The sequence below is a fragment of the Streptomyces sp. NPDC041814 genome (assembly GCF_055590565.1).
Genome location: NZ_JBVJAM010000019.1, coordinates 55154 through 112004 on the forward strand (window position 1 = coordinate 55154; position 56851 = coordinate 112004).

Here is a 56851-nt window from a genome sequence, read left to right on the forward strand (position 1 = left end):
GGGCCTTCTACAGCCGGGTGATGGGCTGGGAGTTCCACGACAGCAGCCTCGGCGACGACTTCGTCCTGGCGCGTGCGCACGGCAGGGCGGTGGCCGGCCTCGGGCTCTGCCCGGGCGGCGGCCCGCCTCCGGCCTGGATTCCCTACTTCGCCGTGCCGGGGGCCGACGCCACGGCAGACCGCATCCGGGAGCGCGGTGCCACGCTCGCTGTGGGCCCGTTGCCGCTGGGCGGGGGGCGGGCCGCGATCGCCGCCGACCGGGAGGGCGCCGTTTTCGGCTTCTGGGAGGGTCCGGCACCTGTCTGGGCCGACGGGCCGCGTGCTCCGGCCAGGGTGGATCTCCAGTCGCGCCACGTCTTCGAGGCGGCCATCTTCTACGCGGAGGTCTTCGGCTGGGCGAAGCCGCGGAGCCGGTGCGCCGTCGATTACGCGGATGACCGCGTCATCGTACGGGCGGGCGGGCACACCGTGGTGACCCTCCGTGGCGGCGGGGTGGAGAACGCCGCGGACCCCCGGGTGCGGGCGCGCTGGATCGTGGACCATCTGGTGCCCGACAGCCGGCGGACGGCGGAGGACGCGGTGGCGGCGGGGGGCGAGGCGACGCCGGTGGAAGGTGTGCCGGGAACCGCGTTCGTGCTCCGCGATCCGGAGGGCGCGCTCTTCACGGTCTCGGACCGCTGACCGGGGCCACGGCATGTTTGATCCCGATTCGGGAGGGAATGTGCCAGGGGTGCTTCGGACAAGAGGCGCGCCCGTGGGAGCTCCGCTCCGGGTGCCCCCTGTCCGGCGGAGGCTCCCACGGCGGTCCTGACAGGCGACGCCGAGGAGTGAACACCATGGCCGGTGCCCGACAGACAGCGCCCGCACCAGACCAGGACAGGCCCGTCGGGACAGCGGCGGCCTTCCACCGTCTGCGGGCCTTGCCCGACGGCCCCGAGAAGGACGAACTGCGCCGCGCGACCGTCTGCGCCTGGCTCCCCATGGCCCACCGGCTGGCCTCGCGCTTCCGCGACCGCGGTGAACCGCTGGACGATCTGCGCCAGGTGGCGGCGATCGGCCTCGTCAAGGCGGTGGACCGGTACGACCCCGGTCGCGGCAAGGCGTTCGAGACGTACGCCGTTCCCACCGTGGTGGGCGAGCTGAAGCGCCACTTCCGGGACCACACCTGGGACGTCCATGTGCCGCGCCGGGTCCAGGACCTGCGCAACCAGGTCCGGGTGGCCCGCCGCGACCTCGCCCAGACGCTGGGCGGACGGCAGCCGACCGAGGCGGAGATCGCGGCCGTGACCGGGCTCCGCGTCGAGGACGTCCGGGCCGGCCTGGAAGCCCTGGACAGCTACCGGACGCTGTCGCTGGACGCGGAGATGCCCAGGGCCAAGGACGGCTCCTGCCTCGCCGATACGCTGGGGCTGTGCGACCACGCCCTGGACGTCGCGGTCGACCGCGAGGCCGTGAAGCCCGGGCTGCGCAGCCTCCCGGAGCGCGAGCGCACCATCCTCTACCTGCGGTTCTTCCGCGACATGACGCAGGACCGGATCGCCGAGACGCTCGGCATCTCGCAGATGCACGTCTCCCGGCTGATCGCCCAGTGCTGTGAGGAGGTACGAAGGCAGGCGCTCCAGGAGGCCGTCCGGCCGACGTAGGCACCCGTTCCCGCGCCCGGGATCAGGCCGGGCTCAGCGGGCCCGTCTCCCGGAACCGGGAGGTGCGGGCAAGGTCCTCGTAGACGTGGCAGACGCCGTCCGTCACCTTGTCCCACGCGAACCGCGCGAGCGCGTGCTCACGGGCGGCGGCCCCGTAACGAGCCAGCCGGGCGGGGCCCCCGAGCAACCCCCGGACCGTCGCGGCGAAGTCGTGCGCCTCGTCCTCGCCCGGCGGCACGAGCGTCCCTGTGACACCGTCGACGACCACGTCCAGCTGCCCGCCGACGGCCGTGGCCACGACCGGCGTACCGCAGGCCATCGCCTCGATGGGGACGAGGGCGGACGACGTGTGGCGGGGAAGGGAGACGAGCAGGTCCGCGCTGGACATGAGGTGCGGCATCAGGGCCCGCGGCACATGGCCCAGCAGCCGCACCCGCTCGGCCACCCCGTACCGGACGGCGGCCCGGCGCAGTCGCTCGGCCTCCGGGTCCGCGAACAGGAGCTGTGCGTCCGGTCCCCCCGCGACGAGCAGTTCGGCACCGGGGATGCCGGCGAGCGCCCTGACGGCCCGGTCGAGCCCCTGCCCGGGGTCGAGCCGTCCGACGGACAGCAGCCGGAGGGCGGCACCGGGCGGCCGGTCGGCGAGGGGCACCGGCGCGTAGTGCCCCGTGTCGACGCCCCAGGGCACGACACTGATCCGAGCCCTGGGGACGCCGAGGGCCGCCAGTTCGTTCACCTCGTCCGCGCAGCTCGCGAAAATACGGTGGACCTCGCGGCCGATCCGCGCCTCGATGTCGGCACGCTCGGGCGGACCGGCGTCCTCGCCGCGCCCGTGACGTCGTTCCGTCGTTCCGAGCGAGTGGAAGGTCTGCACGACGGGGACACCCGCGCCACGGGCCCCGGCCAGGGCGGCCGTGCCGGAGGTCCAGAAGTGCGCGTGGACGACGTGGGGCCGGTTGAGCCGAAAGATCCTGGCCAGATAGGCGCCGAACTCCGGCATCCACGTGAGCAGTTCGTCCTTCGGCACCGGCGCGGGCGGCCCGGCGGGGACATGGACGACCTTCACGCCGGACGCGGTGCGCACCAGGGTCGGGCGGTCCGGCCGGTCACGGCGGGTGTAGAGGGTGACGTCGTGCCCGCGCCCCGCCAGGCACGCGGCCAGCTGCGCCACGTGGACGTGCTGTCCGCCGAGACCGGGTCCGTCCGGTTGCGCGAGCGGCCCCGTGTGCGCGGACACCAGGGCGATCCGGGCGAATCGCGGAATGAGCTCCGGCATCGCGTGACCTCCTTCGTGAGTCGGTCTCCGGTCGATCCTGCCGCAGCGGGCCGCGGGCGCACCTCCGCAACTGCCGTTGGAATGAATCCGCTCAGTTCGACTGGCCGATCGGCCGGACCACCAGCGTGTTCACGTCGACTCCGCGCGGCTGCGAGATCGCCCAGAGGAGGGTGTCCACCAGCTGCTCGGCGGTGATCATCGGACCGGCCGCCGCCGCACCGCCGGGGCGCTCGTCCCAGAACGGCGTGAGCACCCGGCCCGGTGCGATCAGGGTCGTGCCGACGCCGTACCCCGTGGTCAGCATGCGCACGTTCTCCGCGAGACCGGTCACCGCCCACTTGGTCATCGAGTAGAGGTTGCCGGGGGTGTTCTTGTACCCGGCCACGCTGCCGATGAGCACGATCCGGCCCCGGGACTCCTTGAGCGCCGGAAGCGCCGCCCGGACCAGCAGGGCCGGACCCAGCACGTTCGTCAGGACCATGCCGCGCCACTGCTCGGGGTCGCCGGTCTCGACGTGGGCGTCCGCCGAGTACCCGGCGTTGGCGATGGCGTGGTCGAGCCGGCCGAAGGTGCGCACGGTCTCCTCGACCGCCGCTGACACGTGCTCCCAGTCCCCCGCGTCGCCCTCGAACGTGAGCAGCCGCTCGCCCGCGTCCGCCTCCGCGGCCAGCACCGCCAGCTTCTTGGCGCTGCGCCCGGTCGCCGCGACCCGGTGCCCGAGGCCGAGGAGCCTGCGTACGCTCTCCGCGCCGATCCCGCTGGACCCGCCGGTGATGAAGGTGACGGGCGCCTGGGCGTCGTCGGTGGAGGTGTGGTCGCCGTTGGTCATGATCTCCCCGTGTTCCGGTGCCGTGCTGCGGTTGCCGCCCCCGACGCTAGATCGTCGGGGGCGGCGCGTCCACGGATCGCGGGGCCGTGCGGACTCCCGCGCGCCCGTCAGGGGTAGTACGGGGTGTGGGTGACGGAGGAGAGCTTGAGGTAGCGGGCGCCGTCGGCGGTGGCCCAGGTGGAGGCGTCCGGGTTGCCCGGCCAGTCGCCGCCGACCGCGATGTTGGCGATGAAGTGCATACCGGTCCCGGGCGGTGAGGTGTACCAGGTGGTGCCCGAGATGACGCCGTCCACCGCGTAGTCGATGTGGTCGGGGAACCAGCTGAACGAGTAGGTGTGGAAGGCGTTGGTCCAGCCCGCCGAGTTGGTCCGGGAGAACTGCTGCTGGGCGTTGTTGACGTCGTGGTTGGTCTGGTAGACGACGTTCGGGTTCTGCCCCACGATCTCGGCCGCGTCGAACTCCGGCAGCCAGGGGTTGAGGTACGCGGCCCACACGGCGGGCAGCAGCCCCCGGCCGTTGGGCATGCTCGCGGTGAACCTGTACGTGCCGTACCCGTACAGCGCCGTCGACTCGACGCGGCCCGAGTAGTAGACGCCGCCTCCGGCGTTGTACGCCTTGATGATCAGCGTGTCGCCCTCGTACCAGACGCAGTCCGGCCTGTACGTCTCCAGCTCGTTGTTGGCGGTCCACCTTCCGTTGATCTTGTTCCAGGCGTTGACGGTGACGGGTGCGCCCCAGGAGGCGGCCCGCGCGGTCTGTGCGCCCAGCATCAGCGCGGGCGGGACGGCCAGCGCGGCACCGAGTATGCGCCTGCGGCTCGGCTTGTGCGGCGTGTCGGTCATCACAACTCCATTGCTTGGACGAATGGATGGGGGGATGGGAGTGATGGGAGCGGTCCCACGCGGTGCTTGACGCGGGACACTAGGAGACCGTTCGTCAGTTGACAAGAGAGCGCGCATAACTCGGAACGTGGCTTTTGAAGTTGAATGCAAGGGGCTCCGGGCCGGGTCACCACCCTCGACGCGGCCGCGGCGGGCCGAGTTTCGCGGTGAGTGCCGCGAGGTAGACCGGAAGCTTGTCGACCATCGCCCTGGGGACCGGGGTGGACTGGACCGTGCCCTTGTTCACGTCCTCCACGACGAGGGTGTAGGTGCCGTTCTCCTCGACCAGTTCGGCGGCGAACAGCAGGGTCTGCGCGGAGGTTTCCATCAGCGCTCCCGGGAGGGCTCGTTGAGCCAGGCGGACCACGTCTCGGTGGCCCGCTGTTCGTCGGCATCCTCGGCGAACAGGTGGTGGCCGAGCCGGATCGGCACGTTCCAGGTACTGCCGTTGAAGAACCGGTAGAGGGCGTCCGGGCCGCGCAGGCCGACGAAGTCGGTGCTGAGCCAGTCGACGGTGACCTCCACCGGTTCGGGGGCCAGGAGGGTGAACCGGTCGCCCACCGCCGCGTCGTCGGCGAGGCCCAGACGGCGGCGCAGGGCGGCGAAGTCCGCCGGGTCCGCGGTCGGTTCGGGCCGGTGGGCGCGTACGTACACGGCGGGGCGCCCGGCGAAGTGCCTGAGGTATTCCGCCAGGGCGTGCTGATGGAAGTCGACGTACTTCTCGGCCACGTCCGTCTTGGCGTCCCAGTTCCAGGCGTCGTCCACCACACCGGTGTGCACCCAGTGGATGCCCATGCGCAGGTGGCTCGCGCCGCCGTCGGCGGGCTCGACCCGGTAGCTGAGCGTGTTGGAGAACCCGCCGTCCTGGGTGGCCCGTAGCGCGAGGTGGTGCGGCGGCTCCCAGGCCACGACGGTGGCGTCGCCCCGGGTGGCCTTTCCGCCGACGCGGGGCTCGATCTCCATCGGGTAGAGCCAGCCGAGGTTCCCGGCGGCGGTGGCGACGGCGTCCCAGACCTGCTGGGGTGCGACGGGCAGGTCCTGCTGCCTGCGGACTTGGAATTCCCGGGCCATGGTCGGTGCTGCTCCTTCGTCGTTCATGGTCAGTAGGTGAGCGGGAGGGCGCTGAGCCGTCGTTGCAGCGGATTGGGCCGCCAGGACGGCTCCGCCCCTTCGGCCGGCCGCAGCCCCGGCAGCCGGCGCACCAGCGTGCCGACGGCCACCTCCGTCTGGAGCCGGGCGAGCGGGCCGCCGAGGCAGAAGTGGGGGCCGTGGCCGAAGCTGAGATGCCGGTTTCCCGGGCGGGTCAGGTCGAGCCGGTCGGGGTCCTCGAAGCGTTCGGGGTCTCGGTTGGTGGAGCCGAGGAAGAGGTACACCAACTCGCCCTCGCGCAGGGTCCGTCCGCCGATCTCCAGGTCCTGCGCGACGACCCTGACGATGGCCTGGGTCACCGTGTCGTAGCGGGCCAGTTCCTCGACGGCGCCGCGCATGAGCCCGGGGTCCTCGCGCAGGCGGGCCAGCTGGTCCGGGTGGCGCAGCAGGGCGTGGACGGCGTTGGTGATGAGGTGCGTGGTGGTCTCGTCGCCCGCGGTGATGAGGACGAAGCAGGTGGAGAGCAGTTCGGAGTCGGTGAGCCGGTCGTCGTGGGCCTGGGTGGCGACCAGGGCGCTGATCAGGTCGTCGCCCGGTCGGCGGCGGCGCTGACTGATGAGCCCGGACAGGTAGTCCTCGTACTGGTCGATCGCCTTCTCGGACTCGGCGATGTCCTCGCTGAGCCGGCCGAAACGGCTGAACCAGCCCTTGACCCGCGGCAAGTCGTCCTCGGGGATGCCGAAGAGTTCGCAGACGACGGACATGGGCAGCGGGGAGGCGACCGCTTCGATCAGCTCCATCTCCGGCCCGGCGGCGACGGCCGCGTCGATGAGCCGGTCCACGAGGTACTGGACGCGGTCGCGCAGGGCCTCGACGCGGCGGGCGGTGAACGCCCGGTTGGCGAGCTTGCGCAGCCGCGCGTGGTCCGGCGGGTCGGTGTTGCTCATCACGCGGCCGAGTCGGTCGGTGAGCCGGCTGAACTCCTTGAGGTCTCCGCCGAGCGCGGTGTAGGCCCGGGTCATCCTGTCCCGGTCGTTGGAAAGCCGCAGGTCGCTCAGCGCCGCCTCGACGTCGGCGTACCGGGTGAGGTACCAGACGCCCTGGGGGCTGCGGTGGACCGGGTCCTCGCGCCGCATGCGGGCGTAGAGCGGGTAGGGGTCGCGCCGGGCCTCGGGGGTGAGCAGGGCGGCGCCGAGGTCGCGGACCGGGGCGGGGCCCGCGGTGTCGCGGGCCCCGGCCAGGGTGTCGGTGGAGGTCATGTCGGCCGCGTTACCGCCGGGCGTCCATGGCTTCGGCGAGGCTCCTGGGCCGCATGTCGGTCCAGTTCCGCTCGATGTATTCCAGGCAGGCGGCGTGGGTGCCGGGGCCGTGGGCGACGGTCCACCCGGCGGGAACGTCGGCGAACTGCGGCCAAAGCGAGTGCTGGTTCTCGTCGTTGACGAGGACGAGGAAGGTGCCGTCCTGGTCGTCGAAGGGGTTGGTCATGGGTCAGTCCTCCTGAGGGGAAAGGGTGGTGTCACCGGCGTCACCGGTGGCCTCGGCGATCCTGGCGGCCAGGACCGGTCCGATCTGGGCCAGCGAACCGGCCCGGGTCATCTGGTCGTGCCGGGTGGTGATCTCGTGGGATTCGATCCGGCCCGTGATGTACGGGCGCCAGACGTCCGGTCCGGCGTCGTCCTGGGCCCGGTCGATCGTGGAGTTGAACAGCAGCAGGTCGCCGTCGTGGCGGCCGGGGACGAAATCGACCGCCAGCTTCGCGTTGTTGATCATGATGTCGACGATGACCTCGACCTGCCGCTCGTTGAGCCCGGCGAGGGCGCTGCCGCGCCGGTTCAGCACCTCGGCGACCTCCGCGTACGTGATCTCGCGGTCGCCCAGCTCGGCCGGGTCGACGTCGAGCACGCCGACGAGTACGTCCCGCACGGTGGGCACGGGCTCGTCCTCGAACCGGACGTCCTTCACCGGGTAGGCGTCGAGGACGGCCAGGAGGGCGGTCCGTTCGCCGCGCGCCCGGAGTTCGCAGGCGAGGGCGTGGGCGATCAGTCCGCCCGCGGACCAGCCGAGCAGCAGGTACGGGCCCTGCGGCTGGATCTTCTGGATGTGGTCCGCGTAGTCGGCCGCCATCTCCTCGTACGACTCCGGCAGCGGCTCGGGGCGTCCGAGGCCGCGCGCCTGGATGGCGTAGACGGGGTGCTGCGGGCCGATGTGGTTGAGCAGTCCGCTGTACGACCAGCTGATGCCGCCGCCGGGGTGGACGCAGAACAGCGGGGTCTCCGTCCCGGTCGAACGCAGCGGAAGGACCACATCGAGCGCGTCGTCCGGGTTGTTCATGGCGAGGCGTTCGGTGAGCCCGGCGACGGTCGGCGCTTCGAACAGCATCCGCAGCCCCAGTTCCAGGCCCAGGGTCTCCCGGACGCGTGCGGCCAGCCGGGCGGCCAGGAGCGAGTGGCCGCCCAGGTCGAAGAAGCCGTCGTCGATGTCCACCTGCTCGCGTCCCAGCACTTCGGCGAAGAGCCCGCACAGCAGTTGCTCCTGCGGGGTCCGGGGCCCGCGCCCCGCGCCCGACACGCCGTAGTCCGGGGCGGGCAGGGCGGCCCGGTCCAGCTTGCCGTTGGCGGTCAGCGGCAGCGCGTCCACGGTGACGAAGGCGGCCGGGACCATGAAGTCGGGCAGCTCGCGGCGCAGCCGGCCGGACAGCTCGGCGGTCTCCGGGACGGCGTCGGGCGCGGGCACCAGGTAGGCGACGAGGCGCTTGTCCCCCGGCCGGTCCTCGCGCGCGACGACGGCCGCCTGGGCGACGCCGGGGCAGCCCGCGAGGACGGCTTCGACCTCGCCGGGCTCGATGCGCTGGCCGCGGAGCTTGACCTGGTGGTCGACGCGTCCGGCGAAGTCCAGCGTGCCGTCGGGGCGCCACGACGCGAGGTCGCCGGTGCGGTACATGCGGCTTCCGGCGGGCCCGTACGGGTCGGCGGGGAAGCGCTCCGCGGTGAGGCCGGGCCGCCCGAGGTAGCCGCGCGCCACCCCCGTACCCGCGAGGTACAGCTCGCCGACCAGGCCGGCGGGCAGCGGGCGGAGACGGTCGTCCAGCACGTATGCGCGCATGTTCGCCATCGGGCCGCCGATCGGCACGGTCGCGGCGTTCTCCGGGAGGCCGCGCACCGGGTGGCGGGTGGCGAGGGTGGTGGCTTCGGTGGGTCCGTAGCCGTTGACGACCTCGATGCCGGGGCAGGCGGCGAGGACCCGGGCGACGGCGGCCGGCGAGACCACGTCGCCGCCGGTCCACACCTCGCGCACTCCGGCGAGCAGCCCGGGGCGTTCCTCGGCGACGAGCCGGAACAGCCCCGCGGTCAGCCAGAGCCCCGTCACGCCGTGCGCGGCGACGGTGTGCTGGAGCAGGTCGAGGTCGAGCTGTCCGGGGGGTGCGACGACGATCCGGCCGCCGCTGAGCAGCGGCACCCACAGTTCGTACGTGGAGAGGTCGAAGGCGGTCGGGGAGTGCATCAGCACCCGCGCGTGTCCGCCGCCGCGCCACTCCGGGGTCAGCGCGAGGCCCACCACGTCCCGGTGGGTGACGGCCACGCCCTTCGGCCGCCCGGTCGAGCCGGAGGTGTACATGATGTATGCCAACTGCCCGGGTTCGCACGCTGCTTCCACCGCGTCCGGCTCATGGTGTCCGGACTGCTCCAGCGCGGCCAGGACCTCCCGGGTGAGGACGAGCGCGGCGCCGCTCTCCCGCAGGATCAGGTCGATGCGGGAGGCCGGGAAGCGCGGGTCCAGGGGGACGTAGGCGCCGCCCGCCTTGATGACGGCCAGGAGCGCCACGACGAGGCCGGCCGAGCGGTCGAGCATGACCGCGACCGGGGTCTCGGGCCGGACGCCCTGCCGGATCAGGGCCCGGGCCAGCGTGCCGGCCCGCCGGTCGAGTTCCGTGTAGGTCAGCTCAACGCCGTCCGCGACGACGGCGACGGCGTCCGGAGTGGCACGCACTTGGCGGGCGAACAGCGCCGGCAACGCGTCCGGGGGAAGTTCGGCGGCGGTGTCGTTGAACGTGTGGAGCAGCCGGTGGCGTTCGGCGTCGGACATGAGGTCGACGCGGCTGAGCGGCCGGTCCGGTTCGGCGACCGCCGCCCGCAGCAGCCGGGCCCAGCGCTCGAACAGCAGCTCCACGGTGGCGGCGTCGAACAGGTCGGTGGCGAATTCCACCGCACCGACGAGTCCGGCGGCGCCGCCGTCCGGCCGGAACTGCTCGGCCAGGCTGAAAGTGAGGTCGACACGGGAGGTCCCGGTCGGTGCCTCCAGGTGGCCCGTTTCGAGGCCGGGCAGTGCGAAGTCGCCCAAGGGTGCGTTCTGGAGCGCCAGCATGACCTGGAAGAGCGGGTGGTGGGCCAGGGACCGCACCGGGTTGGCCACCTCCACCAGGTATTCGAACGGCACGTCTTGGTGGTCGTACGCGGTGAGCGCCTTCTGCCGGACCCGGCCGAGGAGCTCGGCGAAGCCGGGGTCGCCGCTGGTGTCGGTGCGCAGGACGAGCGTGTTGACGAAGAAGCCGACGAGCTCGTCCAGCGCCTGGTCGGTGCGTCCGGCGATCGGGCTGCCGATGGGGATGTCCGTGCCGGCGCCGAGCCGGGTGAGCAGGGCGGCGAGTCCGGCCTGCAGCACCATGAACATGCTGGCGCCGCGTTCGGCGGCCAGGTCGCGCAGGGCCTGGTGCAGCTCGGGGTCGATCCCGACGACGACCCGGTCGCCGCGCTGCGAGGCGACGGGCGGCCGGGGCCGGTCGGCGGGGAGCTGGAGCTGCTGCGGGATGCCCGCGAGTTCGTCCTTCCAGTAGCCGAGCTGCCGGGCGAAGAGGCTGTCCGGGTCTCCCGCGTCGCCGAGCAGGTCGCGCTGCCAGCGGGTGTAGTCGGCGTACTGCACGGGCAGCGGGGACCAGCCCGGCTCCTCGTGGCGGCAGCGGGCGGCGTACGCGGTCGCCAGGTCGGCGGAGAGCGGGCCCATGGACCAGCCGTCGGCGGCGATGTGGTGCACGACGACGAGCAGCACGTGCCGGTCGGGGGCGAGCGCGAACAGCTCGGCCCGGACCGGGGGTTCGGCCGCCAGGTCGAAGCCGCGCCGGGCAGATTCGGCCAGGCGACCGGGGAGTGCGTCCTCGTCCAGGTCCACCACGGGCAGCTCGGGGCGTGCCCGCACCGGGTCCAGTACGACCTGGTGCGGGGTGCCGTCGGCCTCGCGGAACACCGTGCGCAGGCTCTCGTGCCGGGCGATGACGTCCGCGAGCGCGGCGTGCAGGGCGGTCCGGTCGAGGCCGCCGGTCAGGCTCAGCGCGAGCGGCATGTTGTACGTGGCGCCCGGCCCCTCCATCCGGTGCAGGAACCACAGGCGGCGCTGGGCGAAGGACAGCTCGACGCGCTCCGGGCGGGGCAGGGCGGTCAGCGCGGGGCGCGCCGCTCCGGACCCGTCGAGGCGGGCCGCGAGACCGGCCGCGGTGGGGGTCTCGAAGAGGGTGCGGACCTCCAGCTCCGCGCCGAGGGTGGCCCGGACCCGGGATGCCAGGCGGGTCGCGAGCAGCGAGTGCCCGCCGAGGTCGAAGAAGCTGTCGTCCACCCCGACCTGGGCGAGCCCCAGCACCTCGGCGTACAGCTCCGTGAGCAGCTGCTCCTGCGGGGTGCGGGGCGCCCGTCCGCCCACGGCGGGGCCGAGGCCGGGTGCGGGCAGTGCGTGCCGGTCGAGCTTCCCGTTGGCGGTCAGCGGCAGGGCGTCCAGCGCCACGAACGCCGAGGGGACCAGGTAGTCGGGGAGCCTTTCGCGCAGCCAGTCGCGGAGTTCGCCGAGGAGGGCACCGGTGCTCCGGCTGCCGGTCGGGCGGTTGGTCAGCGCGGAGAGCGCCCGGTCGGCGTTCCCTGCCGGGCAATACTCGACCGGGGGGCCGGCCGGGTCCGCGAACACCACGTCCAGGGCGTCGTCCGAGGTGGCCGACCAGGTGACGGACACCGCGCGGCCGGACGCCTGCCCGAGGGCGTGGAAGTCCTCGGGGTCGGGGAGGCGGTCCTCCTCGTCCGGGGCGTGCAGGCGCGCCAGGAGCTCCGCGATCGGTCCGTCCCCCTCGTGCAGGGCGCGGGCCAGGGCTGCTTCCCTCGCGACGCGGCGGTTGGGGACGCCGGTGATCCGCAGGACGGCGGCGGGCGGTTCGGTGAGCAGGGCGCGCAGGGCGTCGGGACCGGCGATGTCCCGTCCCCAGGCCAGCTCGATGGTCCCGGGCGCGGGCTCCGGGGCCGCCAATGCCTTGTGCAGGGTGACGTCGTAGCGGTAGCGGCTCAGCTCGTTGTGGTGGCGTCCGCGCTTGATCTCGACGGCCACCGCGCCGATGTCCGTGCCGTGCTCGCGCAGGGCCGTGAAGAAGTCGGGGTCGACGAGGAGTTCCTTCTCCACCCTGACGGCCTGCTCCACCGCACGACGTACGGCGGCGGGGTCGGCGTCGTCACCCGTGCGGTGCAGCTGGACGGCGGTCGCGAACGGACGCAGCAGGCGCAGGTTGCGTACGTCTCCGATGAACAGCGCGCCGCCGGGGGCGAGCAGCCCCACGAGCTTGCCGACGACGTCGGCGAGGTAGTCGGCGGAGGGGAAGTACTGCACCACCGAGTTGATGACGATGGTGTCGAACGCCTCGGCGGGCAGCCCGTCCGTGTCGTGTGCCGGACGGGTCTGGAGCACCACTCGCCCGGTGAGCCGTTCCTCGCGGGCGACCTGGGCGGTCAGGGCGTCGATGGCGGTGGCGGAGAAGTCGGTCGCCCAGTAGCTCTCGCAATGGGGCGCGATCCGGGACAGCAACAGGCCGGTGCCGACGCCGACTTCGAGCACCCGGCGGGGGCCGAGGCCGAGGATGCGGGCCACGGTGGCGTCCCGCCATTCCCGCATCTGCTCCTCGGGGATGGGCTGCGTGTCGTAACTGCTGTTCCACCCGACGAAGTTGTCGCCGAAGCGTGCCGTGTCGGGGGCGATGGGCAGGGCGTCGTAGATGTCCTGCCACTCCCCCACCTGGTCCGCTTCGAGGCCGCTGTCCCGGGCCGTGTCCTGGTGCGGGACGACGTAGCCGACGAGCCGGTCGTCCTGGGCGAGTACGGCGGCCCGGGCGACGGCGGGGTGTGCGGCGAGCGCGGCCTCGATCTCGCCGGGCTCGACGCGGAAGCCGCGCACCTTCACCTGGTCGTCGGCGCGGCCGGCGTACTCCAACTGTCCGTCGCCCAGCCGGCGGACCAGGTCGCCGGTGCGGTACATGCGCTCGCCAGGGGCGAAGGGGCAGGCGACGAACCCGCCCGCCGTCAGCCCGGGCCGGTTGAGGTATCCCCGGGCGAGGCCCGCGCCCGCCACGTACAGCTCCCCGGTGACGCCGGGCGGCACCGGTTGCAGGCGGGCGTCCAGCACGTAGACCCGGGCGTTGGCGATGGGCCGGCCGATCGGGGGCACACCGGTGCCGGGGGTCAGCGGGTCGCTCATGGTGGCGCAGACGGTGGTCTCGGTCGGGCCGTACGCGTTGATCATGCGGCGTCCGGGCGCCCACCGCGCCACCAGCTCGGGCGGGCATGCCTCACCGGCCGCGACGAGCGTCGTCGCGGTCACGGCGCCGTCCGGCACGGCGGCGAGGACGGACGGCGGCACCGTGACATGGGTGACGCCGAGGTCCGGGTCGGTGAGTGCGGCGAGGGGCCCGGCCGCCTGGGGCAGCACGAGGGCGGCGCCGCTGAGCAGGGCGGTGCAGATCTCCGACACCGAGGCGTCGAAGCTGGGCGAGGCGAACTGGAGGACCCGGCTGGCGGGTTCGACCGCGAAGCGGTCGATCTGTCCGGCGACCAGGCTCGCCACACCACCGTGTCCGACGACGACGCCCTTGGGGCGGCCGGTCGAGCCGGAGGTGTAGATGACGTAGGCCGGATGGCGCACATCGAGCGCGACCCGCGGGTCGCTCTCCGGCCAGTCGCCCTCCGACACCAAGGCGGGATCGTCCACCACGAGCGCCGGACGGGCATCGTCCAGCATGTACGCGATCCGGGCCTCCGGGTACGCCGGGTCCACCGGCAGATACGCCGCACCGGCCTTCAGCACACCCAGAACGGCCACCACCGACTCCACCGACCTCGGCAGAGCCACCGCCACCACCTGCTCCGGACCCACCCCACGCGCCATCAACGCATGAGCGAACCGGTTCGCACGGCAATTGAGTTGACGGTACGTCAATTCAGTCTCGCCGCAGACGAGCGCGAGCGCGTCCGGTGTCGCCGCCACCTGGGCCTCGAAGGCCTGGGGCAGCGGGACCGCGCCGACGTCGCGGGTGGTCGCGTTGTCCCGTTCCAGCAGCCGGTGCCGCTCGTCGGCGTCGAGGAGGTCGATCGCGCCGATCGGCTGTTCCGGGTCGGCGGTGACGGCCGTCAGCAGAAGCGTCCAGCGCCGGACCAGCGCCTCGACCGTCGAGCGGTCGAACAGGTCGGTGGCGTACTCGACGGCGCCGACGATCCCGGCCGGGGTTCCGTCCGGGTGGAACCGCTCGACCATGCTCACGCCGAGGTCGAACTTCGCGGTGCCGGTCGCCACGGCGTAGGTCGTGACGTCCAGCCCTGGCAGCGAGAAGCTGCCGGTGGGGGCGTTCTGCACGGCCAGGATGGTCTGGAAGAGGGGGTGGTGGGACAGGGAGCGGGACGGGTTCAGCGCCTCGACCAGGTGCTCGAACGGCACGTCCTGATGCGCGTACGCCGACAGCGCCGCCTCCCGCACCCGGCCCAGCAACTCGCCGAAACCCGGATCACCACTCGTGTCCGTCCGCAACACCAACGTGTTCACGAAGAACCCGACCAGATCATCCAACGCCTCATCCGTACGCCCCGCGATCGGACTCCCGATCGCGATGTCCGTCCCCGCACCCAACCGCGTGTACAACGCCGCCAGACCCGCCTGCAACACCATGAAAAGGCTGGTGCCGGTCCGCCTGGCCAGCTCCGTCAGCGCGTGGTGCAGTCCGGCGTCGAGTTCCAGGCCGATGTGGTCGCCCTGCCATCCGGCGACGGCCGGGCGGGGGCGGTCGGTGGGCAGCGGAAGCAGTTCCGGCAGGTCGGCCAGTTGCCGCTTCCAGTAGTCGAGTTGTTCGGCGAACCGGCTCTCCGGGTCGGCCGCGTCACCGAGCAGGTCGCGCTGCCAGAGCGTGTAGTCGGCGTACTGGACCGGCAGTTCCGGCCGGTCCGCCGTCCGGCCTTCGCAGCGTGCCGCGTACGCCTCGGCGAGGTCACGGGCGAGCGGCCCGGTGGACCAGCCGTCGGCGGCGATGTGGTGCATGACGAGGAGCAGCACGTGCTCGTCCGGCGCGACCGCGAACAGCTCGGCCCGCAGCGGCGGTTCGGCCGACAGGTCGAAGGGCTGCCGGGCGGACTCGGCGAGCAGCCGCGGCAGCTCGTCGGCCGGCACCCCGGCCGGGCGCGCCCGGAGCCGGACGCCGTCCGCTTCCAGCAGGCGCTGGCAGGGTACGCCGTCGACCTCCTGGAACACCGTGCGCAGGCTCTCGTGCCGGGTCACCACGTCGGCCAGCGCCTGGTCGAGCGCGCCCCGGTCGAGCGTTCCGGTCAGCTGGAGCGCCAGCGGGATGTGGTACGTGGCCGCGGTGGCGTCCATGCGGTGCAGGAACCACAGGCGGCGCTGGGCGAAGGACAGCGGCACCACGTCGGGCCGCTCGTAGGGGGTGAGCGCCGGGCGCACCCCGTCGGCCGCCGCGAGCGCCCCGGCCAGTCCGGCCACGGTGGGCGTCTGGAAGAGGACGCGCAGCCCGAGCTCCGCCCCCAGCACCGAGCGCACCCGGGCGACCAGCCGGGTGGCGAGCAGGGAGTGTCCCCCCAGCTCGAAGAAGTCGTCGTCCACGGAGACCCGCGGCACGTCGAGGACCTCGGCGAAGAGTTCGGCGAGGATCCGCTCCTGCGGGGTGCGCGGCGCCCGGCCCGCCCCCGTGGAAACGGCGTCCGGCGCGGGCAGCGCCCCCCGGTCCAGCTTCCCGTTCGGCGTCAGCGGAAGCCCGTCGAGCAGCACGAACACGGACGGCACCAAGTAGTCCGGCAGCCGCTCGCGCAGGTGGGCGGCCAGCTCCTCGGGACGTACGGCCGCGGTGGGAAGCGGGACCACGTAGCCGACGAGCCGGTCGTCCCTGGCCACGACGGCGGCCTGGGCGACGCCGGGGTGCACGGCGAGCGCGGCCTCGACCTCGCCCGGCTCGACGCGGAAGCCGCGGACCTTCACCTGCTGGTCGGCGCGGCCGGCGTACTCCAGCTCGCCGTCGGCGCGGCGCCGGACCAGGTCGCCGGTGCGGTACATCCGTGTGCCCGCCGGACCGAACGGGCAGGCCGTGAAGCGTCCCGCGGTCAAACCCGGGCGGTCCAGGTAGCCGCGTGCCAGGCCCGGCCCGGCGACGTACAGCTCACCGGTCACGCCCGGCGGTACGGCGCGCAGCCGGTCGTCGAGCACGTAGGTCCGGAAGTCCGCGACCGGGCGGCCGATCGGGGGCACACCGGTGCCCGGGACGAGCGGGTCGCTCATGGTCGCGCAGACGGTGGTCTCGGTCGGGCCGTACGCGTTGATCATGCGGCGTCCGGGCGCCCACCGCGCCACCAGCTCCGGCGAGCACGCCTCCCCCGCCACCACCAGGGTGGACGCCGTGAGTTCGGCGTCGCCGAGCGCGGCGAGGGCCGAGGGCGGCAGGGTCACATGGGTGACGGCGAGCCCGGGGTCCGTCAGGGCGTCCAGTGGGGCGTCGGCGGGGGCGAGGACGAGCGCGGCGCCGGTGAGCAGCGCACTGCACAGGTCCCAGAAGGACGCGTCGAAGCTGGGCGAGGCGAACTGGAGCACCCGGCTCCCCGCCGCCACGCCGAGCCGGTCGGCCTGCACCGCCGCCAGGCGGGATACTCCGGCATGGCTGACCACGACGCCCTTGGGGCGGCCGGTCGAGCCGGAGGTGTAGATGACGTAGGCCGGATGGCGCACATCGAGCGCGACCCGCGGGTCGCTCTCCGGCCAGTCGCCCTCCGACACCAAGGCGGGATCATCGACCACCAGCGCCGGACGGGCATCGTCCAGCATGTACGCGATCCGGGCCTCCGGGTACGCCGGGTCGACCGGCAGATACGCCGCGCCGGCCTTCAGCACACCCAGAACGGCCACCACCGACTCCACCGACCTCGGCAGAGCCACCGCCACCACCTGCTCCGGACCCACCCCACGCGCCATCAACGCGTGGGCGAACCGGTTCGCACGGCCATCCAGTTGCCGGTACGTCAGCTGTGCGCCTCCGCAGACGAGCGCGAGCGCGTCCGGTGTCGCCGCCACCCGGGCCGCGAACAGCTCCGGCAGGCTCCCCCCGGCCGCCTCGTCAGCGACGGCGGGCAGCAGTTCGCCCCGCTCCTCGTCGGACAGCAGGTCGATGGCACCGATCGGGCGTTCCGGCGCGGCGACCGCCTCGGCCAGCAGCCGGAGCCACCTGACGGCAAGCGCCTCGACCGTCGCACGGTCGAACAGGTCGGTGCTGTACTCGACGGCACCGCTGAGACCGGCCGGCTCGCCGTCGGGGCCGTACTCCTCCGCGAACCCGAAGGTCAGGTCGAGCCGCGCGGTGCCGGTGAGCACGGGCATCGAGGAGACCTGGAGGCCGGGGAGGTCGAAGGCGCCGCCCGGCGCGTTCTGCACGACGAGACCGGTCTGGAAGAGGGGGTGATGGGACAGGGAGCGGGACGGGTTCAGCGCCTCGACCAGGTGCTCGAACGGCACGTCCTGATGCGCGTACGCCGACAGCGCCGCCTCCCGCACCCGGCCCAGCAACTCACCGAAACCCGGATCACCACTCGTGTCCGTCCGCAACACCAACGTGTTCACGAAGAACCCGACCAGATCATCCAACGCCTCATCGGTACGCCCCGCGATCGGACTCCCGATCGCGATGTCCGTCCCCGCACCCAACCGCGTGTACAACGCCGCCAGACCCGCCTGCAACACCATGAAAAGGGTCGCTCCGGACCGACGCGCCAAGTCAGCCAGCGAGGCGTGGAGTTCGGCGTCGATGCGGATCTCCAGCACATCGCCGCCGTACGACATGACGGCCGGACGCGGCCGGTCGGCGGGAAGGTGCAGCTGCTCCGGCATGCCTGCCAGCTCCCGCCGCCAGTAGGCGACTTGGCGGGAGAAGAGGCTGTCGGCGTCGTTCTCGTCGCCGAGGATCTCGTGCTGCCACAGGGTGTAGTCGGCGTACGTCACCGGCAGTGGCGGCCACTCCGGTGCCGCGCCGTTCCGCCGGGTGGTGTAGGCGGTGGCCAGGTCGCGGGCGAGCGGGCCCATGGACCAGCCGTCCCCGACGATGTGGTGCATGACGAGGAGCAGCACGTGCTCGTCCGGCGCGACCGCGAACAGCTCGGCCCGCAACGGGATTTCGCTGGTCAGGTCGAAGTCGCGCACCACGGCGTCCCGCAGCAGCGCGGGCACCTCGGACGCGCCGGCCGGGCGCACGGTCAGCGGGACGCCTGCCTCGGTGGTGTCCAGCACGCGCTGGTGCGGGATGCCGCCGGTGTGCGGGAACACCGTGCGCAGGGTCTCGTGCCGGGTCATCACATCGGCCAGGGCGGCGCCCAGCGCGTCCCGGTCCAGGTCTCCGGAGAGCCGCAGGGCCAGCGGCATGTGGTAGGTGGCGCTCGGTGCCCCGAACTGCTGGAGGAACCAGAGGCGGCGCTGGGCGAACGACAGCGGCAGCGTCTCGCGCCGGGGGCGGGGCACGAGCGCGCGGCGCGCGGTCCCGGCGTCGTGCAGCCCGGCCGCCAGGCCCGCCGGTGTCGGCGTTCGGAACAGGGCGCGCAGCTCCAGCTCGATCCCGAGGACCGCCCGGACCCGTGAGACGAGCCGGGTGGCGAGCAGGGAGTGTCCGCCCAGCGCGAAGAAGTCGTCGTCGGCACCGACCCGGGCGACGCCCAAAATGTCGGCGAACAGCTCGCACAGGATCTGCTCCTGCGGGGTACGCGGCGCCCGGCCCACCCCCGTGGAAACGGCGTCCGGCGCGGGCAGCGCCCCCCGGTCCAGCTTCCCGTTCGGCGTCAGCGGAAGCGCGTCGAGCAGCACGAACACGGACGGCACCAAGTAGTCCGGCAGCCGCTCGGCCAGGTACGCGGCGAGCGCGGCGGAAGTCGTCGCTGCCGGGTCGGACGGGACGACGTAGGCGACGATCCGGTCCTCCCGGGCGAGCACCGCGACCTGGGAGACGCACGGGTGTGCGGTGAGCTCGGCCTCGATCTCGCCGGGTTCGACGCGGAAGCCGCGCACCTTCACCTGGTGGTCGGCCCGGCCGGCGAATTCCAGCTCGCCGTGGGCTCCCCAGCGCACCAGGTCGCCGGTGCGGTACATGCGCGCGCCGTCCGGCCCGTAGGGATCGGCGACGAAGCGTCCGGCACTCAAGCCCGGCCGGTCGAGGTAGCCCCGGGCGAGCCCGGCACCGGCGAGGTACAGCTCGCCGAGGACGCCGGGGGCGACCGGGCGCAGGGCCTCGTCCAGGACGTATACCCGGCAGTTGTCGACCGGGCGGCCGATCGGCACGGGCTGCGGGCAGTCGGCGGGGTCGGCCGGGAGCGCGTAGGCGGTGATGACGTGGGTCTCGGCGGGGCCGTAGTGGTTGTGCAGCACCCGGCCGGGCCGCCCGGCGAAGCGGCGTACGGCACCGCTGAGCCGCATCGCCTCCCCGGCCTGGGCGACGAGCCGCAGGTGCGGCAGGTCGAGACCGGCCTCTTCGGCGGCCTCGGCCAGCGCCTCGACCACCAGGTTCGGCGCGAACAGTTCCTCGACGCGGTGGCGGTCCAGCCAGTGGGCGAACAGTTCGGCGCTGCGGCGCTGCTCATCGGTGGGCACCACCAGGGTCTTGCCGTACAACAGCGCGGACAGCACCTCCTGCACGGAGACGTCGAAGCTGATCGCGGTGAACTGCGCAGTGCGCGTGCCGGGTTCGCCACCGACGGTGCGGTGGTGCCAGGCCAGCAGGTTGAGCAGTGCGGCGGCGGGCATGACGACGGCCTTGGGCCGGCCGGTTGAGCCGGAGGTGTAGATGACGTACGCGGGGTGGCGCGGATCCGCGCACACCCCCGGGTCGTGCTCCGGCAGCGTGCCGGACGGGGTTACGGAGGCGAGGTCGTCGAGCACCACGGCCGGGCGCGCGTCCTCCACCATGTACGCGATGCGGGCGGCCGGGTAGTCCGGGTCCACCGGCACGTACGCCGCGCCGGTCTTCAGCACCGCGAGGATCGCGACCACCAGATCGGCGGAGCGCGGAAGCCGGAGGGCGACGACCTGCTCGGGGCCCACCCCGCGCGCGATCAGGGCGTGGGCGAGGCGGTTGGCCCGGCGGTTCAGCTCGCCGTACGACAGCACGGTGTCCTCGAATACCACGGCCGGGGCGTCCGGGGTCGCCCGGACCCGCTCCTCGAAGAGTGCGGGCAGGGTGGCGTCGGCGGACGGGCGGGCCGTGTCGTTGCGGGCCGCCAGCAGCTCGTGGCGTTCGTCGGCGGTGAGGACGTCGATCCGGCTCAGTGGGAGCCCCGGCTCCGCGACGGCCGCCGCGAGCAGCCGCAGCCAGCGGGCGACCAGCGCCTCCACGGTGGCGGGGTCGAAGAGGTCGGTGCTGTACTCGACGCGCCCGACGATGCCCTCGGAGCCACCGGGGCCGCCGCGCTCCAGCAGGTGGAATCCGAGGTCGAACATCGTCGTCGGCGTCCCGACCAGGACGGGTTCGGTGGCCAGACCGCTCAGCGCGAAGTCGGTGCGGGGCACGTTCTGGAGGGCCAGCAGCACCTGGAACAGCGGCTGGCGGGTGAGCGAGCGGGACGGGTTCAGCGCCTCCACGACCTGTTCGAACGGCAGGTCCTGGTGGGCGTAGGCACCGAGCGCGCTCTCCCGGACGCGGCCCAGCAGTTCGGCGAATGTGGGGTCGCCCGAGGTGTCGGTGCGCAGCACCAGCGTGTTGACGAAGAAGCCGATGAGATCGTCGAGGGCCTGGTCGGTGCGCCCGGCGATGAGGCTGCCGACAGGGATGTCCTTGCCCGCCCCCAGCTTGTCCAGCAGGGCGGCCAGGCCCGCCTGGAGCACCATGTAGACGCTGGCACCGTGCTCGCGGCCCAGTCGGACCAGTCCGGCGTGGAGCTCCGCGTCCAGCTCGACCGGGAGCCGGCCGCCGCCGCTGGACGAGGTGGCGGGGTGCCGGCGGTCGGCGGGGAGCCGGATCTGTTCGGGCAGTCCCGCGAGCGCCCGGGTCCAGTAGTCGGTCTGGCGGGCGAGCACGCTGTCCTCGTCGGAAGCGTCGCCGAGCAGTTCGTGCTGCCAGAGGGTGTAGTCGGCGTACTGGACGGGAAGCGGCGCCCACTCCGGTGCCTCGCCACGGACGCGTGCCGCGTACGCGGTGGCCAGGTCGGCGGCCAGCGGGCCGAGCGACCAGCCGTCACCGGCGATGTGGTGCATGACGAGGAGCAGCACGTGCTCGTCCGCAGCGGTCTCGAACACCTGGGCGCGCAGGGGCGGTTCGGTGGCGAGGTCGAAGCCGCGCGCGGCAGCCGCGGTCAGCTGTTCCGGCAGGGTCCGCGCGTCGGCGGACGCCACCCGCAGGGCCGGGTGTGCCTCTCCGACGGCCAGCACGTGCTGGTAGGGCACCCCGCCCTGGGCGGGGAAGACCGTACGGAGGGTTTCGTGCCGGTCCGCGAGGTCGCCCAGCGCCGCTTCGAGGGCCACCGGGTCCAGCCGGCCGGTGAGCCGCCAGGCGAGGGGCATGTTGTAGACGGATTCGGCGCCCTCCAGCTGGCGCAGGAACCAGAGGCGGCGCTGGGCGGCGGAGAGCGGCACCCGTTCGGGCCGCTCCACCCGCTCCAGTGCGGGGCGGGCCCGGCCCGCGCTGCCCAGTCCGGCGGCCAGTCCGGCGACGGTCGGCGTGCGGAACAGGGCGGGCAGGGCCAGCTCCACGCCCAGCGTCGCGCGGACGCGGGCGACGAGCCGGGTGGCGAGCAGGGAGTGTCCGCCGAGGTCGAAGAAGTCGTCGTCGGCGCCGACCCGTGGCACCCCCAGCACCTCGGCGAACAGCCCGGCCAGCACGTGTTCCTCGGGCGTACGCGGCGCCCGCCCGGCCGTGGTGGTGGCGTCGGGTTCGGGCAGCGCACGCCGGTCCAGCTTGCCGTTCGGGGTCAGCGGCAGCGCTTCGAGCGGGACGAAGACGGACGGCACCATGTATGCGGGCAGCCGCTCCCTCAGGTGCGCCCGCAGCTCCTCGGGCTGCGGCGCGGCCCCGGCGGCGGGTTGCACGTAGGCGACGAGCTGCGCGCCGCCCTCGCGGACGACCACGGCGGCACGTGCGACGGCGTCGTGCTCCGCGAGGACGGCCTCGATCTCGCCGAGCTCGATGCGGAATCCGCGTACCTTCACCTGATCGTCCGTACGGCCCAGGAACTCAAGGTCGCCCTCGGAGTTCCAGCGCACCAGGTCGCCCGTGCGGTACATGCGCGAACCACTCGCATCGAACGGATCCGCCACGAACCGCCCCGCCGTCAGCCCCGGCCGGTTCAGGTACCCCCGCGCCAGCCCCGGACCCGCGATGTACAACTCACCCGCCACACCGCCCGGCACCGGCCGCAGACCATTGTCCAGCACGTACAGCCGGGCGCCGCCCATCGGGCGGCCGATCACGGGGCGCGGGCTCGACGCCAAGGGGGCGACGACCGAGTCGACCGTGCACTCGGACGGTCCGTAGTAGTTGAGGGCATCCACCCCGTCGGCGGCCCTCAGCCGCTCCCACAGGGGCCCGGGGACGGCCTCACCGCCCAGCGCGACGAGGGCGGGGCGCCACCTGGGGTGGTCGAGCAGACCGTGTTCGACCAGGACGTGCAGGTAGGACGGGGTGCCGCCGATGGTGTGCAGCCCGGCCCGCGCGGCGTACGCGAGGTAGGCCACCGGGTCGGTCCACGTCGCCTCGTCCAGGACGTGCAACTCGTGCCCGGCGAACACGGCGAACAACTGGTCGCAGGAGGCATCGAACGACACCGAGGTGGTGAGCCCGACGCGCAGCCGCTCCCCGGTCGGTGACACCAGCGGGCCCTGGTTGGCATACAGGTTGACCACGCCGGCGTGCGTCACGACGACGCCCTTGGGGCGGCCGGTGGACCCGGAGGTGTAGATGACGTAGGCGGGGTGAGCCGGATCGACCGCCACCATCGGGTCGGTGCCGGGGCGGCTTCCGCACTCCGCGACCGCCTCCGGGGCATCGACCACCAACCGGTTTCCGCACTCCTCCGGAAGCCTCGCCTCGGTACGGGCGTCGGTCACTGTCAGGACCGGCCGGGCCTCATCCAGGAGATACGCGATCCGCGCGGGCGGATACTCCGGATCCACCGGCACGTACGCCGCGCCCGACTTCAGCACCGCGAGAATCGCCACCACCAGGTCGGCCGACCTCGGCAACGCCACCGCGACCAGCCGCTCCGGACCCGCACCCCGCGCGATCAGCGCGTGCGCCAGGCGATTCACCCGCACGTCCAGCTCCGCGTACGGCAACGACACATCGCCGCACACGAGCGCCGTCAGATCCGGAGTCCTCCGCACCTGCTCCCGGAACAACTCCGGCAGCGTCTCGGTGCGGACCGGCGCGGCGGCGCCCGTGCCCAGCACCGCGAGCGCGTCGCGCTCGTCGGCCGTGAGCAGGTCGAGGCGGCTCAGCGGTCGCCGGGGGTCGGTGACCGCGAGGCGGAGCAGCCGCTCCCAGCGGGCGATCATCGTCTCCACGGTGGCCGGGTCGTAGAGGTCGTCGGCGTACTCGACGGACCCGTCGAGCCCGTCCGGGGAGCCGTCCGCCGCGTGCCGCTCGGCGAAGGTGAAGACCAGGTCCAGCTTGGCCGTGGCCGAAGCCGACGGCATGTCCGCCACGCGCAGCCCGGGCGGCGCGAAGTCGGCCCGGGGCGCGTTCTGGAGCACCAGCATGACCTGGAACAGCGGGTGGTGCGCGAGGGACCGGGACGGGTTGAGCATCTCGACCAGGTATTCGAACGGCACGTCCTGGTGGGCGTACCCGGCGAGCGCGGTGTCCCGGACCCGGCCCAGCAGCTCGGCGAACGTGGGGTCGCCCGAGGTGTCGGTGCGGAAGACCAGGGTGTTGACGAAGTAGCCGACCAGCTCGTCCTGCGCCTGGTCGGTCCGGCCTGCCACCGGGCTGCCGACCGGAATGTCGTCGCCCGCCCCCAGCTTGGTCAGCAGCGCCGCCAGGCCTGCCTGGAGCACCATGAACAGGCTCGTCCCGTGGGCGCGCGCCAGCTCGCGGAGCCCTCGGTGCAGCTCGGCGTCGAGGCCGGCGCGCACGGAGCCGCCCCGGTGCGAGGCGACCGCCGGGCGGGGTCGGTCGGCGGGCAGTTCGATCAGCTCCGGGAGACCGGTGAGCTGCCGCCTCCAGTAGTCGGCCTGTCCGGCGAGCAGGCTGTCCCGGTCGGCGGAGTCGCCGAGCAGTTCGTGCTGCCACAGGGTGTAGTCCGCGTACTGGACGGGAAGCGGCGCCCACTGCGGGGCCTCGCCGCGGACGCGTGCCGCGTAGGCGTCGGTCAGGCCCTGCGCGAGGGGGCTCAGGGACCAGCCGTCGCCCGCGATGTGGTGGAGGACCAGGTGGAGGACGTGCTCGTCCGGCGCGAGTGCGAAGAGGTCGGCGCGCAGCGGCATGTCGGCGGCCAGGTCGAACCGCCGCTCCCTCGCCGCCGCCATCAGGTCCGGCAGCTCGGCCTCGGTGGTCCGGCGCGGGGGCAGGCACGGGCGGGCTTCGTCCACGTCGAGGACGCGCTGGCGCGGGACGCCGTCCACCGCGGGGAACACGGTGCGCAGGCTCTCGTGCCGGGCGACGACGTCCGCCACGGCGGCCTCCAGGGCCCGCCGGTCCAGGTCGCCGGAGAGCCGCCAGGCCAGGGAGATGTGGTAGTTCGCGCCCGAGCCTTCCAGCTGGTGCAGGAACCACAAGCGGCGCTGGGCGAACGACAGCGGAATGCTCTCGGGGCGCTCGCGGCGCACCAAGGCGGTCTGGGCCGGTCCGGCGGCGCGCAGGGCGGCGGCCAGTGCCGCCGGGGTCGGCGCCTCGAAGAGCGTGCGCAGCGGCATCTCGACGCCGAGGGTGGCGCGGACCCGGGCGGCGAGGCGGGTGGCCAGCAGGGAGTGCCCGCCGAGGTCGAAGAAGCCGTCGTCCACACCGGCCGACGGGGCGCCCAGGACTTCCGCGAACAGCTCGCACAGGATCCGCTCCTGCGCGGTGCGCGGTGCGCGGGACGCGGTCGCCGGGGTGAGGCCGGGGGCGGGCAGGGCGCGGTGGTCCAGCTTGCCGTTGACGGTCAGCGGCAGGGCTTCCAGCGCGACGAACGCCGAGGGGACCATGTGCTCCGGCAGCCGCTCCCGCAGGTACGCGCGCAGACCGGCCGGGTCCGGTGCGGCCTCGGTGGCCGGTACGAGGTAGGCGGCGAGCCGGGTGTCGTCGGCCCGGTCCTGCCGGGCGAGGACGGCTGCCTGCGCGATGTCCGGGTGTGCGGCCAGGGCCGCTTCGATCTCGCCGAGCTCGATGCGGAAACCGCGCACCTTCACCTGGTGGTCGGCGCGGCCGGCGTAGCGCAGGGTGCCGTCGGCGGCTCGGCGCACCACGTCACCGCTGCGGTACATGCGTGAGCCCGCGGGCCCGTACGGGTCGGCCACGAAGCGCCCCGCGGTGAGTCCGGGCCGGTTCAGGTAGCCGCGTGCCAGGCCGGCGCCCGCGACGTACAGCTCGCCGGGGACGCCCGGGGCGACCGGGCGCAGGCCGGCGTCGAGGACGTACGCGCGGAGATCGGGGAGGGCGGTGCCGATGTCGCCGGGGGCGGTGGCGGAGCGGCCGAGGTCCGCGTGGGTGACGTGCACCGTGGTCTCGGTGATGCCGTACATGTTGACCAGGCGCGGCGCGTCCTCCGGATGACGGTCGTACCAGCTGGTGAGCCGGGCGTGTTCCAGTGCCTCGCCGCCGAAGACCACCGTGCGCAGGGCGAGCCTGCGGCCGGTGTCCGGGTCCTCGGCGTCGGCCTGCATCAGCTGGTAGAAGGCGGACGGAGTCTGGTTGAGCACCGTCACCCGTTCGCGGGCGAGCAGGTCCAGGAACCTGCCGGGCGAACGGCTGGTCTCGTGGTCCACGACCACCAGGCGCCCGCCGTGCAGCAGGGGTCCCCACAGCTCCCAGACCGAGAAGTCGAAGGCGTAGGAGTGGAAGAGCGTCCACACGTCGTCGGCAGCGAAGGCGAACCGCTCCCGCGTGGTGTCGAAGAGGCGCACCACGTTGTGGTGCGGGATGACGACGCCCTTGGGGTTGCCGGTGGACCCGGAGGTGTGGATGACATAGGCGACGTGGGCCGGGTCGACGGCGACCCCCGGATCGGTGTCGGGCAGCCCGTCCAGGTCGACGGTGTCCAGGAGGAGCCGCTCCGCGCCGCCCACCTCGAACCGACTGGTGGTCAGGACCAGCGAGGGCCGGGTGTCCTGGAGCAGGTAGGCGATGCGCGCGGCGGGGTACTCCGGGTCCACCGGCACATACGCCGCCCCCGCCTTGAGCACCGCGAGCACGGCCACGACCAGCTCCGCCGAGCGCGGGAGGGCCAGCGCCACCAGCTCCTCGGGGCCGACGCCCCGTTCGATCAGCGCGTGCGCCAGCCGGTTGGCGCGTGCGTTCAGCCCGGCGTACGTGAGCGTGGTCGCGCCGTCCGTGAGGGCGATGGCGCCGGGATCGGCCCGTACCTGCCGCTCGAACAGCGCGGGCAGGCTGTGCTGCCCCGGTGCCGCTGTTTGGCCCGCCGGCAGCAGCGCCCGGAGTTCGTCGTCGGACAGCACGTCCACCTGGCCGATGCGCCGGCCGGGGTCGGCGGCGACGGCACGCAGCAGCCGCAGCCAGCGCTGGACGATGCCGGTGACGGTGGCGGCGTCGAACAGGTCCGTGCTGTACTCCACCACGCCCGTCAGACCGCGCCCGCCGGGCTGCTCGGCCAGCACGAAGGTCAGGTCGCACTTGGCCGTTCCGGTGGGGACCAGGTCGGACGTCACGCGCAGCCGCGGCAGGTCGAAGGTGCCCGACGGTGTGTTCTGAAGGGTGAGCATCGTCTGGAACAGGGGGTGGTGCGCAAGGGTCCGCGCCGGGTTCAGCGCCTCCACCAGGTGCTCGAACGGCACGTCCTGGTGGGCGTAGGCGGCCAGCGCCTCGGAGCGCACCCGGGCCAGGAGTTCGGTGAACGTCGGGTCGCCGGACAGGTCGGTGCGCAGCACCAGTGTGTTGACGAAGAATCCCACCAGGTCGTCCAGGGCGTCGTCGGTGCGTCCCGCGACGGGTGTGCCGATCGGTACGTCGGTGCCCGCGCCCAGCTTGCCGAGCAGCGCGGCCAGTCCGGCCTGGAGGACCATGAAGAGGCTGGCCCCGCCGTCGCGGGCGAGGGCGCGCAGGCCCTCGGTCAGCTCCGCGTCGAAGCACACCGGCAGTTGCGCGCCCCGGTAGGACATCGCCTCGGGCCTGGGCCGGTCGAAGGGCAGCTCGATCTGGTCGGGCAGGCCCGCCAGCCGCTCGCGCCAGTGGGTGAGCTGGGTGTTGAGCAGGCTGTCGGGGTCACCGCCGTCGCCCAGCAGTTCGCGCTGCCACAGGGTGTAGTCGGCGTACTGGACCGGCAGCGGCGACCACTGCGGCTTCGCGCCCTCGCTCCGGGCCGCGTAGGCGGTCGCCAGGTCTCGGGCGAGCGGGCCTGTCGACCAGCCGTCACCGGCGATGTGGTGGACGACGAGCAGGAGTACGTGCTCCTCATCGCCGAGCCGGAACAGTTCCGCGCGCAAAGGCGGTTCGTCGGAGAGCTCGAAGCCCCGCCGCGCCGCCTCGGCCAGCCGGTCGGGCAGCTCGCCCGCACCGGTCGCGGTCACCCGCAGCCGGGGCCGGGCCGTGTCGGGGTCCAGCACCCGCTGGCACGGCACACCGGCGACGGCCGGGAAGACGGTGCGCAGGGTGTCGTGGCGCTCGACCACGTCCGCCAGGGCGGCGTCGAGGGCCCGCTCGTCCAGGCTCCCGGTCATCCGCAGCGCCAGCGGGATGTTGTACGTGGCGCTGGGGCCCTCCATCCGGTGCAGGAACCACAGCCGGCGCTGCGCGAAGGACAGCGGCACGGTCTCGGGCCGCTCGCGCCGGGCCGGTGCCGGGCGCGCCCGGCCGGCCGCGTCCGCCCTGGCCGCCAGCCGGGCCACCGTCGGCGCGTCGAACAGGTCGCTGAGCCGCAGCTCCACGCCGAGCACGGACCGGGCCCGGGCGATGAGCCGGGTGCCGAGCAGGGAGTGCCCGCCGAGGTCGAAGAAGCCCTCGTCCAGGCCGACTTCGGCGATGCCCAGTACCTCGGCGAACAGCCCGGCGAGCTGGTGCTCGACCGCGCTGCGCGGGGCGCGGCCCGGCGCAGCGGGCCGGTGCCCGGGAGCCGGGAGGGCGCGCCGGTCCAGCTTGCCGTTCGGGGTCAGCGGCAGGGCGTCCAGCACCACGATCGCCGAGGGGATCATGTACCCGGGCAGCCGGTCGCGGAGCCGGGCACGCAGTGCGTCCGGCTGGATGTCCTGTCCGGCCGCGGGCACGACGTAGGCGACGAGGCGGGGCTCCTCCTCGGTGCGCACGGTGACGGCGGTACGTGCGATGTCGTCGTGCTCGGCGAGGACGGCCTCGATCTCGCCGGGCTCGATGCGGAAACCGCGTACCTTCACCTGATCGTCCGTACGGCCCAGGAACTCAAGGTCGCCCTCGGAGTTCCAGCGCACCAGGTCGCCCGTGCGGTACATGCGCGAACCTTCCGGGCCGTACGGGTCCGCCACGAACCGTGCAGCCGTGAGGGCCGGCCGGTTGAGGTAGCCGCGCGCCAGCCCCGGACCCGCGATGTACAGCTCGCCCGGCACGCCACCCGGCACCGGCCGCAGACCACCGTCCAGCACATACAGCCGGGCGTTGGTGACGGGGCGGCCGATGACCGGGTGCGGGCTCGACGCCACGGCTGCGGTCACCGAGTTGACCGTGCACTCCGAGGGTCCGTACAGGTTGACGCAGTGTGTGTCCCCGGCCTCCCGCAACCGCTCCCACAGCTGCGGCGGCACGGCCTCGCCACCGGCCGCGACCAGCGTCGGGCGGCGTCGCACGTCGGACAGCAGTCCGTGGGATACGAGGTCGTGGAGGTACGAGGGGGTGGCCTCGATGTAGTCCAGCCCGCGGTCTGCCGCGTAGGCGACGAAGGCCTCCGGGTCGGTCCAGGTCGCGTGGTCCAGGACGTGCAGCTCATGGCCCGCGAAGGGCGCCATCAGCTGGTTCCAGGAGGCGTCGAAGGACACCGAGGTGGTGAGCGCCACGCGCAGCCGCTGCCGGTTCTTCAAGAGCGGTGCGAACAGTGCGTGCTGGTGGTCGGTGAGCAGATCGGCCAGGCCGCCGTGTGTGACGACGACACCCTTGGGGCGGCCGGTGGATCCCGAGGTGTGGATGACGTAGGCGGCATGACCGGGGTCGACCGCCACCGCCGGGTCGGTGGCGGGGCACCTATCGATCAGTTCGGAGGTCTCGGGGTCATCGAGCACCAACCGGTCGCCCGTGTTCTCCGGGAGCGCCTGCCCGGTACGCGCATCGGTCACCGTCAGCACGGGCCGGGCGTCCTCCACGAGGTACGCGATCCGCGCGGCCGGGTACTCCGGGTCCACCGGCACATAGGCCGCACCCGATTTCAGCACCGCGAGAATCGCCACCACCAGGTCGGCCGACCTCGGCAACGCCACCGCGACCAGCCGCTCCGGACCCGCACCCCGCGCGATCAGCGCATGGGCCAGGCGGTTCGCTCGGGCGTCCAGCTCCGCGTAGGAGAACGACACATCGCCGCAGACGAGCGCCGTCAGGCCCGGAGTCGTCCGCACCTGCTCCCGGAACAGCTCCGGCAGGCTCGCAGCCGGGGACGTCCTCGCCGGCCCGGTTCCCAGCGCCGCGAGCGCGTCGTGCTCGTCCGCCGTGAGCAGGCCGACCCCGCCGACCGCTTCGGCCGGGTCGAGGTCCGCGACGGCGTCGAGCAGGGCGAGTAGCCGTTCCTGGTGTGCGGCGAGATCGTCGTCGCCGTACGCCTCCGGCGCGCCGTGCAGCCTGAGCAGCGGCGGGTTGCCGTCCCGGTAGTCGAACAGCCAGACGGCCAGGTCGGTGGTCGAGCCGGAGACGAAGTGGTGCACGGACGCGGGGTGCCCGGCGAAGGCGGGCCGGGCGTTGAAGGCCATGATGTTGACGATCAGCGGGAACGCCGTGCCGATGCCGCCGGGTGCGCCGAGGTCGCGCAGCAGGTCCTCGCTGCGGTACCGCTCGTGCGCGACGGCCGCCTCGACCTCGCGCGCCGCCTGGGCCACGAGCTCGCCCCACGGCATGTCCGGCCGCACGGTCAGCCGCAGGGGGACCACGTTGGACATCGTGCCGGGCACGGACATCAGGTCGCGGCCGGAGCCCCGGCGGGCCGTGACGGGCAGGGCGAGGACCACGTCCCGGGCGCCGCTCAGCCGGTGGGCGTAGAGCGCGGTCGCCGCGATCACCAGCCGGGACCACCTGACGCCGGCCCGGGCAGCCGCCGCCCGGAGCGCCTCCGGGCCCCGCAGCTCCCGCTCCCCGGCCACGCGGAGGACCTGGTGCGGGTCGGTCGCGCAGGTGCGGGTGAGCCGGGTCGGAGCGGGCAGGTCGGTGAAGCGCTCGTTCCAGTAGGCGCGGTCCGCCGTGAAGGCGTCGGAGGCGCGGTACTCGGCGTCGCTGTCGACCAGGTCCCGCAGCGTGCCGAAGGGGGAGGGCGGGACGGCGGCGGCGTCGGCCAGCGCCGAGTACACCTCGCCCACGCGCTGCCGGACCATGGAGGCACTGATGGCGTCCAGGACCACGTGGTGGTAGTTCAGGTACCAGAAGTACTCCGTGGGCGACAGCCGGATCAGCGCGTGGCCGAACAGCGGATCGCGGGACAGGTCGAGCGGGCGGGCGAGATCCCGTTCCATCCATGCGCGGGCCGCCGCCCGGGGGTCCGGCTCCGCCCCGAGGTCGAGGTGCACCGGTGCCCAGTCCCAGGTCGCGCGGAGGATCTGGCGCGGACCGTCCCCCTCGTCGGCGAAGGTGACGTGCAGCGCGTCGACCTCGTCCACCACCCGGCGCAGTGCGGTTTCGAACAGCTCCGGGTCGACCGGTCCGTGGATCTCCAGGCACTCGCCGACGCGGTAGCCGGGGATCGGTGTCGGCGAGCTCTGCTCGGCGAGCCAGATCTCCCGTTGGGCCGCGGTCAGGGGAAGGACGTCGCCGTCACGACGGGACATGGGGTACCTCCAGAGGTATGAAAGGGCATGCGCGCAGGGCGCACCGGCCGCGGTGGCGTCACGCGGCCGGGCGGTGGGTGGGATTCCTGCGGTCAGGCGGCGAGTTCGCCGGCCTGGAGCTGCCAGAGAGATGCGTAGAGCCCGTGCTGGGCGAGGAGTTCGTCGTGGGTGCCCTGCTCGGCGACGATGCCGCCCTTGTCCAGGACGAGGATGCGGTCGGCGTGCCGGACCGTGGAGAGGCGGTGGGCGATGACGATCATGGTCCGGTCGGCCGCGAAGCTGTGCAGCGTGCGCTGGATGGCGGCCTCCGTCTCGTTGTCCACGGCGGAGGTGGCCTCGTCCAGGATGACGACGGGCGAGTCCTTGAGGATCGCGCGGGCCAGGGCGACGCGCTGCCGCTGGCCGCCGGAGAGCGCGGCGCCGCGTTCGCCGATGAGGGTGTCGTAGCCGTTCGGCAGGGTCGTGATGAAGGTGTGCGCCTCGGCCATCGCGGCGGCGCGGACGACGGCCTCGTCCGAGGCGCCGAAGCTGCCGTAGCGGATGTTGTCGGCGATGCTGCCGTCGAACAGGAACGGGTCCTGGGCGACGAAGCCGATGGCGTGGCGCAGGTCGTGGCGCCGCAGCTCCCGCACGTCCTGGCCGTCGAGCAGGACGCGGCCGGAGTCGGCGTCCTGGAAGCGCATGAGCAGCTTGGCGATCGTCGTCTTGCCGGAGCCCGTGGCACCGACCAGGGCGGTGACCCGTCCGGCGGGGATGGTCAGTGACAGGCTGTCCAGGGTCGCCGGGCGGCCGGGGTAGGCGAAGGTGACCTCGTCGAGGACGATCTGGCCGCGCACGGAGGGGAGTTCGACCGCGCCTTCCCCGTCGTCGGCCTCGACGGGCAGCTCGCGCAGGCGCTGGACCCGGTCGTAGGAGGCGAGGGTGCGCTGGTACTGGTCGGCGATGCCGCCGAGCCGGCTCATGCGCATGAGCAGCATCTGCGGGAGCCCGATCAGGGGGCTGAACACCTCGAAGCGCAGGGTGCCGTCGAGGACCGCGCGGCCGCCCACGAGCAGGGTGGCGGCCATGGACGCGGTGGTGCAGGCCCGAACGGTCTCGCCGTGGCGCAGGGTGCTGCGGTCGGTGCGGTGGCTGCTCTCCTGGACCGCGTCGCTGAGCCGGTCGACGCGCTCGGCCTCGTACGCCTCGGTGCAGAAGCTCTTGACGGTCGCACCGGCTTCCAGCGAGTTGATCACCTGGCTGCCGAGCCGGGCGCGGTGTTCACCGGTGGTGGCGTAGTCCGTGGCGGCCTTCTCCTGGTGGCGCAGCGACAGCCAGGCGATGACCGGGATCGGGAGGAGGGCGATCCAGGCGATCTGGGGTGCCAGCAGGAGGAAAGCCGGTACGAGAAGGGCCAGGCTGGTGCCGAGTTGCAGGACGTCGTTGGCCGGGCCCGCGAAGAAGGCGCCGAGCTGGCCGACGTCGTTGGTGAGGGTGCCGGCGACCCGGCTGGTCCGCTCGCCTTCCAGGTGGCCCAGTTCGAGGTGCTGGGCGTGCCGGTAGGTGCGGCCCCGCCAGTCGTGCTCGATGTCCTGGCCGAGCCGGCGCCATTGGAGGTTGGAGGCGTACGAGAGTCCGGCGACGGCGGCACAGGCCGCGGCAACCAGGCCGGCGAGGCCCAGGAGTTGGGCGGACGCGGTGGTCAGGCCGATCCGGGCCAGCGGTGCCGCCTCGCCCTTGATGAGGACCAGGCCGGTCCATCCGAGGAAGGTTCCGAGCGTCATCTCCGCTGCCTGGCACGCCACGGACAGGGCGGCGGCGCGGTAGAGGCGGGGGCGGTGCGGTCCGACGATCTCCAGCAGTGGGTGGCCCTCGGCGTCGGGCCCGGCCGCCTCGGCCGTTCCGCGCCACGCCTTCCGCAGGACGACCGCGGTCGCCGCGGCCACCCCGCCGACGGCCACCAACTGCCGCGTCAGGGGCGACCCCTTGACCAGCGCGGTGCCGGCCGCGACTCCGCCGCCGACGGCGAGCACCGGGCGCACGACCGGGCCGCGGTCCGCCCCGGTGGCCCGAGCGGACCGGTCCGTCGCCGCACGCCCCGTGGCGCCCGCTTCCCGCGCGAGCCGGGCGACGGTGCGGCTGACGATCCGGCCGACGTCCGTGGCGCGCAGCCGCCCGTCGTGGCGGACGAGCACCCTGCCGGTGACCGGGCTGGCCTGGGCCTCGGTGATCCCGGGGATGTGGCGCAGCGCGGCGGCGAGGATCTCGGCCGTCCGGGGGCGTCCGACGACGAGCCCGACGTCCCAGCGCTGGCGGCCCGGTGTGACCGAGCGAGGGCTCGCGGCCGGTTCCACGGAGCGGAATCCGGATGCGGCTCCCAGTAGCGATGGCATGTGTACGTTCACCTGATTTACGGAGGTCGCGGAAGGCCGTCACGGAGTCGGCGGATCACGGCGACGGAGCGGGGAATGAGATGCGGAGCGGGGGCCGGAGGGGGTGCGTGGGCGGGGCGGCCCGCGAACGGCCGCCACCCTGGCTCGTTCCGCCGCAGTCGGTCGGCGGGCGCGCCCGGTGGCGGCCGCGGGTCGCACAGGCCGTCAGTGCGTCTTTCCGGCGACGCTCTCGGCGGTCGCGCGGATCTTCGGGGCCCTCCGGTCCCCCTTGGCACCGGCTCCGGTCGCGTGCTGGCCGGGCACGGAGTGGCCCTCGGTCTCGCCGGCGGCGATCTGGGCGGCCACCACGTCGGCGGCGACCTCGGCCGCGAGGTCGTGGATGTTCTCCCCGGCCTCGTGCGCCGCCTTCTTCACCTCCATCGCGATTCCGACGGAAGCTTTGACGACTCCACCGACCAGCGGCTTCAGCAGACGCTTGGCCAGCGGCGCGACGATGAGCCCGACGAGAAACGGCGGTACTACAGGCGGCATGACGCTCCATCCTCTCCACGCATACGAATGACAGGGAAACCCGGGCACGACGAGAATGGGAGCGGCGCACGGCCGGGCGGAAATAGGCATTCCGTCTCGAAATCCGGTACGGGCCCGGGAAATCCGGTACCGAGCCGGGAAATCGATTTCCCGGACGCGGGAACACGCCGTCCGATCCCTTGATCACGGTAGTCGAATGACGACCGCCTGGGCCAAATGGATTCCCCTGGGTTCACTCATGTGAGTGTCCATGGCCATTTCTCGTGTCTGGAATTGAGCGCACCCCCGGAACGTTCCAGAATGATTATCCGACGAGTTTTTCCGAAACGTTCGGCCTGGCCCCTGCCCCGACGCCGCCGCTCCGCCCCGTACGGGTGAATCAGGATCGGCCGCCCCCGGTCGTCCCCGGCCGCGCCCGGCCCGGCGGGCGGGCACTTACTGGCGCTCGAACAGGCTTTCCGCGTAGGGAAGTTGGATCATCGAGCGCGCTCCCCGGTGGCACCATGGCGCCATGCTCCGACGCACCCCGCCGGCCGCCCTGACGGCCGCGCTCACCGCCTCGGCCCTCGCGCTGAGCGGCTGTGGCGGCGTCGCCCGCTCCTCGACGACCACCCCCCTGGTGGACCGCGGCACCGTCCGGATCGCCGAGGCCAGCGAGACGCCGAGCTTCGACCCGTACTCCGCCTTCGGCGCCTCCCAGGCCCGTTACGCCTACGACTCCCTCGTGAACCCCGACCCCGACGGCGGCCTCGTCACCGGCCTGGCCACCGACTGGCGGGCCACCGCGACCGACGCGGTGTTCACGCTCCGCGCGGGCGTCACCTGCTCCGACGGCACCCCCCTCACCGCTTCGGCGGTCGCCCGGTCGCTGACCTACGCGGCGGACCCGGACCACCAGCTCGCCGGGGCCCGTACGGTCCTGCCGAACGTCCCGTTCACGGCGCACGCGGACGACCGGGCGCGCACGGTCTCGGTGTCCGCCGCCGCCCCGTTCCCCTTTCTGATCCGTACCGTCGGGCTGCTGCCGGTCGTCTGCCCGGCCGGCCTGGACCGGCCCGGTTCGCTCGACCGCACCACGCAGGGCACGGGCCCCTATGTGCTGACCCGCTACTCCCCCGGCGGGCCGTACGAGTTCACCGTCCGCGACGGCTACACCTGGGGGCCCGCCGGTGCGACGACCGCCGAGCGCGGCCTGCCCGGGCGCATCGAGCTCTCGGTCGTCCCCCAGACGTCCACGGCGGCGAACCTCCTGCTGACCGGGGGCATCGACATCGCACGGGTGAGCGGACCCGACCGTGCCAGGCTCACCGGCCACGGCCTCGCCACCACCGAGGTCGCGACCGTCGTCGGGATGACCTTCTTCAACCAGCGCCCCGGCCGGATCCTCGCCGACCGTGCGGTGCGCCGGGCCCTGGTCGGCGCCCTCGACCGCCGGGGCCTCGCCAACGTCGCCGTGGGCGGAACCGGCAGCCCCGCCCGGGACTTCGGCGCCGAGGGGTCCGTCTGCCACGGAGACCTCGCCGACGCCCATCTGCCCGGACATGACGCCACCGACGCCCTGCGGGACGCGGGCTGGACCCGCTCGCCCGGCGGTCCCCTCACCAAGGACGGCCGGGCGCTCCGGCTCCGCCTGGTCACCAGTCCCGATCTCGGCCCGACCCTGGCATCGGTCGCCGAGCTGATGGCCCGGCAGTGGACGGCGCTCGGCGTGAAGGTCGAGCTGGTCTCCGAGAGCCTGCCCGCCCTGGTCAACGCGATGTACACGACCTCCGACTTCGATGTGGTGGTCGGCAGCACCCCGGGCTTCGCCCTGCCCGCGGGCTTCATCCCCTTCTTCTCCGGCCCCGCCCCCGCAGGCGGTCTCAACTTCGCGAGGGTGGCCAACCCGGAGTACGACGCCCTGGTCTCCCGGGCCCTCCGGGAGCCGGACACGACGGGCTGCGCCACCTGGAACAGAGCCGCCGCCGCGCTCCTCCGCTCGGCCGACGCGCTGCCCATCGCCGAGGGCCGCAGCGGCGTGTACGGACACCGCACCACGTTCACCACCACGTTCGGCGGTCAGCTCGTCCCCACGAGCATCCGCCTCCACCAGTGATCCCGGGACCCACCATGACCGTTCCCGCACTGCTGCGGCACCCCTGGACGGTGTTCCTGGGCCGCCGCGGCCTCCGGCTCCTCGTCTCGCTCGGCATCGTCCTCACCGCCTCCTTCGCGATGATCCGCCTCATCCCCGGCGACCCGGTACGGGCCGCACTCGGGGTGGACGCCGCCCCCGACCTGGTCGCCGCCCGGCGGCACGCGCTCGGGCTCGACATGCCGTTCCTGGCCCAGTACCAGCACTACATCGGCGGCCTCCTGCACGGCGACCTCGGCACCTCGCTGGTCACCGGGGCGCCGGTCGCGGAACTGGTCCGCACGCGGCTGCCGGCGACCCTGGCGATCGCCGGTCTCGCCTTCCTCACCGCGCTCGCCGTCGCCCTGCCCGGCGGCCTGCTCGCCGCCGTCCGCACCCGCGACGGCCGCCGCCCGCGCACCGAGCTGGCGTTCACCACGGTCACCGCCGGGCTGACCGGGGTGCCCGACTTCGTGCTCGCCGCCGGGCTCACCGCCCTGTTCGCCGTCGGCCTCCAGCTGTTCCCGGTGGCCGGTGCGGCGGGGGTCGCCTCGCTCGTACTCCCCGTCATCGCGCTCGCCCTCACCCCCACGGCCGTGCTCCTGCGCATCGTCAGGGTGGAGGCGCTGAAGGTGCTGAACGAGGACTACCTGCGTACCGCCCGGAGCAAGCGGCTGTCCGCCGCACGCCGCTATCTGCGGCACGCGGCACCGAACATGGCGTCCGCCGCGCTCACCGTCGCGGGAAGCCTGCTGCCCGCCCTGATCGCGGGCACGGTCCTGGTCGAGAAGGTGTTCGCCTGGCCCGGCATCGGGTCCGCGATGGCCCAGTCCGTGGTCGCGCAGGACTATCCGGTGGTCCAGGCCATGGTGCTGGTGCTCGGCACGACCGTGCTGCTCGCCGGACTCCTGGTCGATGTGCTGCTCGCGCTGCTCGACCCCCGCTCGGCGATCCGGGAGATGTGATCATGAGCCTTCCCGCCGGTCTCCGGCGCTCCCCCATGGCCTGGGTCACCGGGCTCATGCTGGCGTCACTCGTCGTCCTCGCCGTCGCCGGCCCGCTGTTCTGGGGCGCGGCGGCCGACGACCCGGACCCCTCGGCGGTGCTCCAGGGGCCTTCGGCGGCGCACCCGGCCGGCACGGACGGGCTCGGGCGGGACCTGCTGGCCCGCATCCTGACGGCCGCCCGGCCCTCGCTGCTGCTCGCGCTGGCGTCGGTCCTGCTCGGTGCGACGGCGGGCGTGTGCCTCGGGGCCTGCACGGCCGTCGTCGGCCGGCGCGCCCGCCGGCTGGCCGCCGGACTGATCAGCCTGCTGCTCGCGTTCCCGGCGCTGCTGGTCGCGATGTTCCTCGCGGTGGTGTTCGGCGCGGGCACGAGCGGGGCGGTGCTGGCCCTCGCCGCGGCGAGTGTGCCCGGCTTCGCGCGGCTGGCCCAGACCCTCGCGGCGGGCGTGGCGGGCACCGACCACCTGGCCGCCGCCCGGGTCCTCGGTCTGGGCCGCCTCCGGCTGCTGTGGCGCCATGTCCTGCCGAACATCGCCGAGCCGCTGCTGCTCAGCGTCACCACGGCGGCGGGCACCGCCCTGGTCGCGCTCTCGGGTCTGAGCTTCCTCGGTCTGGGCGTTCAGCCCCCGGGCTACGACTGGGGGCAGCTGCTCAGCCAGGGGCTCGACCGGATCTACGCCGAGCCGCTGCCCGCGCTCGCCCCGGGCCTGGCCCTGCTGTACGCGGCGCTGACGTTCCAGCTGCTGGGCGAGGTCCTGGCCGGGGGCGCCGCCCGGCGCGGCCGGGCAGTCCGCATCCCGGCGCAGCGGTCCGCGTCGAGCGGCCCGGCCGAGGCGGGGCAGGTCCTCCAGGTCGACGGCCTCACCGTCGAGCTGCCGACCCGGGCCGGCCCGGTCCGCCCGGTGCGCGGGGTGAGCCTGTCGCTGGGGCGGGGCGAGATCGTCGGGCTCGTCGGCGAGTCGGGGTCGGGCAAGTCGCTGACGGCGCTCGCCGTCGCGGACCTGCTCCCGTACGGCGCCCGGGTGTCCCGGCGTACGCTGCGGCTGCTCGGGACCGATCTCGGGGCGCTGACGCGCAAGGAGCGGGACCGGCATCTCGCGACGGGACTGTCGGTGATCTTCCAGAACCCCGCATCGGCGCTCAACCCGTCCCTGCGGATCGGCACGCAGCTCACCGAGGCGGTCAGGGCCCATCGCGGGGCGAGCCGCGCCGAGGCCGAGGCGCAGGCGACCGAGGCGCTGCGCCGCGTCGGCCTGTCCCCGGCGCTGCTGCGCTCGCGCCCGTACGAGCTCTCCGGCGGGCAGCGCCAGCGGGTGATGATCGCCGCCGCGCTGATGGTGCGGCCGGGGCTGATCATCGCGGACGAGCCGACGACCGCGCTCGACGTGACCGTGCAGCGGCAGATCACGCGGCTGCTCGTGGACATCCGGCGGGACACCTCCGCCGCGATCCTGTTCATCAGCCACGATGTAGCGCTGGTCGCCGAGTTCTGTGAGCGGGTGCTGGTCATGTACGCGGGGACGCTGGTCGAGGCCCTTCCCGTCGGCCGGCTCGCCGCGGGCACCCGGCACCCCTACACCCGGGCGCTCGTCTCGTCCGTCCCGGACCTCACCGCCGACCGCGACCGCCCGCTGCCGACGGTCGAGGGCGCTCCGCCGGATCCGCTCGCACCCTCCCCCGGCTGCGCGTTCGAGGCCCGGTGCCCGCGCCGCCGGGACCGCTGCGCCGAGCAGGCTCCGCCGCTGGACGACCTGGGCTCCGGCCACCGTGTCGCCTGCTGGTACCCGTTGCCGGTGACCGCGGCCCCGACGGCGGTGACCGCGTCATGACGGCCCTCCGGGTGGACGGCCTCACCGTCCGGCGCACCGGCCCCCGCGGCTCCTTCGCCGCCGTGGACGGGGTCTCGCTGGAGATCGCGCCGGGCACGACGCTGGGTCTCGTCGGGGAGTCGGGCTCCGGGAAGTCCACGCTGGCGGGGGCCATCGTGGGTCTGGTGCCGGTGCGGGCCGGCCGGATCCTGGTGGACGGCGAGGAGGTCCGCACCCGCACCGTCCGGGACCGGCGCAGGCTGGGCCGCCGGGTGCAGGTGGTCCTGCAGGACCCGGACACCGCGCTCGATCCACGTATGACCGCCGGTCAGGCACTGGCCGAGGCGGCCACGGTGTTCCGGCGGCTCGACCGGGCCGCCCGTGCGGAGCGCGTCGCCGAGCTGCTGGAACTGGTCGGCCTGGACGCCCGGCTCGCCGGCCGGCTGCCCCGGCAGCTGTCCGGGGGGCAGCGTCAGCGGGTCGCCCTGGCCCGCGCGCTGGCCGTCCGGCCGGGTCTGCTGATCGCCGACGAGATCACCTCGGCGCTGGACGTCTCGGTGCAGGCTTCCGTCCTGAACACGGTCCGCCGGCTTCAGCGGGAGCTCGGCCTGTCCATGTTGTTCATCGGCCACAATCTGCCGGCGGTCTGCCATGTCTCCGACGCGGTGGCGGTCATGCGGCACGGCCGGATCGTGGAGACCGCGACCACCGAGGCGCTCCTGCGTGCACCGGCCCACCCGTACACCCGGACGCTGCTCGACTCCGTGCCGTCCCTGCGTACTGCCCCGGAGGGGCAGTAGACGCCGTGACCACCGGTGAATGCATTTCCGCCATTCCGAAGTCAAGCTGCCGCGTAATTCCTCACGCTCACGGATTACCTCGCACTATTCCCGCTGTTTTTCCGTGAGACGATACGGCGGCTTCGGAATGCGACGGGGCCCTTCTCCAACCGCCTTCGAAAGGTACGGAATATGGGAGTTCTCGCGCCCGACCATCCCCTGTCCCACCAGACCGGTGCCGGGCTGTCCGTGCCGTTCGCCGTCGCCGGGACCGGGATGCACCTGCCGCCCGATGTCGTCACCAACCAGGAGCTGACGCGCACCCTGGACACGAGCGACGCATGGATCACGAGCCGCACCGGAATCCGCGAACGCCGTTGCCTGGCACCTCACTTGGCCACGTCCGACATGTGTGTGGCGGCCGCGCGTCCGGCACTGGAGGCGGCCGGGGTGGACGCGGCGGAGCTGGACGCGGTCATCGTCGCCAGCTATACGGGCGACCAGCCGCTCGTATCGACCGCGCTGATCGTCAAGGACGCCCTCGGTGCCCACCGTGCCCTGTCGCTGGACGTCACCCAGGCCGCCTGCGCCTCGGGCATCCAGGCCGTCCTGATCGCCGCGCACCTCCTCCAGAACCCCTCCATCGGCACGATTCTGGTCCTCGCGGCCGACTGCGCGTCCAGGATCACCGACCCCGCCGACCGCACGACGCGCGTCTTCTTCGGCGACGCGGCGGCGGCCGTCGTCCTCACCCGCCGCGAGACGCCGGGAGCCGGTCTGCTCTCGTACGATCTGGGCTCCCGGCTGTCGTACGACGTCCAGATCCCCGCCGGTGGCTCCCGGCTGCCCGCGAGCGGCGCCACGGTGGGCGCCGGGGAGCACTACCTGCGGATGGACGGGCGTGCCGTGTGGAACACCGCGACGACACGGCTTCCGGAGAGCATCCGCAGTGCCGCGCGCCAGGCCGGTGTGCGGGTCGACCAGGTCCGTCACTTCTTCCTGCATCAGGCGAACCTGAACATCCTCGACGAGACCCTGAAGGTCCTCGACGTCCCCCGCGAGCGCGCCGCCGTCACCATCGACCGGCTGGGCAACACCGGTTCGGCGGGGGTGTTCACCGCGCTGCACACCACGGTGGCCGCGGGTGCCCTGCTCCCCGGTGACGTCTATGTACTGTCCGGCATCGGCGCCGGCTTCCAGTGGGGCAGCCTCTGCCTCCGTCACGCCTGACCAGGGACTGCCCGCTTGGGCCCAAGTCACCTTGCCACGGCAGCCGTTCACGGACGGGTGAACTCCCGCCGGACCCGTGGCACATGCTCCGCCACGAGCGCCAGCATGGACACATGATCATCACGCGCTCCGGGGCCGAACGGGCCGCCCAGGCCCGGGCGGCCGAAGCCCAGCTCGCCACTGAAGGAATCGACGGGGTGGTGTTCGGCTGGGTCGACAACGCCGGGCTCACCCGGGTGAAATCGGTCCCCCTCGGCCAGCTCGCCCATGCCGCCGAGTTCGGCGTCGGCGCTCCGCCCTGCTTCGATTTCGCCCTAGTGGACGACTCGTTCACCTCCGCACCCTCCAGCACGGGCGCGGTGGGCGACCTGCGCCTCGTCCCCGATCTCGACCGGCTCACCCGCCTCGCGGCCCAGCCCGGCTGGGCCTGGGCCCCTGCCGACCGCCGCACCCAGGACGGCTCCCCGCACCCCGGCTGCCAGCGCGGCTTCGCACGCCGGGCCGCGGAGGCCGTCGAGCGGCGCGGCCTGACGGTGCGCGCCGGGATCGAGGTCGAGTGGTCGGTGGCCGACGCCTCCGGCAACCCGGCGGCGACCGGTCCCGGCTACGGCATGAGCCGCTTCGTCGAGCGCTCCGACTACCTCCGCGACGTGCTGCGCGCCCTCACCGCACAGGGGCTCACGGTCTCGCAGCTCCATCCCGAGTACGCCGCCGGGCAGTTCGAGGTCTCGGTGGCCGCCGAGGGTCCGGTCGAGGCGGCCGACACGACGATGCTGGTCCGCCACACCATCCGGGCCGTCTCCGCCCGGCACGGCCTGCGTGCCTCGTACGCCCCCGTCTTCACCGAGGGCGCGCTCGGCAACGGCGGCCACCTCCACATCAGCCTCTGGCGGGAGGGCCGCAACCTCGGCCACGGCGGCCCGGGGCCCCACGGGCTGCACCCCGAGGCGGAGCACTTCCTGGCGGGCGCGCTGACGGAACTGCCCGCGCTGCTCGCCCTGGGCGCACCGGGCGTCGCCTCCTATCTGCGCCTGGTCCCGGCCCACTTCGCGGGGGCGTACCGGTGCTGGGGTCTGGAGAACCGTGAGGCGGCGCTGCGTCTGATCACCGGCTCCGCCGCCGGACAGGCGAACGCCGAGTTCAAGTGCTTCGACGCCGCCGCCAACCCGTATCTGGCGGTGGGCGGCGTGCTGGCCGCCGGGCTCGCCGGCCTCGACGCCGCTCTGCCCCTCCCTCCCGAGACCAGGGGCGACCCGGCTGTCCTGGCCCCCGCCGAACGTCTCCCGGTCAGCCTGTCCGAGGCGGCCGACGCGTTCGAGAAGTCCGCGCCGCTCCGACGGGCGCTCGGCCGCGAGCTGTACGAGGCGGTGCTGGCGGTGCGGCGGGCGGAGGCGGAGCTGTTCGCGGGCCGCCCGGACGCGGAGGTCATCGAGGCGACCCGCTGGCAGTACTGACGGGGCGTCAGCGTGGGGCGTCCAGCTCCTGCGCCATGTAGACCGCGTCCGGGCCGTAGCTCGCGGGCAGCCGGATTCCGGGCCGGGCGCGGTAGCCGAGCGCGGACCACACCCCCCGTGTCCCGTGGACGGCGACCAGGGAGAGGGTCCGGTATCCGGCCGCCCGCCCCGCTTCCTCCAGGTGGCGGAGCAGCCGGGGGGCCAGACCCCGGCCGCGCAGCCGCTCGGCGATCACCACGTCGTGTACGTGCAGGTTGCTGCCCGTGAACCCTCCTTGTTCGAGCAGGCTCAGGTCCGGGCAGCGGCCGAGGGGGTAGGGCAGGGCGAGCAGGTAGCCGCCGACCATACCTTCGTACTCCAGCACGAAGCAGGTCGTCGGCGATGCGCGGTGCCGGGACCGCAGCGCGTCCTCCCCCTCCGAGAGGCCGCTCGCCGAGTAGGCGCGCCGCTCAGAGGCGACCACGTCTTCCCAGTCCTCCTCCCGGAGAGGGCGAATCGTCACGGAGTCCGTCATGAGCCACCGACACAGGTGTACGGCAGGGGCGCGAAGCCGTTGAAGCCCCGGGTGGTGTAGGCGGTGGCGTACGCGCCGCAGGAGTGGACCCAGACCGGGTCGCCCGAGGCGACCGCGTGCGGAACGCGCACCGGGCCGCCCTCCCGCGCGTACGCGTCGTCGCTGTCGCAGGTCGGCCCGGCCACCAGGGCCTCGACGAACCGTCCGCCGGGATGGGACGGGAACTCCAGCCGGTACCGCAACTGGTCCATCTCGTAGAGTCCGTTGAACTTTCCGCAGCTGAGGTAGAGCCAGTCCTCGCGGGTGCCGTCGAGCCGCAGACGGGAGGTCAGCCGGGCGACGTGGGCCCGGATGGCACCGTGGTCGGCTACCAGGTGGCGGCCGGGTTCCAGCAAGAATCGCAGGGGTCCCGCGTTGACGGCGCTCAGCCGTGCCATGCCGTCGCGAATCACCCGGAACATCTTGTCAATCGGCGGTTCCAGCGGGCGTCCGCACCGGTCCAGGACGCCCAGCGCCGGGAGACCTCCGCCAAGGTTGACCCGGTCCGGGACGATGCCCCGGCGGTTGAGCGCGTCCAGCAGGGCAGCCAGTATCTCGATCGCCTCTCCCCATGCCTCCGCCGTCATCTGCTGGGAGCCGACGTGCACCGAGAGCCCGGACGGCACAAGGCCGGCGGCCCGGGCTGCTCCGAGTACGCGCGGGGCGTCGTCCGGCGAGCAGCCGAACTTGTGGCTGAGCCCCCACAGCGCACCGTTCCCGGTGGTGGAGACCCGGCAGAACACCCTTGACCGGGGGGCGTGCCGGGCGATCGCGGCGACGTCCTCGCGGCTGTCGGTGGCGAAGTCGCGCACGCCGAGCCGGTACGCCTCGGCGATGTTGCGGTCGGACTTGACGGTGTTGCCGTAGTGGATGAGCCCCGGCGCCACCCCCGTGCGCAGCGCCTGGGCGATCTCCTGCGGCCCGGCGGCGTCGAAGCCGGAGCCGAGCCGGGCGAGGTGGCCGAGGACCTCGTCCACCGGGCACGCCTTCATCGCGAACCGCACTTCTACGCCCGGGAGTTCGGCGCGCAGGGCGGCGTACTGGCGTCCGATGCCGTCCAGGTCGTACACCAGGGTGTCCTCGGACGCTGCGGCGAGCGCGTCGCGCAGTGCGGACTGCCCTGTCGGGGTGTGTCTGCCGGTTCTGCCCCGGTCGTCCGCCCGGCGCTGCGCGGCGATCTGACGCGTGTCGGAGCAGTGAAGCGTCACGTACGAACTCCCAATCCGGTGGACGGCCGACGCCGAAGTCGTTCTGGCGGCCTGGAGATGAAGGAGGGAGCGCCCGGACCGGACGAGGCATCCGCCCCGTATTCCCTCCTCGCCACACTCTATGGAGATATGAGAGAGCGCCCGGCCGCTGCCGGAGGCTGGTCCAGGGGTATCGCCGGTGATTCCCGCGCCCCTGGCACGGCGCCGCTCACCGGGCCCTGCAACGGTGAACCACCCGAATGGCGCCGGCACGCGTGCCCTCGATCTTGACGACCGGCTCCGCCGGCGTGGCGGTGGCACCTGCGGCCGGAGCACCCGAGCAGGGCTCCGGCCGCAGGAGCTGAGGTGAGCGGAGTACGTCAGCCGACGGCGATGTCGTCGACCAGGAAGATGGTCGACAGGTAGGCGTCCTCGGTGCCGGCGAACTCCAGCTTCACTGCCTGGCCCTTGTAGGCGGACAGGTCGACGGTCCTCTGGACGTATCCGGAACCGGCGTTGGCGTTGGAGTAGGTGGCCAGGGTGGTGCCGTTGATCTTGACCTTGAGGGTGTCGTAGGCGGTGTAGCCGGATTCCTGGGTGGTGACCCTCAGCCAGAAGGTGAGCTTCGGGGCGCCTTCGGCGGGCACGGCGATGTCCGACTGCGAGAGCGACTCGATGGCGGCGGCCCCGTAGCCCATCATCCAGGCGTACGAGGACCCTCCACGCGCGGGCTGCAGGGGCGAGTTGGTGATGATGTCGTCGCTCTGCTTCCAGCCGCTGGTGCCCTGCTCGAAGCTGCCGTTGGTCAGTGCGTTCCCGCCGGGAGGCGTGGGGGTCGGCGACGGGTCGGGGGTGCCGGTGCCGGGGTCGGGCAGCGCGGTGCCGACGCTCACGGCCGCCCACGCCTTGGAGACGAGGTACCGCTCCTGGGAGTCGGCCCCGTACAGGTCCGCGGCGGCCTGCAGGGTGGCGGTGCGGGCGCCGGCGTAGTTGGTGGTGGAGGTCATGTAGGCGGACAGGGCGCGGTACCAGACGGCGGCCGCCTTGTCCTTGCCGATGCCGCTGAAGGTGTCGTTGTTGCAGGTGGTTCCGTTGTGCGAGCGTCCGCCGATGGTCTTCGCACCGGTGCCTTCGGCGGCCAGGTAGAAGAAGTGGTTGGCAATGCCTGAGGAGTAGTGGACGTCCACCGAGCCCGCGCCCGATGTCCAGCAGGAGAGCGAGTTCCCGTCGGCGGCAGGGTTGTCCATCCGGCGCATGTAGCCGCCGGACATGTTGAGTCTCTCGCCGATGTAGTAGTCGCCGGGATCGGCGGTGTTGTCGGCGTAGAACTCGACCATGGTTCCGAAGATGTCGCTGGTGGCCTCGTTGAGGCCGCCGGACTCGCCGGAGTAGTTGAGGTTGGCGGTGGCGGCGGTGACGCCGTGGCTCATCTCGTGGCCGGCCACGTCGAGCGCGGTCACGGGTGTGTTGCCGTTCTGCGATGAGCCGTCGCCGAAGGACATGCAGAAGCAGCTGTCGTCGTAGAAGGCGTTCAGCAGGCCGCTGTCGACGTGCACGTAGGCGGGGGCGCCGCGGCCGTCGTTGCGTATGCCGCTGCGGTTGAAGGCGTTCTTGTAATAGTCCCAGGTCTTGGCCAGGCCGTAGGAGGCGTCCACCGCGGCGCTCTCCCGGCTGGAGTTGGTGCCGTTGCCCCAGGCGTTGCTGCTCTTGGAGAAGGTCCGGGCGTTCTGCTTCGGATACGACTGCGGACTGTTGTAGGAGTCGTAGACGATCGTGCCGCCGTGCGCCGAGTCGGTGAGGGTGTAGCCGCTGCCGGACTGGGTGGTCTCGATGGAGACCTGGCCGACGGTGACGCCGTTGCCGGTGCCCGTGACGCTCTGGTGCAGCTCGTACTGGTCCAGTGCCGCGCCGCTGTTCGCGTCGACGATCACAGCCTGCTGTGAGGCAGGGCCGGTCTCGCCCGTGCCGGTGACGGTCGAACGGTAGGCGAGGACAGGCACCTTGCCGACCGCGTACACGACCAGCGTGCTGTCCTTGCTGCCTGCCTTCGCCTTCTTCACGTGCCTGGCGTGCTTCACGGCCTTGGCCGAGGCCTCGGCCGCCGACAGCTTCGGCGTGGTGCCGGGGAGGCGGATCGCGCCCTGGTGCGCCAGGTTCGATCCAGCGATCGTGCCGTTCTCGGCCAGGTGGACGACGAGGTCACCGCCGATCACGGCCATGCCTCTGTAGGTGCGGTCGTAGCGCACGTGCCGGGTGCCGTCGGCGTCGGAGAGGACGTCCTTGGCCACCAGGCGCTCGTGGGGACCGAGGCCGAGCTCGCGGGCGGTGGCGGCGGCGTTCCGGTCGGCCAGGCGTATCGCCTCGTCGCGTGCGTCGGCGGTCATCGCCCGGAAGCCGGCGCCGGGTCGTGCGGCGGACTCGCCGGCGGCCGGGGCGGCGTGGGTGGCCGCACTGGACTGGGTGGACACCACTGCCAGGGAGCCCAGGGCGAGGGTGGCCGCGACAGCGGCCGCCAGGGCGTTCTTGGGGTTCATCGGACATCCTTCCACCGGGCCTTGTCGGGGAAATGCCGCAGAACGTCATCTGGGGTGCGGGGGGTGTTCGGCAGCGGTTGGCCCGGCTGTGGCCATGAGGCTAGGGATGCGGGTGGCGGCCGACATCGGGGCAACCCCTTGATCTGGACGAGCGGGCCCGGCGGGCGCACCATGGCCCGATGCCAGACTCTCCGATGTGGATGAACACGTTCCACGAGGCCGGTCCCGCGCTGCCGGTCATGCGCGAGGACGTGCACCACATCCGCCGGACGGTCCTGTCCGGGCCGCCCGGAAGCGGCAAGACCTACGCGGCCGGGATCCTGGGACGGCGCCTGGGCCTGCCCGTCCAGCGGCTTGCCCCGCGACCGCAGGACGCCCGCGTTCCGTACGCCGGGCTGCTCGAACTCGCCCTGGCACTCCACGTGCATCCTGTCGCCAGGGAGCTGGCGGCCGAACTCGACGTGGCCGCCGACCGGCCGGACTCGCCGGACGATGCCGGTACGGCCCTGCGGCTCCGGCGGCGCACCGCCACCCTGCTACGGGGCGTTCCCCCGATGACGCTGGTGGTGGACAACGCCCAGTGGCTGGACGCGGCAAGCGTGGCCGTCCTGGGCTGGGCGCTGCGCCTCGCACCGGACCTGCCGGTCATCGCTGCCGAGCGCACCTGGCGCCCGGCAGGCGCGGAACACTGGTGCGGGGAGGACGTGTACGCGGTGCGCGTCCCGCCCTTGACGGCCTCTCAGGTGGCGACGGTGCTGGCCCCGTACCGGCTTGCCCCTCGCGAGATCACGCTCATCCACACCCACAGCGGCGGGAACCCGGCGCTGGCCCTGGCACTCGCCCAGGTCCGCGGCCACACCTCCGCGACACCGTTCGCCCCGGGCAGCGAGACCGGCCATCCCCTCCCTGCCGCGGCCCGCCAGTTGGTCGGCGAATGGCTGGGCACTGTGCCGGGAGAAGTCCAGGAGCTCCTGACGTTCGCCGCTCTCGACGACCGGCCGGACCTCGACCTGCTCGGCGACATCGCCGGCCCGGCGGCCGAGGCCCTCCTCGCGGAGGCCGAGGCGGCCGGGCTCATCGGCCTCGGACAGCCCGGCGGGACGCTCAGGTTCACCGCCTCCGCCATCGGCACCGAGCTCGTGGCCCGGCTGCCCGGCCACGCGCGCAGGCTCCTGCACGCCCGTCTGGCCGAGGTCTCCCGTGACGGCGTGCGGCGCGACCGGCACACCGCGCTCGCGGCCGATCCGACCGACCTGCGGTCGGCCCGGCACGCCGCACGCACAGCGGCGCGCGCGGCCGCACGCGCCCGGCTGCGCGGCGAACACGCGCTCGCCGCCGAACTGTCCCTCCTCGCCGCCCAGCGCACCCCGCAGGACGACAGCGACCTGTACACCGAGCGCGCCCTGACCGCCGTACGCGACGCCGGCCACTACGGCGACGTCTCCCGCGCCCGGGCCGCCGCCGGTCTCGTCCTGGGACACGACACCACGCCCGACCAACGCGTCGACGCCCTCATCGCGCTGATCGACGCGAGCGGGCAGCACCTGAACAGCGCGGACGAACTGTTCGCCGGCGCACTCCACGCGGCGGCCGGACATTCCGGCCTCGTCGCCCGGGTCCTCATCCGGCAATCCCTCTGGGCCAACGTCAACGAGGGCGACCCCCACCGCGCGTGTGCCCTCGCCGGCCGGGCCGCTGTCCTCGCCGAGGCGGCGGACGACACCTCCACCCTCGTCATGGCCCGCACTATGGAGGCCCGCTTCCAACGCATCCTCGGCCACCCGGACGCCGAGGTCTCACTCAGCCGCGCCCTGGCCCTGCCGCGCACGGCCGCCGTCCCCCTCAACGGCACACCTCAGCATCTCGCCGCCCGGCACGTCCTCTTCGACGACCGTCCGGACGAGGCGCGCACCGCACTGTTGCCCCTGCTCGTCGAGGCCGAACGGTCGGGGGACGCCGAGGCGACCGTGGACATCCTGCGCAGCCTCGCCGAAGCGGAACTCCGCGCCGGGCGGTGCGCCAGGGCACTCCAGCATGCCTGCCGCGCCCAGGCACTGACCGACCGGACCGCGCTGTCGTCCGCTCCCGCGCACTACACGTCCGCCCTCGTCGAGGGCGCCGCCCGGTGCGCCGATGTCGCCCTCGCCCACGCCCGCCGCGGCGCCGACACCGCCCGCCAGGAGGACAACAAGGTCTTCCTCTCCCGCAACCTCTTCGTCCTCGGGCATCTTCTCCTGACCACCGGCCGCCCCAAGGAGGCCCTGGAGGCGCTGGAGGAGGTGAGCGAGCTGGAGAAGCTCCAGCAGGTGCGCGACCCGTCCGTCCTCCGCTGGCAACCCGAACTCGCCGAGACCCTCATCTCCCTGGGCCGCCACGACCGGGCGCAGGGCCTGCTGGACGACACCCGCCGCACCGCGACCGCCCTGGGCAGGAGCGCGGTCCTCCCTTCGCTCGACCGCGCCCAGGCGCTTCTGGACGCCGCCCGCGGCGACTACGACGGCGCCGCCCGCCGCCTCGGCGACGCGGCCGACCGCCTCCGTCATCTGCCCGTCGAACGCGGCAGGACCCTGCTGGCACTCAGTCACACCGAACGCCGCGGACGGCGACGCGCGAGCGCCCGTGCGGCAGCACAGAGCGCGGTCGACCTCTTCACCCGCCACGAAGCACACCCCTGGGCCCGGACCGCCGCCCATGCCCTCGACCGGCTGGGAGCCGTCCCCACGGACAGCGGCGCCCGCCCCCGCCTCACCGGGGCCGAACGACGCTGCGCCGAACTCGCGGCCGCCGGAGCGAGCAACCGCGACATCGCCACCAGCCTCACCGTCAGCGTGAAGACGGTCGAGGCGACTCTCACCCGCGTCTACCGGAAACTCGGCCTGCGCTCCAGAGTGCAACTCGCGCGCGCTCTGGCCCCCGTGGGTGAATAGCCCGCCGCCTCCGGGCCCGACAGGGAGGTGACGGAGCCGGGCGTCCCTGTCGCGGTGCTGAGCGCCTTCGATGGTCTTGGTAGAGGCCCGCAGGCTGACGCCTTCCTCCCCGAGGAGGCCGGCGACCGTGTCGGCGGAGACCCGGTGGCCTGCCGGGTCAGCTCGATGCCGACCTCACGAGTTCGACGGGCACTTTCCTGCCGCGACGTACAATTTGACTTTTGCCGAGGCGTCGAACAGTTCGCCAGGTTTCGGGATTTGGCGGCAGATTTTTCCGTGCACCCGAGAGACGTCATGCCGGCCGACACCGCCGGGGCCTCTGTAGAACACATCAATGAACTGGCTGTTATATCCCTTCTTCAGCAGTTCATCGTAGGATTTTTTAAAGTCCTTCCCTATGAGATCAGGCGTCTCGGGGATTGACACATGAGCATTCCAATGAGTGGGGCACTTTTCCCCGCGCGGGACGGCACCGAAATCAATGGAGTCCGGGCCGAGTCCTTTTTTCGTCAGGCAAGCAGTCCAGAATTCCGCGTGTTGCAAATCCACCGTCCGGCCAAGGTCTGTCGCGTCTCGGACGGAGAATCCGAGTTCCTTCGCTGCGGCTTCTTTCATCCTTACGGGCAGACTGCCGGGAGGCAGGGACGTGGATGCAGATGCACTTCGCTCGACCGGGGCCGCAACGTCGGACGAATGGTTCGAGCAGCCTGCACTCAAGGCGATGACCGCCAAGATCGAAGCTGTACCCCTGCCAAGGGATTTCATTTTCATGACCCACTTTCCGTTACTGCTTCACAGCAGCCGCACTGACGATTCCTCGGTGGGCGCAAGGCGGTTTCGCCTGTGATCTGACGGGCTCAACGTCGCACGGACCGGCGGGCAGTGACGAGTTCTCATACACTCGCCGCTGCCCGCCTGCCACCGCTCGCGGATGAGTTGGACCCCGCCCCACGCAGTGCCGACTCGTTGGTCTGCGTAGAGGGCGGGGCACTTGGAGTCGGCTTCTTCCGAACGGACTTGGGAGATCCCAGAGCCGTTGACTCCGCCGTCAAGGGTGCGGCCGGCCCCCTATCCGGTCGAGAGCCGCGACCGGGGCCGGCTCCCGAGGAGTTCTAGCTCAGGCCCATACGTAGGTGCCGGAGTCCGTGTTCGGGTTGCAGCCGGAAGTCCAGTCGAGTCCGCCTGTCGGAGTGCCCTGGTAGTTGCCGGTGCACGACCAGATGACCAGCGGGGTGAGCTCCGCGATCTCCAGATTCTTCTCGTAGGTCGTGCCGGCACCCTTGTGGTTCCAGTAGTAGTAGGTGCTCGCTGCGCTCCCGTAGCTGAGGACGCCGATACCGGAGCGCCCGTCCGCCTTGAGGTCATAGACGGTGAATATTTCGCCGTAGGCCTTGAAGTGCGCCTTTGCCGGGAAATCGCCGCCGACGGGCCTGGCGTATGCCGTGCCGTCCTGGCTGCCGTCGGCGTGGCTGGTGGCAGCGCTCGCCATCGTGAACACAATGGCGGAAACCGCGACACCAAAGGCTCTTACGATCTTGTTCATGTCAACTCCTGTGAAAACAGTAGGTGTGTGCTGCAGGTGAAGAGTCGCCCCGGGCGCGCGCAAGTCGGCAGTCCCCCAGGAGGGGGCCGGCCAGCTGTTGCCTGAAGCGAGGACGCCCATCTGATGTGAACTGACGCGAGGTGCCGAACGACCGATGACGGCACCTCAAGCAGTCGGCCGCGAAGAAATGAGGGCACGACGGAGCCGGACGCGGTCGAGGTCTTGTGAATCTCGCATGCCGCTCGCGCGGAGTGCGACTCTCGCCCCCGTGCCGAGTGACTCACCTCAAGCCGCGGCACCCCGGCCGCTTGCACCCGAATTTCGGCGCACGTAATTCAGAGCGTCGCAAATCTGGTCATCGCGCACGTTGGTGATCAACCGAAAGGTCGAGGTTGCCGACATGCAACTCTCAACGGGAAGTTTCCAGGTGCTGGGTCGCCCGAGTCACCCCCAAAAAGGCTGTCCCGCAACCCTGGAGGCAGGCCAATAGGCCGCTACAGACAGATCAGCCCGTCCCGTTGTGTCCCCACCAGTCGTGTCAACGAGATCCCTATGAAGCGGGTCGAACGAGACACTGGTGCGCGAAATCCGGGACTACCGGACAGCCTTCAACAACCTTGGCTGGTGGCACTGCGCCCGACGGGCGCCTGTGCTGGATGTCGTGCGCCTGACTGCAGGCATCGCCGACAACAAAGGCGTCAGCAAAAAATGTCCCTTACGCATGAAGCGTTCCCCTCCCCAGAGGACAGCAGACTGCCAGACTCCCAAGTCGTCGCAGCCGCTGAGCTGTTTATAGCGCGAAGAGCGGTACCGGCCCCGTGCGCCAGTGCAAATCATAAGCGCCTCAAACGTCTTCAGCAAGCTCAACGATCACGAATGACTGGCCCATGAACCTATCTCTGAATCCGAATCCGCCCGGGGAACCGTGTGCAACCTGCAATGATCGCAGAAAGTCCGGTTTTGGCGTGTGGGAGCACGTAGCGAAATGCCTTGTTCATGCCCCTCTCGCAACCCACAGATGTCCCGGGCGGCCCAGGGCCGGCGCGCTGAAAGCCCATGTCCGAGAAAACAGTGAATAAAGCGACACCCCCTGCAAATGGAAGATAGGCAGCTCAGCGCACCCGCCCACGCGGCTTCAGCGCCACGTCCGGCAGCGCCGGAGCCGGGATCGGCGGCCCGTCGTAGCCGTGTACCGTGCCGAACCGGTCACCGTTCATCCACTCTTCCCGGGCCCGGGCGACCTCGTCCTGGGTCCTGCCCACGAAGTTCCACCACATGATCAGCTCTTCCTCGAACGGCTCGCCGCCCAGGAGCATCAGGCCCGCGTCCGACTCCGCGCGCAGCGGGAGCTCCGTGCGGCCGCAGCCGAGGTAGAGCATGGAGCCCGGGAGGACCGGGACGCCGTCCACCTCGGCCTCGCCGGACATCGAGAGCACGGCGTACTCGAAGTCGGGGTCCAGGGGGAGCCGGGCCTGGGCGCCCCGGGCCAGGGAGAGGTCGGCGCCCACGATCGGGGTGTACGCGGTGCCGGGCGAGGTGGCGCCGTCGAGTTCGCCCAGGATCACTGTGGCCGTGAGGCCGGGAGCGGTGACCGTGGGCAGGTCGCTGTGGTGCTGGAAGTGGGGTTCGGTGAAGCGGTGCGCGTCCGGGAGCGCCACCCACAGCTGGGCACCGTGGAGCAGCGCGGCGTGCTGCTTGGGGCTCTCCTCGGAGTGGCTGATCGCGCGCCCCGAGGTCATCAGGCCCAGTTCGCGCGGGCGGATCGTCTGGAGGCTGCCGAGGCTGTCGCGGTGCAGGACCTCGCCCTCGTGCAGCCAGCTGACGGTCTGGAGGCCCATGTGCGGGTGCGGCGGCACCTGCATCCCGGGTTCGTCGGCGATGTCGTCGGGGCCGTAGTGGTCCACGAAGGCCCAGGCGCCGACCATCCGGCGGCCCAGGTTGGGCAGCAGCCTGCGGACCTCGGTGGACTCACCGAGCCGCACCTTGCGCGGGGCCAGCAGTTCACGTACCGGCTCCGCAACGACGAAACCGCGGCCCCCGCAGACGCTGGGGACGGCCTGGCGATCGAGATTGCTCATGGCGCTCAACCTATTCCGCTGCGGGTGGGGGCGGGTGGCACCCACGCCGGACATTTAGTGGAATGTTAAACCACCTGTGGGTGTTGTGCGGATCGGACACCCGCCCGACCGAGGAGACGACATGAGCGATACCTACTACGAGTTCGGCACCGCGGCCGAGCGCTGGGAGCGCGCGGGGTTCTTCTTCGACGCGAAGGAGTACACGACCGCGGCCCGCATCCTGGACGGCCTCGTCGCGGAGGTCCCGGAGCAGGTCGCGCCCCGGCTGCTGCTGGCCCGCGCCTACTACCACTCGGCGAGCCTCGGGCGGGCCGAGACGGAACTCCGTGCCGTTCTGGAGCGCGACCCGGTGGAGCACTACGCCCGCCTGATGCTCGGCCGGACGCTGGAGCGCCAGGGCCGGCAGGCCGAGGCGGACACGCAGCTCAGGCTGGCCGCCGCGCTGTCCGGTGACCTGGAGGGTGTCTGACCGGACACGCGCACCCGCCGTATTCCAGGTGCCCGGCACCCCGGCCGCGTGATAGTCCACGGGACCATGACCGACCTTGAAACGCCACGCCTGATCCTGCGCCTGCTGGCTCCCGCCGACGCCGAACACGTCGCCGCCGGTTCGCCGCCGCCCGGGGCCCGCTGGGCCCCGGGCTACCCCTCCCCCGGCGAGCGGGGGGCCGCCGCGCGCTTCCTCGCCACCTGCGCGGAGAGCGGCGATCCGAGCCCCTTCGGTTCGTACGCGATACGGCTCCGCTCCGACGGTGCGGTCATCGGGGGCATCGGCTTCCACAGCGCGCCGGACGAGCGGGGCGGGGTCACGATCGGCTACGGGCTCGTGGAGTCCGCGCGCGGACAGGGTTACGCCTCCGAGGCGCTCCGGGCACTGCTCCGGTTCGCCCGGGAACAGGGCGTGGTCCGGGTGCGCGGGGATGCCGACACCGACAACATCCCCTCGCAGCGCGTCATGACGGCGGCCGGAATGCGCCTCGTGGACGAGGACGCCTCGCTGAAGTACTACCTGGCCGAGTGGACGGCGTAGAAGCGTGGAACGGACGGAGCCCGCCGGGATCACCCGGCGGGCTCCGTCGTACAGCGGCACGTACGCGGGCGTCAGCCCACGGCGGCGGCCGTCCGGTTCGCCCGGCCGCCCGCCGGCGTGTCGGCCCTCGGCACCAGCAGCCGTTCTGTGAGGTGGCCGAAGACCAGGCCGAAGGCGGTCCACAGCGTGGCCTGCACGGCGAGGGTGGCCAGCCGGAACTGCCACAGCAGCGTGGCCGGGAAGTCCTTGCCGACCTCGTTGAAGGAGGGCAGGAACACATAGGCGAGGGCGATCAGCAGGACGTAACCGGCCGCCGCCGCGACCGTGGCGTTCCAGTTGCCCAGACGGGGTGCCAGCCGCTTGCCGACGAGGACGGCGGCGACCGCGAGCAGCACACTCAGGGCGACCATCAGGAAGAACAACGCGGTGCGTCTGCCGATGGTGTCGGGGTTGCCGACGGCCGGCGGGTTGGCCGGGTACTTCAGGAACGGCACGATGTACACACTCACCAGCGCCGCGCCCGCGATCAGGGCGGCCGTGGCGCGCGGGCCGAACCGGCCCGTCCGGCCCAGCGCGTAGCAGAAGACGAGCGCGGTAATGCCGCCGGCCGCGACGCCGAAGACCAGGACACCGGTGGCCAGGCCCGCGGTGGACTGCACACCGCGGCTGACTAGTTCCTCGGCGGCGCCGTGGTGGTGGCCGTGGGCGCTGTGCGCGGCCTCTTCGAGCGCGATGGCCGCGTCGACCCGTGACTCGCCGAGGAAGTAGGCGACGAGCAGCGCGAGCGCGCCCGCGACCAGTCCGGCCAGCATGCCGCGGACCAGCAGGGCTCTGACAGATATGGAGTTCATGAGGGATTCCCCTGGATCAGCCGGTCGGTCAGTGGCAGGGGAAGCCGAGGAGGTGACGGCCGTCGTGGACCCACTCGTGGACGCTTTCGCCCGAGATGACGGCCGTGGCGCCCTGTTCGGCGCCGACGAAGTAGAGCAGGACCAGCATGAGGATGCCGAAGAAGACCGCCCAAGGGGCAATGACCTTCAGGGAGATGGGGGTGATGGCGGATGCGCCGGTTGCGGGGGCAGCACTCTGTGCCATGGCAGAACCTCCTGTGGGAACACGCGTCCCGATCGTGGTGCCTGAGACGAAGGTGCTGGGTCTGACTTCCCGCGTGCGCGGGTACACAGTGGCGCGACCGTGCCGGATTCTCACCGGACTTCCGTCACACCCTCGTCATGTCGCCGCGACCATACCCCCTGGAGACCGGGCACCGCCATGCCGCGTATCAGCGGTCCGCGGGGCCCGGATGCCATGGTGTGCTTGGCCGTGGGGCCGATGTTCGGGGAGTTGAGGGTGGTAGTGACGGTACGGGTGATGTGGATCTCCCCGGCGATGAACGCGGCGCTGCGCGAGGCCCGGTTCGCCGGTGACGCCGCGCTGGACGCGTCGGGGGTGCGGGCGGCCCGACTGGCCGCGGCGCACGTTCCGGACGCGGACCGGGCGGTGCACGCGCCGTCCGAGCGGTGTGCCCGGACGGCGGAGGAGCTGGGTCTGCGTTCGACGGGCGAACCCGCCTTGCGCGACTGGGAGTTGGGGCGCTGGTCGGCTGCCCGGCTGGACGAGGTGAGCGCACGGGAACCGGAGCAGGTCGCGGCCTGGCTGGCCGACCCGTCGGCCGCCCCGCACGGCGGCGAGTCGCTGATCGGCCTCTGCGCCAGGGCGGGGGCCTGGCTCGACTCGCTGAACGGCGCCGGTCGGGTGTTGGCTGTCGCCGAACCGTCCCTGGTACGCGCGGCCGTGGTCCACGCGCTGGCCCTGCCGCCGCAGGCGTTCTGGCGCCTCGATGTCGCCCCGCTCTCACTGACGGAGCTGAGCGGGCGCGCGGGGCGCTGGAACCTCCGCGTCGGGCGCCCGCTCTCCGACGTGCCCGGCGGCCGGGGGGCGCACCGGGGTGCGCCATGAGCCGGACGTGCAAGAACTGTGGTCCGTACCGGAGCCTTGACACTCCGTTGGTTCACTTCTTAAATCACGTAGTGAACTAAAGCACCATCATCCCCCCACGTGATGGCCATGCCCCCACTTGTCATATGCATGACGCATCACATGTCCCCGTCCCGCACGGGAAGGAACGTTCATGAACTCCCCCTACCGGGCCAGGCGTCTCCTGGTCCCCGCTCTCTCCGTACTCGCTCTGGTCGCCACCACGTCCGGCCTGGCGTCGGGCGCCCCCAGGCAGCCGGACACCGTCTCCGCCGCCACGACGACGTTCTCCGACGAGTTCGACGGCGCGGCCGGTTCGGCCGTGGACGGCAGCAAGTGGCAGATCGAGACCGGCGACAACGTCAACAACCACGAGCGGCAGTACTACACCTCCGGCAACAAGAACGCCGCGCTGGACGGGCAGGGACATCTGGTCATCACCGCCCGCAAGGAGAACCCCTCCAACTACCAGTGCTGGTACGGCACCTGTCAGTACACCTCGGCGCGGCTGAACACCTCCGGCAAGTTCACCCAGGCCTACGGCCACGTCGAGGCGCGCATGAAGATCCCGCGCGGCCAGGGCATGTGGCCCGCCTTCTGGATGCTCGGCAGCGACATCGGACAGGTCGGC

32 protein-coding genes and 1 pseudogene (1 of these 33 only partly in view) are annotated in these 56851 nt (G+C 72.7%); 14 read left to right on the forward strand and 19 right to left on the reverse strand.

Translation table 11 applies throughout. The annotated features are described in order from the left end of the window. Positions 1 to 680 carry the 3' portion of a VOC family protein gene (locus ACZ6C6_RS33640; RefSeq protein WP_469208467.1) on the forward strand. The gene continues 82 nt to the left of window position 1, outside the view, so only the last 680 of its 762 coding nucleotides appear in the window; its start codon lies beyond the left edge, outside the window; it ends in the stop codon at positions 678 to 680. A 155-nt stretch (positions 681 to 835) separates the two neighbouring features. Then, on the forward strand, positions 836 to 1642 hold the full coding sequence (locus ACZ6C6_RS33645; protein WP_469208469.1) for a SigB/SigF/SigG family RNA polymerase sigma factor: 807 nt from the start codon (positions 836 to 838) through the stop codon (positions 1640 to 1642). Between the two features lie 22 nt (positions 1643 to 1664). Here the strand turns inward: ACZ6C6_RS33645 and ACZ6C6_RS33650 are convergent, their stop codons facing one another. The 10 genes from ACZ6C6_RS33650 to ACZ6C6_RS33695 form a co-directional block, all read right to left on the reverse strand. Then, positions 1665 to 2918 (reverse strand): glycosyltransferase, encoded by a 1254-nt coding sequence (locus ACZ6C6_RS33650; RefSeq protein ID WP_469208471.1) that lies wholly within the window; start codon positions 2916 to 2918, stop codon positions 1665 to 1667. A gap of 91 nt (positions 2919 to 3009) precedes the next feature. Continuing rightward, on the reverse strand, positions 3010 to 3747 hold the full coding sequence (locus ACZ6C6_RS33655) for an SDR family oxidoreductase (protein WP_469208472.1): 738 nt from the start codon (positions 3745 to 3747) through the stop codon (positions 3010 to 3012). 107 nt (positions 3748 to 3854) lie between these two features. Next, positions 3855 to 4589, reverse strand: a complete 735-nt coding sequence (locus ACZ6C6_RS33660) for a glycoside hydrolase family 16 protein (protein ID WP_469208474.1) — start codon at positions 4587 to 4589, stop codon at positions 3855 to 3857. 166 nt (positions 4590 to 4755) lie between these two features. Further along, the gene (locus ACZ6C6_RS33665; protein WP_469208476.1) at positions 4756 to 4956 is read right to left on the reverse strand and encodes a hypothetical protein; all 201 of its coding nucleotides are present in this window, start codon (positions 4954 to 4956) and stop codon (positions 4756 to 4758) included. Then, entirely contained in the window at positions 4956 to 5699 is a 744-nt protein-coding gene (locus ACZ6C6_RS33670; protein ID WP_469208478.1) for an SRPBCC family protein, read from the reverse strand. The genes ACZ6C6_RS33665 and ACZ6C6_RS33670 overlap by 1 nt, the downstream gene beginning before the upstream one ends. Before the next feature lie 29 nt (positions 5700 to 5728). Next, a complete protein-coding gene (locus tag ACZ6C6_RS33675; RefSeq protein WP_469208480.1) occupies positions 5729 to 6976 on the reverse strand; it encodes a cytochrome P450 in 1248 nt (415 codons plus the stop codon). Positions 6977 to 6986: 10 nt separating this feature from the next. Continuing rightward, a complete protein-coding gene (locus ACZ6C6_RS33680; protein WP_469208482.1) occupies positions 6987 to 7202 on the reverse strand; it encodes an MbtH family protein in 216 nt (71 codons plus the stop codon). A gap of 3 nt (positions 7203 to 7205) precedes the next feature. After that, complete coding sequence (locus ACZ6C6_RS33685) at positions 7206 to 31100, reverse strand: non-ribosomal peptide synthase/polyketide synthase (protein WP_469208484.1); 23895 nt, start codon at positions 31098 to 31100, stop codon at positions 7206 to 7208. A gap of 92 nt (positions 31101 to 31192) precedes the next feature. Further along, a complete protein-coding gene (locus ACZ6C6_RS33690; RefSeq protein WP_469208485.1) occupies positions 31193 to 33472 on the reverse strand; it encodes an ATP-binding cassette domain-containing protein in 2280 nt (759 codons plus the stop codon). A gap of 204 nt (positions 33473 to 33676) precedes the next feature. Then, on the reverse strand, positions 33677 to 34003 hold the full coding sequence (locus ACZ6C6_RS33695; protein ID WP_469208487.1) for a DUF5132 domain-containing protein: 327 nt from the start codon (positions 34001 to 34003) through the stop codon (positions 33677 to 33679). Positions 34004 to 34514: 511 nt separating this feature from the next. Here ACZ6C6_RS33695 and ACZ6C6_RS33700 point away from each other — a divergent pair. From ACZ6C6_RS33700 to ACZ6C6_RS33725, 6 genes are all read left to right on the forward strand, one after another. Continuing rightward, positions 34515 to 36098 carry an ABC transporter substrate-binding protein gene (locus ACZ6C6_RS33700; RefSeq protein ID WP_469208489.1) on the forward strand — a complete coding sequence of 528 codons (1584 nt, stop codon included), beginning with the start codon at positions 34515 to 34517 and terminating at the stop codon, positions 36096 to 36098. Between the two features lie 14 nt (positions 36099 to 36112). After that, positions 36113 to 37081 (forward strand): ABC transporter permease, encoded by a 969-nt coding sequence (locus ACZ6C6_RS33705; RefSeq protein ID WP_469208491.1) that lies wholly within the window; start codon positions 36113 to 36115, stop codon positions 37079 to 37081. A 2-nt stretch (positions 37082 to 37083) separates the two neighbouring features. Beyond that, the gene (locus tag ACZ6C6_RS33710) at positions 37084 to 38949 is read left to right on the forward strand and encodes a dipeptide/oligopeptide/nickel ABC transporter permease/ATP-binding protein (RefSeq protein ID WP_469208493.1); all 1866 of its coding nucleotides are present in this window, start codon (positions 37084 to 37086) and stop codon (positions 38947 to 38949) included. Then, positions 38946 to 39728 (forward strand): ABC transporter ATP-binding protein, encoded by a 783-nt coding sequence (locus tag ACZ6C6_RS33715; RefSeq protein ID WP_469208495.1) that lies wholly within the window; start codon positions 38946 to 38948, stop codon positions 39726 to 39728. Before ACZ6C6_RS33710 ends, ACZ6C6_RS33715 begins: the two co-directional genes overlap by 4 nt. 171 nt (positions 39729 to 39899) lie before the next feature. Beyond that, on the forward strand, positions 39900 to 40937 hold the full coding sequence (locus ACZ6C6_RS33720) for a 3-oxoacyl-ACP synthase III family protein (protein ID WP_469208497.1): 1038 nt from the start codon (positions 39900 to 39902) through the stop codon (positions 40935 to 40937). Positions 40938 to 41050: 113 nt separating this feature from the next. Further along, the gene (locus ACZ6C6_RS33725) at positions 41051 to 42391 is read left to right on the forward strand and encodes a type I glutamate--ammonia ligase (protein ID WP_469208499.1); all 1341 of its coding nucleotides are present in this window, start codon (positions 41051 to 41053) and stop codon (positions 42389 to 42391) included. Between the two features lie 7 nt (positions 42392 to 42398). On the opposite strand, the gene ACZ6C6_RS33730 is transcribed toward ACZ6C6_RS33725, so the two are convergent. The 3 genes from ACZ6C6_RS33730 to ACZ6C6_RS33740 form a co-directional block, all read right to left on the reverse strand. Further along, positions 42399 to 42893, reverse strand: a complete 495-nt coding sequence (locus tag ACZ6C6_RS33730; RefSeq protein ID WP_469208501.1) for a GNAT family N-acetyltransferase — start codon at positions 42891 to 42893, stop codon at positions 42399 to 42401. Between the two features lie 8 nt (positions 42894 to 42901). After that, the gene (locus ACZ6C6_RS33735) at positions 42902 to 44053 is read right to left on the reverse strand and encodes a type III PLP-dependent enzyme (protein WP_469208532.1); all 1152 of its coding nucleotides are present in this window, start codon (positions 44051 to 44053) and stop codon (positions 42902 to 42904) included. Between the two features lie 458 nt (positions 44054 to 44511). Further along, positions 44512 to 46665: a M4 family metallopeptidase gene (locus ACZ6C6_RS33740; RefSeq protein ID WP_469208502.1), complete on the reverse strand. Its 2154-nt coding sequence runs from the start codon at positions 46663 to 46665 to the stop codon at positions 44512 to 44514. Between the two features lie 179 nt (positions 46666 to 46844). On the opposite strand from ACZ6C6_RS33740, the gene ACZ6C6_RS33745 reads away from it, so the two are divergent. Next, positions 46845 to 49592: a helix-turn-helix transcriptional regulator gene (locus ACZ6C6_RS33745; protein ID WP_469208504.1), complete on the forward strand. Its 2748-nt coding sequence runs from the start codon at positions 46845 to 46847 to the stop codon at positions 49590 to 49592. Between the two features lie 24 nt (positions 49593 to 49616). Here the strand turns inward: ACZ6C6_RS33745 and ACZ6C6_RS33750 are convergent. Both ACZ6C6_RS33750 and ACZ6C6_RS33755 read right to left on the reverse strand, forming a co-directional pair. After that, positions 49617 to 49745: pseudogene (locus ACZ6C6_RS33750) on the reverse strand (ISAzo13-like element transposase-related protein); the annotation flags it as partial. A 21-nt stretch (positions 49746 to 49766) separates the two neighbouring features. After that, entirely contained in the window at positions 49767 to 50207 is a 441-nt protein-coding gene (locus tag ACZ6C6_RS33755; RefSeq protein WP_469208505.1) for a PASTA domain-containing protein, read from the reverse strand. Between the two features lie 31 nt (positions 50208 to 50238). Here ACZ6C6_RS33755 and ACZ6C6_RS33760 point away from each other — a divergent pair, with 31 nt between their 5' ends. Then, positions 50239 to 50439 (forward strand): hypothetical protein, encoded by a 201-nt coding sequence (locus ACZ6C6_RS33760; protein WP_469208507.1) that lies wholly within the window; start codon positions 50239 to 50241, stop codon positions 50437 to 50439. 270 nt (positions 50440 to 50709) lie between these two features. Here the strand turns inward: ACZ6C6_RS33760 and ACZ6C6_RS33765 are convergent, their stop codons facing one another. Together ACZ6C6_RS33765 and ACZ6C6_RS33770 are read right to left on the reverse strand one after the other, a co-directional pair. After that, positions 50710 to 51135 carry a hypothetical protein gene (locus ACZ6C6_RS33765; protein ID WP_469208509.1) on the reverse strand — a complete coding sequence of 142 codons (426 nt, stop codon included), beginning with the start codon at positions 51133 to 51135 and terminating at the stop codon, positions 50710 to 50712. A gap of 1112 nt (positions 51136 to 52247) precedes the next feature. Beyond that, positions 52248 to 53213: a pirin family protein gene (locus tag ACZ6C6_RS33770; protein WP_469208511.1), complete on the reverse strand. Its 966-nt coding sequence runs from the start codon at positions 53211 to 53213 to the stop codon at positions 52248 to 52250. 121 nt (positions 53214 to 53334) lie between these two features. Here ACZ6C6_RS33770 and ACZ6C6_RS33775 point away from each other — a divergent pair, with 121 nt between their 5' ends. Next, complete coding sequence (locus ACZ6C6_RS33775; protein ID WP_469208513.1) at positions 53335 to 53682, forward strand: tetratricopeptide repeat protein; 348 nt, start codon at positions 53335 to 53337, stop codon at positions 53680 to 53682. A 66-nt stretch (positions 53683 to 53748) separates the two neighbouring features. Continuing rightward, complete coding sequence (locus ACZ6C6_RS33780) at positions 53749 to 54243, forward strand: GNAT family N-acetyltransferase (protein WP_469208515.1); 495 nt, start codon at positions 53749 to 53751, stop codon at positions 54241 to 54243. A 71-nt stretch (positions 54244 to 54314) separates the two neighbouring features. Here the strand turns inward: ACZ6C6_RS33780 and ACZ6C6_RS33785 are convergent, their stop codons facing one another. Next, the gene (locus ACZ6C6_RS33785) at positions 54315 to 55094 is read right to left on the reverse strand and encodes a CbtA family protein (RefSeq protein ID WP_469208517.1); all 780 of its coding nucleotides are present in this window, start codon (positions 55092 to 55094) and stop codon (positions 54315 to 54317) included. A 28-nt stretch (positions 55095 to 55122) separates the two neighbouring features. Beyond that, complete coding sequence (locus tag ACZ6C6_RS33790) at positions 55123 to 55338, reverse strand: CbtB domain-containing protein (protein WP_469208519.1); 216 nt, start codon at positions 55336 to 55338, stop codon at positions 55123 to 55125. 261 nt (positions 55339 to 55599) lie between these two features. Between ACZ6C6_RS33790 and ACZ6C6_RS33795 the strand changes: the two genes are divergently transcribed. Beyond that, a complete protein-coding gene (locus ACZ6C6_RS33795) occupies positions 55600 to 56202 on the forward strand; it encodes a histidine phosphatase family protein (RefSeq protein WP_469208534.1) in 603 nt (200 codons plus the stop codon). Positions 56203 to 56374: 172 nt separating this feature from the next. Continuing rightward, on the forward strand, positions 56375 to 56851 hold a 477-nt coding region (locus ACZ6C6_RS33800), incomplete at its 3' end, for a glycoside hydrolase family 16 protein (protein ID WP_469208521.1).

What these genes read in the sequence shown, in the direction of transcription:
- ACZ6C6_RS33695 (WP_469208487.1), bottom strand. Translation starts at nt 34,003, where the DNA reads ATGCCGCCTGTAGTACCGCCGTTTCTCGTCGGGCTCATCGTCGCGCCG.
- ACZ6C6_RS33740 (WP_469208502.1), bottom strand. Translation starts at nt 46,665, where the DNA reads ATGAACCCCAAGAACGCCCTGGCGGCCGCTGTCGCGGCCACCCTCGCC.
- ACZ6C6_RS33775 (WP_469208513.1), top strand. Translation starts at nt 53,335, where the DNA reads ATGAGCGATACCTACTACGAGTTCGGCACCGCGGCCGAGCGCTGGGAG.
- ACZ6C6_RS33715 (WP_469208495.1), top strand. Translation starts at nt 38,946, where the DNA reads ATGACGGCCCTCCGGGTGGACGGCCTCACCGTCCGGCGCACCGGCCCC.
- ACZ6C6_RS33660 (WP_469208474.1), bottom strand. Translation starts at nt 4,589, where the DNA reads ATGACCGACACGCCGCACAAGCCGAGCCGCAGGCGCATACTCGGTGCC.
- ACZ6C6_RS33780 (WP_469208515.1), top strand. Translation starts at nt 53,749, where the DNA reads ATGACCGACCTTGAAACGCCACGCCTGATCCTGCGCCTGCTGGCTCCC.
- ACZ6C6_RS33765 (WP_469208509.1), bottom strand. Translation starts at nt 51,135, where the DNA reads ATGAACAAGATCGTAAGAGCCTTTGGTGTCGCGGTTTCCGCCATTGTG.
- ACZ6C6_RS33790 (WP_469208519.1), bottom strand. Translation starts at nt 55,338, where the DNA reads ATGGCACAGAGTGCTGCCCCCGCAACCGGCGCATCCGCCATCACCCCC.
- ACZ6C6_RS33680 (WP_469208482.1), bottom strand. Translation starts at nt 7,202, where the DNA reads ATGACCAACCCCTTCGACGACCAGGACGGCACCTTCCTCGTCCTCGTC.
- ACZ6C6_RS33675 (WP_469208480.1), bottom strand. Translation starts at nt 6,976, where the DNA reads ATGACCTCCACCGACACCCTGGCCGGGGCCCGCGACACCGCGGGCCCC.
- ACZ6C6_RS33645 (WP_469208469.1), top strand. Translation starts at nt 836, where the DNA reads ATGGCCGGTGCCCGACAGACAGCGCCCGCACCAGACCAGGACAGGCCC.
- ACZ6C6_RS33725 (WP_469208499.1), top strand. Translation starts at nt 41,051, where the DNA reads ATGATCATCACGCGCTCCGGGGCCGAACGGGCCGCCCAGGCCCGGGCG.
- ACZ6C6_RS33655 (WP_469208472.1), bottom strand. Translation starts at nt 3,747, where the DNA reads ATGACCAACGGCGACCACACCTCCACCGACGACGCCCAGGCGCCCGTC.
- ACZ6C6_RS33755 (WP_469208505.1), bottom strand. Translation starts at nt 50,207, where the DNA reads ATGAAAGAAGCCGCAGCGAAGGAACTCGGATTCTCCGTCCGAGACGCG.
- ACZ6C6_RS33710 (WP_469208493.1), top strand. Translation starts at nt 37,084, where the DNA reads ATGAGCCTTCCCGCCGGTCTCCGGCGCTCCCCCATGGCCTGGGTCACC.
- ACZ6C6_RS33690 (WP_469208485.1), bottom strand. Translation starts at nt 33,472, where the DNA reads ATGCCATCGCTACTGGGAGCCGCATCCGGATTCCGCTCCGTGGAACCG.
- ACZ6C6_RS33785 (WP_469208517.1), bottom strand. Translation starts at nt 55,094, where the DNA reads ATGAACTCCATATCTGTCAGAGCCCTGCTGGTCCGCGGCATGCTGGCC.
- ACZ6C6_RS33705 (WP_469208491.1), top strand. Translation starts at nt 36,113, where the DNA reads ATGACCGTTCCCGCACTGCTGCGGCACCCCTGGACGGTGTTCCTGGGC.
- ACZ6C6_RS33650 (WP_469208471.1), bottom strand. Translation starts at nt 2,918, where the DNA reads ATGCCGGAGCTCATTCCGCGATTCGCCCGGATCGCCCTGGTGTCCGCG.
- ACZ6C6_RS33745 (WP_469208504.1), top strand. Translation starts at nt 46,845, where the DNA reads ATGCCAGACTCTCCGATGTGGATGAACACGTTCCACGAGGCCGGTCCC.
- ACZ6C6_RS33720 (WP_469208497.1), top strand. Translation starts at nt 39,900, where the DNA reads ATGGGAGTTCTCGCGCCCGACCATCCCCTGTCCCACCAGACCGGTGCC.
- ACZ6C6_RS33670 (WP_469208478.1), bottom strand. Translation starts at nt 5,699, where the DNA reads ATGGCCCGGGAATTCCAAGTCCGCAGGCAGCAGGACCTGCCCGTCGCA.
- ACZ6C6_RS33700 (WP_469208489.1), top strand. Translation starts at nt 34,515, where the DNA reads ATGCTCCGACGCACCCCGCCGGCCGCCCTGACGGCCGCGCTCACCGCC.
- ACZ6C6_RS33685 (WP_469208484.1), bottom strand. Translation starts at nt 31,100, where the DNA reads ATGTCCCGTCGTGACGGCGACGTCCTTCCCCTGACCGCGGCCCAACGG.
- ACZ6C6_RS33770 (WP_469208511.1), bottom strand. Translation starts at nt 53,213, where the DNA reads ATGAGCAATCTCGATCGCCAGGCCGTCCCCAGCGTCTGCGGGGGCCGC.
- ACZ6C6_RS33665 (WP_469208476.1), bottom strand. Translation starts at nt 4,956, where the DNA reads ATGGAAACCTCCGCGCAGACCCTGCTGTTCGCCGCCGAACTGGTCGAG.